54 protein-coding genes (2 of these 54 cut by a window edge) are annotated in these 57,671 nt (G+C 39.8%); 30 read left to right on the forward strand and 24 right to left on the reverse strand.

The genetic code is table 11. From position 1 onward, the window contains the following. The 3 genes from ACE1B6_RS26160 to ACE1B6_RS26170 form a co-directional block, all read right to left on the reverse strand. A protein-coding gene (locus ACE1B6_RS26160; protein WP_413260224.1) for a two-partner secretion domain-containing protein crosses the window boundary here: on the reverse strand, positions 1 to 1,767 show its beginning. It extends 3,738 nt beyond the left edge of the window; the window shows 1,767 of its 5,505 coding nt (coding positions 1–1,767); its start codon is at positions 1,765 to 1,767; its stop codon lies off the left edge, out of view. Positions 1,768 to 2,099: 332 nt separating this feature from the next. Further along, on the reverse strand, positions 2,100 to 2,789 hold the full coding sequence (locus tag ACE1B6_RS26165; protein WP_413260225.1) for a Uma2 family endonuclease: 690 nt from the start codon (positions 2,787 to 2,789) through the stop codon (positions 2,100 to 2,102). Between the two features lie 105 nt (positions 2,790 to 2,894). Continuing rightward, complete coding sequence (locus tag ACE1B6_RS26170; protein ID WP_413260226.1) at positions 2,895 to 5,063, reverse strand: PAS domain S-box protein; 2,169 nt, start codon at positions 5,061 to 5,063, stop codon at positions 2,895 to 2,897. Between the two features lie 747 nt (positions 5,064 to 5,810). Here ACE1B6_RS26170 and ACE1B6_RS26175 point away from each other — a divergent pair. Next, complete coding sequence (locus ACE1B6_RS26175; RefSeq protein ID WP_413260227.1) at positions 5,811 to 5,978, forward strand: DUF433 domain-containing protein; 168 nt, start codon at positions 5,811 to 5,813, stop codon at positions 5,976 to 5,978. A gap of 267 nt (positions 5,979 to 6,245) precedes the next feature. Here the strand turns inward: ACE1B6_RS26175 and ACE1B6_RS26180 are convergent, their stop codons facing one another. The 3 genes from ACE1B6_RS26180 to ACE1B6_RS26190 form a co-directional block, all read right to left on the reverse strand. Next, a complete protein-coding gene (locus tag ACE1B6_RS26180) occupies positions 6,246 to 6,986 on the reverse strand; it encodes a hypothetical protein (protein WP_413260228.1) in 741 nt (246 codons plus the stop codon). A gap of 66 nt (positions 6,987 to 7,052) precedes the next feature. Continuing rightward, entirely contained in the window at positions 7,053 to 7,709 is a 657-nt protein-coding gene (locus tag ACE1B6_RS26185; RefSeq protein ID WP_413260229.1) for a hypothetical protein, read from the reverse strand. Positions 7,710 to 7,842: 133 nt separating this feature from the next. After that, entirely contained in the window at positions 7,843 to 8,751 is a 909-nt protein-coding gene (locus ACE1B6_RS26190) for a hypothetical protein (RefSeq protein ID WP_413260230.1), read from the reverse strand. A 425-nt stretch (positions 8,752 to 9,176) separates the two neighbouring features. On the opposite strand from ACE1B6_RS26190, the gene ACE1B6_RS26195 reads away from it, so the two are divergent. The 6 genes from ACE1B6_RS26195 (at position 9,177) to bchE (ending at position 15,353) form a co-directional block, all read left to right on the forward strand. Further along, positions 9,177 to 9,446 (forward strand): hypothetical protein, encoded by a 270-nt coding sequence (locus ACE1B6_RS26195; protein ID WP_413260231.1) that lies wholly within the window; start codon positions 9,177 to 9,179, stop codon positions 9,444 to 9,446. A gap of 168 nt (positions 9,447 to 9,614) precedes the next feature. Next, on the forward strand, positions 9,615 to 10,304 hold the full coding sequence (locus ACE1B6_RS26200) for an aldehyde oxygenase (deformylating) (protein WP_413260232.1): 690 nt from the start codon (positions 9,615 to 9,617) through the stop codon (positions 10,302 to 10,304). Between the two features lies 1 nt (position 10,305). Further along, positions 10,306 to 10,638: a DUF2499 domain-containing protein gene (locus ACE1B6_RS26205; RefSeq protein WP_413260233.1), complete on the forward strand. Its 333-nt coding sequence runs from the start codon at positions 10,306 to 10,308 to the stop codon at positions 10,636 to 10,638. 343 nt (positions 10,639 to 10,981) lie between these two features. Next, positions 10,982 to 11,734 carry a biliverdin-producing heme oxygenase gene (locus ACE1B6_RS26210; protein ID WP_413260234.1) on the forward strand — a complete coding sequence of 251 codons (753 nt, stop codon included), beginning with the start codon at positions 10,982 to 10,984 and terminating at the stop codon, positions 11,732 to 11,734. Positions 11,735 to 11,863: 129 nt separating this feature from the next. Further along, a complete protein-coding gene (gene hemN / locus ACE1B6_RS26215; RefSeq protein ID WP_413260235.1) occupies positions 11,864 to 13,261 on the forward strand; it encodes an oxygen-independent coproporphyrinogen III oxidase in 1,398 nt (465 codons plus the stop codon). 55 nt (positions 13,262 to 13,316) lie between these two features. Next, a complete protein-coding gene (gene bchE, locus ACE1B6_RS26220) occupies positions 13,317 to 15,353 on the forward strand; it encodes a magnesium-protoporphyrin IX monomethyl ester anaerobic oxidative cyclase (RefSeq protein ID WP_413260236.1) in 2,037 nt (678 codons plus the stop codon). Positions 15,354 to 15,507: 154 nt separating this feature from the next. Here bchE and ACE1B6_RS26225 read toward each other — a convergent pair whose 3' ends face one another. The 3 genes from ACE1B6_RS26225 to ACE1B6_RS26235 all read right to left on the reverse strand — a co-directional run bounded on the left by ACE1B6_RS26225 (position 15,508) and on the right by ACE1B6_RS26235 (position 19,288). After that, positions 15,508 to 16,863, reverse strand: coding sequence for an FAD-dependent oxidoreductase (locus ACE1B6_RS26225; protein WP_413260237.1), 1,356 nt, complete (start codon positions 16,861 to 16,863; stop codon positions 15,508 to 15,510). A gap of 243 nt (positions 16,864 to 17,106) precedes the next feature. Next, on the reverse strand, positions 17,107 to 18,261 hold the full coding sequence (locus tag ACE1B6_RS26230) for an ATP-grasp domain-containing protein (RefSeq protein WP_413260238.1): 1,155 nt from the start codon (positions 18,259 to 18,261) through the stop codon (positions 17,107 to 17,109). Positions 18,262 to 18,367: 106 nt separating this feature from the next. Then, entirely contained in the window at positions 18,368 to 19,288 is a 921-nt protein-coding gene (locus ACE1B6_RS26235) for an SDR family NAD(P)-dependent oxidoreductase (protein ID WP_413260239.1), read from the reverse strand. Positions 19,289 to 19,476: 188 nt separating this feature from the next. Between ACE1B6_RS26235 and ACE1B6_RS26240 the strand changes: the two genes are divergently transcribed. Then, on the forward strand, positions 19,477 to 21,435 hold the full coding sequence (locus ACE1B6_RS26240; RefSeq protein WP_413260240.1) for a hypothetical protein: 1,959 nt from the start codon (positions 19,477 to 19,479) through the stop codon (positions 21,433 to 21,435). Between the two features lie 144 nt (positions 21,436 to 21,579). On the opposite strand, the gene ACE1B6_RS26245 is transcribed toward ACE1B6_RS26240, so the two are convergent. Then, a complete protein-coding gene (locus tag ACE1B6_RS26245) occupies positions 21,580 to 22,353 on the reverse strand; it encodes an ABC transporter permease (protein WP_413260241.1) in 774 nt (257 codons plus the stop codon). A 394-nt stretch (positions 22,354 to 22,747) separates the two neighbouring features. Here ACE1B6_RS26245 and ACE1B6_RS26250 point away from each other — a divergent pair, with 394 nt between their 5' ends. Beyond that, positions 22,748 to 23,893: a DegT/DnrJ/EryC1/StrS family aminotransferase gene (locus ACE1B6_RS26250; protein ID WP_413260242.1), complete on the forward strand. Its 1,146-nt coding sequence runs from the start codon at positions 22,748 to 22,750 to the stop codon at positions 23,891 to 23,893. Between the two features lie 125 nt (positions 23,894 to 24,018). Here ACE1B6_RS26250 and ACE1B6_RS26255 read toward each other — a convergent pair whose 3' ends face one another. Next, the gene (locus tag ACE1B6_RS26255; RefSeq protein WP_413260243.1) at positions 24,019 to 24,774 is read right to left on the reverse strand and encodes a DUF561 domain-containing protein; all 756 of its coding nucleotides are present in this window, start codon (positions 24,772 to 24,774) and stop codon (positions 24,019 to 24,021) included. 286 nt (positions 24,775 to 25,060) lie between these two features. On the opposite strand from ACE1B6_RS26255, the gene ACE1B6_RS26260 reads away from it, so the two are divergent. The 3 genes from ACE1B6_RS26260 to mutT all read left to right on the forward strand — a co-directional run bounded on the left by ACE1B6_RS26260 (position 25,061) and on the right by mutT (position 27,093). Beyond that, a complete protein-coding gene (locus ACE1B6_RS26260) occupies positions 25,061 to 26,017 on the forward strand; it encodes an RNA polymerase sigma factor, RpoD/SigA family (protein WP_413260244.1) in 957 nt (318 codons plus the stop codon). Positions 26,018 to 26,227: 210 nt separating this feature from the next. Then, positions 26,228 to 26,572 carry a DUF760 domain-containing protein gene (locus tag ACE1B6_RS26265; RefSeq protein ID WP_413260245.1) on the forward strand — a complete coding sequence of 115 codons (345 nt, stop codon included), beginning with the start codon at positions 26,228 to 26,230 and terminating at the stop codon, positions 26,570 to 26,572. 116 nt (positions 26,573 to 26,688) lie between these two features. Beyond that, a complete protein-coding gene (mutT, locus tag ACE1B6_RS26270; RefSeq protein WP_413260246.1) occupies positions 26,689 to 27,093 on the forward strand; it encodes an 8-oxo-dGTP diphosphatase MutT in 405 nt (134 codons plus the stop codon). Positions 27,094 to 27,143: 50 nt separating this feature from the next. Here the strand turns inward: mutT and ACE1B6_RS26275 are convergent, their stop codons facing one another. Beyond that, on the reverse strand, positions 27,144 to 28,316 hold the full coding sequence (locus ACE1B6_RS26275; RefSeq protein ID WP_459563102.1) for a histidine kinase: 1,173 nt from the start codon (positions 28,314 to 28,316) through the stop codon (positions 27,144 to 27,146). A 273-nt stretch (positions 28,317 to 28,589) separates the two neighbouring features. On the opposite strand from ACE1B6_RS26275, the gene ACE1B6_RS26280 reads away from it, so the two are divergent. The 3 genes from ACE1B6_RS26280 (at position 28,590) to malQ (ending at position 33,360) form a co-directional block, all read left to right on the forward strand. Further along, positions 28,590 to 30,353, forward strand: a complete 1,764-nt coding sequence (locus tag ACE1B6_RS26280; protein ID WP_413260248.1) for a DUF2079 domain-containing protein — start codon at positions 28,590 to 28,592, stop codon at positions 30,351 to 30,353. A gap of 122 nt (positions 30,354 to 30,475) precedes the next feature. Then, complete coding sequence (locus ACE1B6_RS26285; protein WP_413260249.1) at positions 30,476 to 31,660, forward strand: glycosyltransferase family 4 protein; 1,185 nt, start codon at positions 30,476 to 30,478, stop codon at positions 31,658 to 31,660. Positions 31,661 to 31,842: 182 nt separating this feature from the next. Then, positions 31,843 to 33,360 carry a 4-alpha-glucanotransferase gene (malQ, locus tag ACE1B6_RS26290; RefSeq protein WP_413260250.1) on the forward strand — a complete coding sequence of 506 codons (1,518 nt, stop codon included), beginning with the start codon at positions 31,843 to 31,845 and terminating at the stop codon, positions 33,358 to 33,360. Here malQ and ACE1B6_RS26295 read toward each other — a convergent pair. Beyond that, positions 33,348 to 34,523, reverse strand: a complete 1,176-nt coding sequence (locus ACE1B6_RS26295; RefSeq protein WP_413260380.1) for a cysteine desulfurase family protein — start codon at positions 34,521 to 34,523, stop codon at positions 33,348 to 33,350. The two genes, malQ and ACE1B6_RS26295, sit on opposite strands and share 13 nt — an antisense overlap. A gap of 200 nt (positions 34,524 to 34,723) precedes the next feature. On the opposite strand from ACE1B6_RS26295, the gene ACE1B6_RS26300 reads away from it, so the two are divergent. Then, positions 34,724 to 35,425 carry a CAAD domain-containing protein gene (locus ACE1B6_RS26300; protein WP_413260251.1) on the forward strand — a complete coding sequence of 234 codons (702 nt, stop codon included), beginning with the start codon at positions 34,724 to 34,726 and terminating at the stop codon, positions 35,423 to 35,425. A 49-nt stretch (positions 35,426 to 35,474) separates the two neighbouring features. Here ACE1B6_RS26300 and ACE1B6_RS26305 read toward each other — a convergent pair whose 3' ends face one another. Further along, positions 35,475 to 36,548 (reverse strand): WD40 repeat domain-containing protein, encoded by a 1,074-nt coding sequence (locus tag ACE1B6_RS26305; RefSeq protein ID WP_413260252.1) that lies wholly within the window; start codon positions 36,546 to 36,548, stop codon positions 35,475 to 35,477. A gap of 105 nt (positions 36,549 to 36,653) precedes the next feature. On the opposite strand from ACE1B6_RS26305, the gene ACE1B6_RS26310 reads away from it, so the two are divergent. Beyond that, on the forward strand, positions 36,654 to 37,508 hold the full coding sequence (locus tag ACE1B6_RS26310) for an FAD-binding domain-containing protein (protein ID WP_413260253.1): 855 nt from the start codon (positions 36,654 to 36,656) through the stop codon (positions 37,506 to 37,508). 147 nt (positions 37,509 to 37,655) lie between these two features. Next, positions 37,656 to 38,069, forward strand: coding sequence for a hypothetical protein (locus tag ACE1B6_RS26315; protein ID WP_413260254.1), 414 nt, complete (start codon positions 37,656 to 37,658; stop codon positions 38,067 to 38,069). Positions 38,070 to 38,145: 76 nt separating this feature from the next. On the opposite strand, the gene ACE1B6_RS26320 is transcribed toward ACE1B6_RS26315, so the two are convergent. Then, positions 38,146 to 38,463: a hypothetical protein gene (locus tag ACE1B6_RS26320; RefSeq protein WP_413260255.1), complete on the reverse strand. Its 318-nt coding sequence runs from the start codon at positions 38,461 to 38,463 to the stop codon at positions 38,146 to 38,148. A gap of 258 nt (positions 38,464 to 38,721) precedes the next feature. Between ACE1B6_RS26320 and argF the strand changes: the two genes are divergently transcribed. Further along, complete coding sequence (argF, locus tag ACE1B6_RS26325; RefSeq protein ID WP_413260381.1) at positions 38,722 to 39,642, forward strand: ornithine carbamoyltransferase; 921 nt, start codon at positions 38,722 to 38,724, stop codon at positions 39,640 to 39,642. A gap of 227 nt (positions 39,643 to 39,869) precedes the next feature. Further along, the gene (gene lexA, locus ACE1B6_RS26330; RefSeq protein ID WP_413260256.1) at positions 39,870 to 40,484 is read left to right on the forward strand and encodes a transcriptional repressor LexA; all 615 of its coding nucleotides are present in this window, start codon (positions 39,870 to 39,872) and stop codon (positions 40,482 to 40,484) included. A gap of 81 nt (positions 40,485 to 40,565) precedes the next feature. Here lexA and ACE1B6_RS26335 read toward each other — a convergent pair whose 3' ends face one another. After that, a complete protein-coding gene (locus ACE1B6_RS26335; protein ID WP_413260257.1) occupies positions 40,566 to 41,024 on the reverse strand; it encodes a DUF29 domain-containing protein in 459 nt (152 codons plus the stop codon). Between the two features lie 385 nt (positions 41,025 to 41,409). Here ACE1B6_RS26335 and ACE1B6_RS26340 point away from each other — a divergent pair, with 385 nt between their 5' ends. Next, on the forward strand, positions 41,410 to 42,696 hold the full coding sequence (locus tag ACE1B6_RS26340; protein ID WP_413260258.1) for an AmpG family muropeptide MFS transporter: 1,287 nt from the start codon (positions 41,410 to 41,412) through the stop codon (positions 42,694 to 42,696). Positions 42,697 to 42,856: 160 nt separating this feature from the next. Continuing rightward, entirely contained in the window at positions 42,857 to 43,012 is a 156-nt protein-coding gene (locus ACE1B6_RS26345) for a hypothetical protein (protein WP_413260259.1), read from the forward strand. Positions 43,013 to 43,158: 146 nt separating this feature from the next. On the opposite strand, the gene ACE1B6_RS26350 is transcribed toward ACE1B6_RS26345, so the two are convergent. After that, the gene (locus tag ACE1B6_RS26350; RefSeq protein ID WP_459563106.1) at positions 43,159 to 44,319 is read right to left on the reverse strand and encodes a 5-(carboxyamino)imidazole ribonucleotide synthase; all 1,161 of its coding nucleotides are present in this window, start codon (positions 44,317 to 44,319) and stop codon (positions 43,159 to 43,161) included. A gap of 77 nt (positions 44,320 to 44,396) precedes the next feature. On the opposite strand from ACE1B6_RS26350, the gene ACE1B6_RS26355 reads away from it, so the two are divergent. Beyond that, positions 44,397 to 45,287 carry an FkbM family methyltransferase gene (locus ACE1B6_RS26355; RefSeq protein WP_413260261.1) on the forward strand — a complete coding sequence of 297 codons (891 nt, stop codon included), beginning with the start codon at positions 44,397 to 44,399 and terminating at the stop codon, positions 45,285 to 45,287. Here ACE1B6_RS26355 and ACE1B6_RS26360 read toward each other — a convergent pair. Then, positions 45,259 to 45,753: a pentapeptide repeat-containing protein gene (locus ACE1B6_RS26360; RefSeq protein ID WP_413260262.1), complete on the reverse strand. Its 495-nt coding sequence runs from the start codon at positions 45,751 to 45,753 to the stop codon at positions 45,259 to 45,261. The two genes, ACE1B6_RS26355 and ACE1B6_RS26360, sit on opposite strands and share 29 nt — an antisense overlap. A gap of 293 nt (positions 45,754 to 46,046) precedes the next feature. Here ACE1B6_RS26360 and ACE1B6_RS26365 point away from each other — a divergent pair, with 293 nt between their 5' ends. From ACE1B6_RS26365 to ACE1B6_RS26390, 6 genes are all read left to right on the forward strand, one after another. After that, positions 46,047 to 46,589, forward strand: coding sequence for a peptidoglycan-binding domain-containing protein (locus ACE1B6_RS26365; RefSeq protein ID WP_413260263.1), 543 nt, complete (start codon positions 46,047 to 46,049; stop codon positions 46,587 to 46,589). 150 nt (positions 46,590 to 46,739) lie between these two features. Then, positions 46,740 to 47,603, forward strand: a complete 864-nt coding sequence (locus ACE1B6_RS26370) for a tetratricopeptide repeat protein (protein ID WP_413260264.1) — start codon at positions 46,740 to 46,742, stop codon at positions 47,601 to 47,603. Between the two features lie 35 nt (positions 47,604 to 47,638). Continuing rightward, positions 47,639 to 48,631: a protein-methionine-sulfoxide reductase catalytic subunit MsrP gene (msrP, locus tag ACE1B6_RS26375; RefSeq protein WP_413260265.1), complete on the forward strand. Its 993-nt coding sequence runs from the start codon at positions 47,639 to 47,641 to the stop codon at positions 48,629 to 48,631. Between the two features lie 99 nt (positions 48,632 to 48,730). Then, positions 48,731 to 48,952, forward strand: coding sequence for a DUF4926 domain-containing protein (locus tag ACE1B6_RS26380; RefSeq protein WP_459563107.1), 222 nt, complete (start codon positions 48,731 to 48,733; stop codon positions 48,950 to 48,952). Positions 48,953 to 49,108: 156 nt separating this feature from the next. After that, on the forward strand, positions 49,109 to 49,414 hold the full coding sequence (locus ACE1B6_RS26385; RefSeq protein ID WP_413260267.1) for a TPR end-of-group domain-containing protein: 306 nt from the start codon (positions 49,109 to 49,111) through the stop codon (positions 49,412 to 49,414). Between the two features lie 64 nt (positions 49,415 to 49,478). After that, positions 49,479 to 50,048 (forward strand): Uma2 family endonuclease, encoded by a 570-nt coding sequence (locus ACE1B6_RS26390; protein ID WP_413260268.1) that lies wholly within the window; start codon positions 49,479 to 49,481, stop codon positions 50,046 to 50,048. Positions 50,049 to 50,096: 48 nt separating this feature from the next. Here ACE1B6_RS26390 and ACE1B6_RS26395 read toward each other — a convergent pair whose 3' ends face one another. From ACE1B6_RS26395 to ACE1B6_RS26415, 5 genes are all read right to left on the reverse strand, one after another. Next, positions 50,097 to 52,637, reverse strand: coding sequence for a PAS domain S-box protein (locus ACE1B6_RS26395; RefSeq protein WP_413260269.1), 2,541 nt, complete (start codon positions 52,635 to 52,637; stop codon positions 50,097 to 50,099). Between the two features lie 368 nt (positions 52,638 to 53,005). Continuing rightward, complete coding sequence (locus tag ACE1B6_RS26400; RefSeq protein ID WP_413260270.1) at positions 53,006 to 54,340, reverse strand: HEAT repeat domain-containing protein; 1,335 nt, start codon at positions 54,338 to 54,340, stop codon at positions 53,006 to 53,008. 187 nt (positions 54,341 to 54,527) lie between these two features. Further along, on the reverse strand, positions 54,528 to 55,364 hold the full coding sequence (locus tag ACE1B6_RS26405) for a phycobilisome rod-core linker polypeptide (protein WP_459563108.1): 837 nt from the start codon (positions 55,362 to 55,364) through the stop codon (positions 54,528 to 54,530). A gap of 135 nt (positions 55,365 to 55,499) precedes the next feature. Next, the gene (locus tag ACE1B6_RS26410; RefSeq protein ID WP_413260272.1) at positions 55,500 to 55,988 is read right to left on the reverse strand and encodes a globin family protein; all 489 of its coding nucleotides are present in this window, start codon (positions 55,986 to 55,988) and stop codon (positions 55,500 to 55,502) included. A 117-nt stretch (positions 55,989 to 56,105) separates the two neighbouring features. Continuing rightward, positions 56,106 to 56,624: a phycocyanin subunit beta gene (locus tag ACE1B6_RS26415; RefSeq protein ID WP_413260273.1), complete on the reverse strand. Its 519-nt coding sequence runs from the start codon at positions 56,622 to 56,624 to the stop codon at positions 56,106 to 56,108. Positions 56,625 to 56,942: 318 nt separating this feature from the next. On the opposite strand from ACE1B6_RS26415, the gene ACE1B6_RS26420 reads away from it, so the two are divergent. Beyond that, positions 56,943 to 57,620: a response regulator transcription factor gene (locus ACE1B6_RS26420; RefSeq protein WP_413260274.1), complete on the forward strand. Its 678-nt coding sequence runs from the start codon at positions 56,943 to 56,945 to the stop codon at positions 57,618 to 57,620. Here ACE1B6_RS26420 and ACE1B6_RS26425 read toward each other — a convergent pair. Next, positions 57,612 to 57,671: the end of a hypothetical protein gene (locus ACE1B6_RS26425; protein WP_413260275.1), read on the reverse strand. It continues 177 nt past the right edge of the window; 60 of the gene's 237 nt are visible here — the last part of the coding sequence; its start codon lies off the right edge, out of view; the stop codon is at positions 57,612 to 57,614. The two genes, ACE1B6_RS26420 and ACE1B6_RS26425, sit on opposite strands and share 9 nt — an antisense overlap.

Below are 57,671 nucleotides of genomic sequence, written 5' to 3' on the forward strand. Positions count from 1 at the left end.
GATACTTGCGCCGATTTCAATTTTGTTTGCAGTTAAGTTAATATTGCCAGTACCCGCTTTAATTGTGCCATTTGAATTAGTTGTTAAAGTTCCAGCATTTAAATTGATGTTACCACTTCCGGGAACTGTGCCGATCGCATTGTTAACATTTAATTTAGTAGTTGCTGTTACTGTGAAGTCGCCTTTTAAGGTAATGGCAGCGTTTATGTTGACAATTGGCGCAGTTAAGTCTAAATTATTATCATTGGTGTTAGTGCTAGCGTCTACAGGTTCGTCAACGTCGATGTTTTCGGTAGCTGCGATCGCAACACTCCCCGTATCCAACACTTCTAAAAGTTTACTAGCAGAAATATAAAATATCTCATCATCTCCACCATCACTCCCTAAAATTTCCCCGTCGCTAAGTTCATCATCGTTTGTACGATCCGTGCCAATAATTACACTTTTTGGATCGAATAAAACTTGACCTTTTGCACCAACAATTGCCGATACATCGATCGAACCATCAAAAGTTAAATTTTCTTTTCCCGAAACTTCAACAAATCCACCATCACCCGATTTACTACCACCAACTGCGCTAATTTTACCATAAAATTCGGTTGATTTATCCGCCCAAACAATTACTTTACCACCATTACCATTTCCCAAACTATCAGCGATAATTACTGAATCTTTACTAATATAAGTATTAATCGCATTTGGTACTTTTCCCTTACCTTGAAAATCTCCACCAATTAACACTGTACCGCCGCCATTAATTCCAGAAACATCGATTTGGGAATTAACTATTCCGACTTTATTACCTAAAACTTGCACAGTTCCGCCTGATGCTTTGATATTACCAGAAGCTACTGCGGTTCCGGTTTCTGGTGATATCCTTAAACCAGAACCACTTAAGGAAATTGTGCCATCATTATTTACTGTAACTTGCGTTGCGTTAACTCCAGTTCCACCTGTTAGTAATTGAGGTAAAGATAGAACTGGTAAATTCCAATTATTTGGTTGATTTCCACTTAATGAAAGTGGTTGAACTTCTAAAGAAAGTACACTTCCCGCTTGACTTAACCGAACTAAGTTTTCTCCGGGTACCGCCATAACGGTAATTTGTCCTCCGGGTGCGGTTAATTGTCCGGTATTAACTACTGTACCAGCTAATAATCCTAAATTTTGTCCTTCGGTAACTGCTAGATTTCCGCTGTTAATAATTGCGCCTGGTTGGAGGTTAGTAAAAGCAAAAACGTTGGGGTTTCCTACTAGTTTATCGTAATTGTTGTTAGCGATCGCACTAAACCAACCATTCCCATTAAACCCAATACCTGTCGCAGTAGTCGCAAAAAACGAACCCGGTACATTTAAACTAGCTTGCGAACCAAAAATAATCCCTGCTGGGTTCATTAAAAATAAATTAGAATTTCCTCCAGTAACTTGAATTAACCCGTTAATTACTGAAGCATCTCCACCCACAACTCGACTTAAAATATTGCGAATTTGCGGATTAGAAAGAAAGTTAGCAATCTGTCCTTGGTTAACATTAAATCTCTCAAAACTATGAAATAAATTTGCACCATCTTGGGAAGTTCTCCCACCACCAATATCTAAGCGATTTCCATTAGGTGAAACAGTTGTGTTTGTACTGTTAGCTTCCGGCGTAATTTGTGACTTGGCAGGATTTGCACCAATTACTGTCAGTAATGGTAAAGTGATTAATGCAACAGGGAGGACAACGGGAGAGAAGAACAATGGACTGTTTGTGCTTATTTGTTGCATGAAATCATCCCTAAATAATACAACATTAGATCGGATAGTTCAGACTTACTTATACAACACAAATCGGGAAATTCCCGAGTAGAAATCTACTATTTTCAGTCTAATAAGCTGTTACGCATTTAAATCACTTATTAACGAGTAGGGTGCGTCAGACGGTAAAACCTATGTAGAAAGGAAAATATCTAAATCTGACGCACCCTACAATATGACTTTTAAATGCGTAACAGCTTATAGTATCCAAAAGAGAAACCCGATTTATTCAACAAACCGGGTTTCTAGAATACCTGAATCACCGAAAAAGGTCTATATCTGTAAATTACGGCGCTAAACAATCATAAACTATCAGGATCAATTCCTCTCTCTCTTAGTTTGGCAAGTAAATCTTGCCTAAGTTGTCTTTCTTGTTCTAAAAGTTCTTGGGAATGGGAAAACCGATTTCCCTCGCTATCGTACCAATACAACCATTCTCTTCTCCATCCTTCGTAAGTTCCCATTTCTCTGCCAATTCCTAACCCAATTTCTGGCATCCAAACTGGTTCACCTGGTAATCTTTCATACACACCATCTACTAACCGATGCACTTCAAAAGCATCACCATGTCTACTGTGATAACTACCAGAATCGTAAATTACATAATACAAAACTCCTAATTCAGCATAATCGATTTTCTTCTGGTTGTATTCGCCTCTATAAGTATTAGAAACTACTTCCAAAACTAAAATTGGTACTACGCCGTTTTCTCGTTTTAGGATATAGCTTAAGCGTCCATTTTCTCCAGAGAAACGCTGTACTCCTAAACTGAGAAAACCATCAGGTATAATAACAGGTCGATCGCTTGCATAGTAAATTCCCATATCTACGCCAAAAAACCAATCTTGTCGATCGGACCAAATTAAACATAAGATTGATAACAATAAATTAGGTACTAAATTTTGCAGTTCGTTGTCCACTGGAATTTCGTCAGACTCAAGAAAAAATTCGGTTTCTAAGGATTCTGATGGCAATGGATTATACTGTACCATGACCTTTTCTGTTAGTGAGTTCTTCCATGTAAATTTTAGCTAATATTTGTTCGCTTGTTGTCAGTACTTTAGTGTTCAAGCACTGACAACAAACTCGCTTTGGTACTAATTTTTTCTTATTGCTTGTTTGAGAGGAATTTTAATTACAAATTCTGTACCTTTTTCCGATTTAGAAACGCAATCTAAACTACCACCATGTTTTTCGGTAATAATTTGATAACTAATTGAAAGTCCCATTCCTGTTCCTTTACCAATTGGTTTAGTAGTAAAAAATGGATCGAACAAGCGAGATTTTACTTTTTCAGAAATTCCGGGACCATTATTTGTAAATCTAATCATCACTTGATTGTTTTTTATAAGTTTGGTGTGAATACTAATGGCAGGATTAGCTAATATTTTAGCATTGTAGGCATCTTCTAAAGCATCGATCGCATTAGCTACAATATTCATAAATACCTGATTTAATTGTCCGGCGTAACATTCGATTAAAGGTAAATTACTGTATTCTTTAGTAACTTGAATTTCTGGTCGATCGGGTTTTGCTTTCAACCGATTTTGCAAAATCATCAAAGTACTATCAATTCCCTCATGAATATTCACATCTTTCATTTCCGCTTCATCCATGCGGGAAAAAGTTCGCAGGGAAGCAACAATTTTTTGAATTCTGTCTGCACCAACTTTCATCGAATTTAAAAGTTTTGGCAAATCTTCAATTAAAAAATCTAGCTCGATCGCCTCTACTTCTGCTTGAATATCTGGATGAGGATTAGGATAAAATCCTTGGTAAAGTTCTACCAATCCCAGCAAATCTTGAGTATATTCTTTAGCATGAGTTAGATTACCAAAAATAAAATTAACTGGGTTATTAATTTCATGAGCCACACCAGCAACTAACTGTCCCAAACTAGACATTTTTTCACTTTGGACTAATTGAGTTTGAGTGCGGCGCAGTTCTTGCAAAGTTTGCTCTAAATCTTCCGTCTTTTTTCTCAGTTGAGACTCAGACTTTTTCAAAGCTTCTTCTGCTCGTTTTCGCTCTGTAATATCTTCCGTAATTGCTAATAAATATGTAGCTTCGCCTAACTCATCTAAAATTGCTGTTTTCTTGGTTCGCAAAATGTGAATATCTCCTTGGATTTGAGCCTCTTCCTCAAAAATATCTACCGTTTGACCGCTAGCTAATACTTGCCGATCTATTTTAGTGAAAGAATCCGCTTGCGTTTTCGTAAATAAATCATAATCATTCTTCCCTAAAACTTGTTGTTCTGTTAATCCAAATAACTGTTCAGCCGCTTGATTAAAAAATGAAAATTTTAACTCTTTTGCTTCTTTAGCCACTACAGCCACAGGTAAATTATTTAGTACCGATTCTAAAAATTTCTTAGTATGTTCGATCGCCAATTCTGCCTGTTTACGTTCGGTAATATCGCGTTGTACTGTAGCTATACACACCGGATCGCCAGTTTCGGAATCGAGTACCAAAAATACCAGGATTTCCACATCGATCAAAACCCCACTTTTTTGATGAATTAATTCTCCTTCTCCCCGCCAATAACCAGTTGCTAATGCTTGGCGAAAAGCTACATTTTTTAAAGTTAAACTAGTAGATTGAGGGTGAAGTTTAGTAATATTTATATTCTTTAAATCTTCTAAAGTATCTAAACCTATCATCCTTAAACCTGCGGAATTAATAAAAAAAGGATTGCCTGTAAAATCTGCCATCCCAATTAAATCACTGCTATTTTCCACCAAAGCAACAAATTTTTGCCGCTCTGCTTCTACCTGTTTCCGTTCAGTAATATCTTCAGCAAATCCCAAGATGCCATAAAGTTTTCCCTGATCGTCGGATAAGGGAAATTTCCGCACATCAAAAATCTTTATACCGTCCACTGTTGTTACTACTTCTTGAACACGAGTGATTTTTCCGGCTAACACTTCTAAATCATCGGCGCGAAATCCCCGAATTCCTGCTTTTGAATTGCCAAAAACTTGCTCTTCTGAATAACCTAATTCCAGTTCATTTTTTCCTAAAATTGAGTCTGGCGTAGTACCAAGATTAGTAGCAAAACTTCGATTTGCTAAAATGCAGCGAAAATCGCAGTCCTTCACAAAAATCCCATCTGGGGAAGCATCAATTATTGATTGTAAAAGTTGGCGCGATCGCTTTTCTGCTTGTTTTGCTTCCGCAAGTTGCTGTTCTAGCTGAACTACTTGTGCTTGCAGATGTTTTAATTTTTGCGATTTTCCTTGAAATGATTTTGTTACTGAACTCATAAAAACCTGCTCTACCAGAATTCAACTTATTACGACAAAATATTTTAGTTTTTTAGTTTTTGCAGTCTTTACCTCAAGAGAAAATCTCTTGCCAGGAAAAGCATTTACCGTTCAAGCTCTTGGTCTAGGTTGTACTTATTATTCCCATAAATTATCTTATTAGTTCACACTCTCGCAAAAATTTGTTTCTAGAGTAGGCGATCGCACCACCTATTCCCCAATCATCTCCTAAGCATAGTCTAACCATAGACAGATGTTAAGTCAAAACAAATATGTATATTCCAAATTACAATGAAGAAAAATTACAAACAAGCCGGAAATTGCTATATATATTTAGCAAAATTAACACTTACTTACAAATAATCTCGTAGTAATAGATATTATTACTGTGTTTTTTACCAAAATCTAATAACCAACTAAGTTAAATTACCGTAATTAAAGCGTTTAATTTATCTAAAAATTGGCAAATTTAAATTAAAATAATTAATTACACTATTTTAATTACAGTTAGTTGGAAACTTATTAGTTAATTCACTTTTCTGATTTTTGGGTGATTTCTGCTGGGAGCGATCGCAATTACAGTTTCAGTCATTCCAAAAGTAATAAATTGGAAGGAGGAAGCGATCGCCATCATCCCTACTTCTTACAAACTACACAGCCAGCGAGAAATTGATGCAAGTTGGGTGCGATCGCTAAATTCCACTTTTTGCATTTAAGATAGATCCTAGACGAAAAAGATAAAAAACTATGTTTAAAAACTCACCAGTTATTAGTACGTCTCCAGAAATTATGGGTGGGACTCCGGTTTTTGCTAACACCAGAGTTCCGGTGCAGACACTCTTTGATTATTTGAAAGCAGGAGAATCCATAGATGATTTCCTTGATGGATTTCCGACCGTAACTAGGGCTTGCTGAAGAAATGTAGAAGATAATACAGGCAAGGGTTTTGAGCCTTTTTTGCGTAAACAAGTGCAAGTTTTTTAGATATTTTGGCTCAAAACCCTTGCCTTTTTTGGGGAAATAGTTGGCTCCCATTGGGGAACTAGGTGACGAACCTCATATTTTTCAAGCTCTGTAGCCTCTGGATTCGTTCAGTAGACTTATTCAGCAAGCCCTAACTAGAGAGCAAGTTATAGTGATGACATCGCTGTTTTCCTTTAGACTGCCTTGAATCATTATTCTTCAGATTTGCTCTCCTATTATTTTCGCAAACCTTTCGGCTAAAGCAAGAGCATCTTCAAAGGTTGCGTCTTCGTGATTACGGTTATTCCACTTGAGTAATGATGGCCTTGAATCAGCTGAATACTTAGCACCAGGATTTTCCTTTAAAGCTTTCTCAACTTCTCTCTTTGCAAGGTTTTTAATGTGAAAATACAGTGGAGATTTTTGTTCGGCAAAATTCTCTTTTATGGCTTTCATTATCTTATTGAGACAGCCAATAATATATTCTGCATATTCTTTAGCTTTCTTTGAATTTGCTATGTAACCTTTATGTATCACCTTGTTTCTAAAGCCAACTTGATTTTGATCGGCATTCCATATTTCTCCAACAGTCATTAAATATGCAGAACAAAAAGCCCCATATTGCCGTTCAGATTGACCTTCAATTTCTTTCCAGAATTTGTCTATTATTTCCAAAGGAATATCTGTTTTAAATAGGTTTAACTTGATAAATAGCTCATAAGCTCTCTCTAAGGATGCAGCGAAACTCATTACCGATTCAGAGTAGAATCCTTTTCTATAAGCATCAATACCAGATGTGAATAAAACATCAAACAGATCGTGCTGTAATCCAGATATTTGTACATGACCATTAGGACATCTACAAATAGCCAGCAAATTAGATTCAACTTCACCAACAGCCCAAATCAGTGAAGTGTTATCAGCTTCAAGACAATTAATGCAAAGACAATAATGTTTCATAATTTATATATTCAACAACCTGTAGCTACAATTTAATAAAGATATTAAATTGTAGCTTCACTACTCCTAATTGACTACAAAGTTTGAAAATAACTTCTCAAAGTTGTAGTCATCAAATCTGAGTAACTGACCACCAGAACAGATAAATTCAAATTTGTATCCTACTAAATTCTCAATTATTTTGCCTTGACCGTAGCGATTAGTGTATACAAATGAAACCTTTGCTTTGTCTCCCATCCTAATAATTGCAGAACACAAAGCATTTTCCTTCTCTACGCTATCAGTTGCGCCATCCTGCTTACCGTAGTAGGTAGTATACTTACCTAGTAAAACTTCTACCTCACCCTCAAATTCATAATAGGGTTGAGCAGCACTTAATGGTAACTCCAAAGATACAAGTACATCTTGTTCTTCTGAAGCAATTTCTTGTTGGATAAAATTCACTCCCTCCGAACTTTTGTGGAGACTAGCAAATTTTATAATTACAGGACTAGACCATATCTCATCAGTCTTGATTTTGACTTGTAATTGCTTCTTTGTTGATTCCTTCAGTATAACAGGCAAGATGTCAAAGTCAGTAGCATGAGTATCATTAATCGACATACCATTACTAGTTAGACAAGGTACATTACGCACGAAGCTTAGAAAAATACCTTCTTCTGGTTTGTAAGTCTTAGGGCTTGATTTATTGTAAGCATCTGGACACACTCTGAATAGTCGCATAATAATACAGTGATTTTCCACTCAAATATTTTAGCTAAAATCTTTTCCGTAGAGTAGCGTAGCTATTCCTGCGCGATAGCTACGCTAATAGATGATGCCATCGGGTACAACACGGTTTTAGGTGGCTATATGCTTAGGAATCAGAACTCTTTTGACTAAATCCTCTAATAGCTGGGATACTGCGAGTTAGACCTAAGACATTCATCGCCGGATACACAGCAACTACATTATTTGTTGTACTGCTAAAACCAGGAATTATTAGCTGAGTACCTCCCTGGGCTGTATAGTGTTTGCGAAATTCACATACAGCACCATCTGTTTTGTTCTCAATTAAACAGAGTAAAGACAGACAAGGAAATTTGTTCGCTCCCTTTTGCTCAATTCTGAATTTCTGAATCTTTTCGGCTAAAGGGCGAAAAGTTTTTTCAATTAAACTATTCAGGCTATTCCTATTTTCTCCAGCATAGGTAGTTACTTCAAACGGTTTCCAAGTAACGAGCGCACAAGCAGCATCAATGATCTCTAAATTATTATTAGTTCCCATGTAGAGAACGATGCCATGTTTTCTAAGTGTTCCAACAGCATCACCGTCTTTGTTGATTAGAAAAGTTATTGCGGTATCAAAGAAACCAGTGTTAATTAGACGCATTGCTTCTGTTGCAAGTTCACGATTGTTCATTACAGGTTGATAACCTGAGAAATCTTCTGGTTCCATAGGAACTTTGAGAGTGAAAGCTGCTAGCTTCAAATCTTGAGAAGCTAATGTCTGCGTCTGTTTGGATGCCATATCATATACTGTCATCGCAATTTGATTTAGGCGATTTAGTAAAGCCGCAGGAGGTTCCCCTTGATAAACTTGTTCAGTCTGTACCAGCCAATCGAGGATAGCTGACGTTAGCCCTGCTGTTCCCTGAGACAGATATAAATCAACAAAACTTGAATAATCTGGTTCTGTCTCCAATTGAATATGTATACTCTTTTTTTGCCACCAAGGTTTCCCAAATGTAGGGTCAACTTGCTTACGACGTTTTGCATCTCCCATATCAATAGCCCCTTCCCATTGATCTCTGAATATCCTTTTTTCCCATAAATCGATCCTTAGCAATCCACTTACCGAATTAATTGATGAGAGAACTTCGTTTGTAGTGTTCCCTCATCGCTGACAGGAAAGGCAGCTTCATCAATAAATAGCAATAAAACTTAATATTTGAGCGATAAAACGATCGCCCCCCAAAAATTGTTAATTTTCTTTAACAACAGCTATTTATCGAGCAAATCGTAACATACGATACAGAAATAAGGGTAAAAAGTTTTTCTCGCCTGTCTTAATCAACAGAATTAGAGAAAATAACTTCAAATTGCCCCGGAATTTGAAGATTGCTTAGGTATTTATCGGTTCTTTAACTCTTTCACCTTCTCACGTAAGTCTGAAGGCAGGTTCTTCATGGGTAAAATTCGGAGGTAATCATGAATCCAATTGCAGAAATATTGCTCGAACAGGTTTCTTATGCTCGAAAATTGGGGCAGCGAATTCTGGAGGTAAGCGGCTTAGATGATGATGGGGTGATTTATGCTTTTGCTACTCCAGAGACACTGGTGATTAATTGCAGCGACTATCAAACGACTTGGCGGCTTGAGGAGGAACAGTTTAAATTACGGTTGGCGATCGCAAAACTAAAATATTCCATCCACACTATTGCGATCGAAAAAGCCGGAAAAACCTTGTATTTTTGGTAAATTCCTCATTTCCCCAACATCGCGCCGATCCTAATTAAGAAAACTTTGGTGAAAATCAACCATTAATCTTTATATAGTTATAAAGTAGATACAATCATCAGCAACTCTCTGGTTGTTGATGATTGTTCGATCGCACAGAAAACAGCGTGATGAGGAAGTGTATTGAAAATGTCTCAATCCCAAGTTAGTCAAGGCATTGATTATTACAGCGATAGTTACCGGGATAGCTTCAGCCGGATCAATGCTATTGCGATCGTTGGCGAACAGGAAGCCCATGATAACTTTATTTGTTTAGCGGAACTTTTGCCAGCGGATGTAGAAGAGTTAACCAGATTGGGGAAAATCGAAGCTCGTCACAGGAAGAGTTTTGAAGCTTGCGGGCGAAATCTCGAAGTTACGGCTGATTTAGCTTTTGCTCAGCAGTTTTTTGCCGATTTGCACCATATTTTCCAAAAAGCAGCTGCCGATCGCCAAACTGCCACCTGTTTGCTGATTCAATCAATTGTAATTGAGTGTTTCGCGATCGCCGCTTACAAAAACTACATTCCTGTTGCTGATGACTTTGCCCGTAAAATTACCGAAGTTGTCGTTGAAGACGAGTACAGCCATCTTAATTTTGGGGAAGTTTGGTTAAAAGCAAACTTTGCAGAAGTTAAAGAAGAACTTAAAGCTGCTAATCGCCAAATTTTACCGATTATCTGGCGAATGCTCAATCAAGTTGAGCCAGATGCTAAAGTCTTGGGAATAGAAAAACAAGCCTTAATCGAAGAATTTATCGCCCGATACAGTGAGGCGCTGAAAGAAATTGGCTTCACAACTCGCGAGATTCTTCAGATGTCAATTCACGGTTTAATCTAAAATGCACGCCCTTTCTCTTCCAACTTGGATCGTTCACATTACTAGCGTTACAGAATGGATGATTGCTATTTGGCTAGTTTGGATTTATGCCGAAGTTAGTCAAAATCCGGTTTGGCGATGGTTATCCTTGGCAATGATACCAGCATTAATCAGTGCTTTTTGTGTTTGTACTTGGCACTTTTTCGACAATAGCCCTTCCTTAGAATGGCTGAGCATGGTACAAGCTACTATGACGTTGATTGGCAATATTGCCCTTTGCTTGGCAGGTTGGCGACTTTGGCAAACATCGCGATCGAAAGTGCGATCGCCCAAATTCAAACTCAAAAATGAATAATAGCACTTATGCAGAAACCCGGTTTTTTGAAAAAACCGGGTTTCTTTAGATGTGATTTAAGCATAAATGCTGGTTGACAAAAAACTAATTTTAGTAGCAAATTTCGCCAAATCAGTAATTATATTAACTTTTGCAAAGAATTGGTTCTTAAATTCATTCATCGCTATACAGTTATCGAAGATAAAAAATTGCTTGAATGGATATTCGGCATGAGTCTCTATCTGAGTAACTAAGTTATACAAACTATTTCTTTAGTCTCAAAACTGGGTAATAAACCGATCGAACAAAGAGACTTTAGCTGAAATTTCCCCCTTATAAATTTTGTAGTCAAGAGGTATTTCCGATGAGTTTAGATTTGGCAACACAGTTACGGGAAGGAACCAAACAATCTCACACAATGGCTGAAAATACAGCATTTATGAAGTGCTTCCTGAAAGGAATTGTCGAATGGGAACCATTCCGTAAATTAACCGCCGATCTGTATTTTCTTTATAGTACGATGGAAGCAGAAATTCGTCGCCACAAAGATCATCCAATTGTCGGACCAATGTATTTTCCCGAATTGGAACGGGAACAAAAATTGGCACAAGATTTAGAATTTTATTACGGCGAAAATTGGCGCAATGAAATTGTTGCTTCGGAAGAAGGGAAGAAATACGTTGCTCGAATTCAGGAAATATCTAATAATAATCCAGCTTTGTTAATTGCTCATTCTTACGTGCGTTACATGGGCGATCTTTCCGGTGGTCAAAGTTTAAGAAATATTGTGCGATCGGCGCTAACTTTACCACCAGACAGAGGTACTGGATTGCATGAATTTGACGACATTCCTACCGTGGAAGCGCGACGGGCATTTAAGGGAAGATACCGTGATGTATTGAATTCTTTGCCTGTTGATGATACTTTGGCGCAGCAAATTGTTGATGAAGCTAATTATGCTTTTGAAATGAATCGGAATGTGTTCCATGAATTAGAACCAGATGTTAAAGCAGCTGTTGGCGATCATGTTTTTGATTTAATTACTCGTCAAGATAAACCAGGTAGTACAGAACGTCAACCTGGTACTACTTCAGTTGAATTAGTAGCATCTGAATAATTGTTAAAAGTAGGGTGCGTCAGAAACTTAAAATTTGATGCTGTGACTCAGATTTATAATTCTGACGCACCCTACAACTTTTAACTCATAGAGGCATAGTTTGAGCGCAATTAGAGTATTTAAGAGAACATGAGACTATTATCCCAATCTGTTGAATTTGACTTAAATTTACTGAGAAAGTACGATCGCCCAGTTCCGCGATATACTAGCTATCCTCCGGCAACGGAACTTACAGAAGAATTCCGGGAAATCGATCTAAAAACTGCGATCGCAGTTAGCAATTACAAAAAAACACCTTTGTCGCTGTATTGTCATATTCCATTTTGCGAAAGTGCTTGTTATTTTTGTGGTTGCAACACGGTAATTACTCAACGTAAAGAAGTAGCAGAACCTTACCTCGATTATATTCAGCGCGATATTAAACAGATGGCGGAATTAATCGATCGCGATCGGGAAGTCAACCAACTTCATTGGGGTGGTGGTACGCCTAACTATCTTTCGCCAAAACAAGTTGAGACGCTTTGGAAAACAATTAATAACAATTTTACTTTTGCGCCAGAAGCGGAAATTTCCATTGAAGTAAATCCCCGCTATTTAGATAAACATTACATCTTTTTCTTGCGCGATTTAGGATTTAAACGGATTAGTTTTGGCATTCAAGATTTTAATCCGACAGTGCAAGCAGCAGTTAACCGCATCCAACCAGAAGCGATGTTATTTGAAGCAATGGGATGGATCAGAGAAGCGGGTTTTGAAAGCGTGAATGTGGATTTAATTTATGGATTACCATATCAAAATCTGGAGACATTCACTGACACGATTCGGAAAACAATTAAACTCGATCCCGATCGGATTGCTGTTTTCAACTTTGCATATATTCCTTGGGTAAAAGGAGTGCAAAAACGCATTGCCAAAGAAGCATTACCACCAGCTTCCGAAAAACTCAGCATTCTGCAAATGACAATTGAAGAATTGACTGGGAATGGTTATGTATTTATTGGCATGGATCACTTTGCCAAACCAAATGATGAATTAGCGATCGCGCAACAGAAAGGAGATTTGCACCGTAACTTCCAAGGATACACTACCAAACCAGAATCAGACTTGGTAGGTTTTGGCATGACTTCTATTAGTATGTTGCACGATGTTTATGTACAAAACCACAAACGATTAAAAGGTTACTATCAAGCAATTGATGAAGGAAGATTGCCGATCGAACGAGGCGTTACTCTCAGTAGAGATGACATTATTCGCCGCACGATAATTATGGAATTGATGTGCCAATTCCAACTTTCTAAATACGACATCGAAGAGAAATATCACCTCAGCTTTGACTTAGATTTTGAAGAATATTTCATTAAAGAACGCTACAATTTGCGCTTGCTAGAAGCTGATGGTTTGATTCATCTTTCTCACGATCGAATTCAAGTTACACCAAGCGGAAGATTGCTGATTAGAAACATTGCTTCAGCTTTCGATAAGTATTTGGGAACTCAACAAAGCGAACGCTTTTCCAAAGCAGTTTAATTTGGCGATCGTTTCTGGCTTCTGCTTTTTGTCTGATTCTTGAAGAGGTTTAAATATGCGGATTTTGTTAATTCAACCTAATTACCATTCTGGCGGCGCTGAAATTGCGGGAAATTGGCCTTCTAGTTGGGTTCCTTATGTTGGTGGGGCATTAAAAACAGCAGGATTTACTGATATTGAATTCATCGATGCGATGACTAAATATATCGATGACGATCGATTAGCAGAAATGATTCGCGATCGCCAACCAGATATAGTATTTGCAACGGCAATTACGCCGATGATTTATAAGTCGCAAAGCACCTTAAAGTTGGTGAAACAAATTTGCCCAAATGCGAAAACAATTATGGGCGGAGTTCACCCGACTTATATGTATCGAGAAGTATTAAGTGAAGCACCTTGGATTGATTACATTGTTCGGGGTGAAGGAGAAGAAATTTCTGTTAATTTGGTGCGAGCGATCGCCAATGGCACAGATGGAGAAGAAAGGCGAAATATTTTAGGAATTGCCTTTTTAGAAGAAGGGAAAATTGTCGCTACACCTGCCCATCCTCCGATTAAAGATTTAAACACACTTACCCCAGATTGGAGTCTTTTAGATTGGGATAATTATATTTATACTCCGCTAAATACTAGAGTTGCAGTTCCTAATTATTCGCGGGGTTGTCCCTTCCGTTGTCGCTTTTGTTGTCAGTGGAAATTCTGGCGCAAATATCGATCGCGATCGCCCAAACATTTTGTCGATGAAATCGAGAATCTAGTCAAAGAACATAAAATTGGATTCTTCATTTTAGCTGATGAAGAACCAACAATTAACAAATCGCGATTTATTGCTTTGTGTAATGAATTGATCGATCGCAACTTAGGCATTCATTGGGGAATCAATACCAGAGTTACCGACATTCTCAGAGATGAAAAAGAATTACCCCTTTATCGCAAAGCTGGATTAGTTCACGTTTCATTAGGAACCGAAGCAGCAGCACAATTAAACCTGAATTTGTTCCGTAAAGAAACCACAATTGCCGATAATAAACGAGCAGTTCAACTGTTACGAGAAAACGGCATTTTAGCCGAAGTCCAATTTATCATGGGACTGCCCAACGAAACGCCAGAAACGATTGAAGAAAGCTACAAAATGGCGCGGGATTGGAAAGCAGACATGACTAACTGGAATATGTACACACCTTGGCCCTTTTCCGAACTATTCCAAGACTTAGCTGATAAAGTCGAAATCCGCGATTATTCCCACTACAATTTCGTTACCCCAATCATTAAACCCGACAACATGACAAGGGAAGAAGTGCTCAAAGGCGTACTTCGCAATTATGCCCGTTTCTACTCTTGGAAATTCCTCGAATATTGGTTTGAAAAAGATTCCTTTAAGCGGCGTTATTTGTTGGGATGTCTTTGGGCATTTGTGAAAACCACCCTGAACAAACGATTCTATAACTTAGAACGAGTCAAGCAAAAAGGTTTCCGTTCCGAAATTGAATTTGGTTTCGACGAATCGAAGATTTTGACTGCCGAACAAATGGCGAATTTGAAACGAGAACGTCCCGCAGATATTGACTTTGTGGGAACAATTGCTACCAGTGAAACAGAGAACAATGACCCAGAATGTGACAGCTACACTAAAATTCATGAACAGCACGACATGATTCAAGTTGCTGTGATTGAAGAAGATCAAGAAACTCGGATTAATTTGCGGGTAAGTTTGCGGGCACAAAAGGGAATTGAAGTTGCTAGCGAAGCTACAAATGCCGAAACAGGTTTGGTAATATTGGAATCGATCGATGTAGATGTTGCCGTCGTCAATAGCACCTTACCAGACATGGATTTAGTGAAATTCCTGCGCCATTCGCGGAGAGTTCAAGCAAATTCCTACGTCATTCCCTCCAAAATTTTGATTTTGGTAACTCCCGATCAAACATCACTGATATCCGATGCTTTAGCTGCTGGTGTTAACGGTTTTTGTTTGAAAGATGCCAGTATCGAACAATTAGCAGAAGCAGTCAGAATTACCCATCGTAAAGGAAGTTATCACGATCCGGCGATCGCTCATCTAGTTCAACAACCAGTAACTACTAGTTAGTAAATTTTTTGAACCGCGAAGACGCGAAGGACACGAAGGAAGAAGAAGAGAAGAATATAAAGGGGGTATTTAACCCCCTTTATAAAGTTATTCTTCCTCTTCTTTCTTCTTCTTTCTTCGCGCTCTTCGTGTCTTCGTGGTTCAAAAAAAAGTCTTAACCAACCTGAGCAAAAACTCGTTGTTCAATCAACTCTTGCTCAAACCTATCCTTCTCAAAACTGTAACCTTCACCCAAGAAAGAAACAATTGTTTCCGTATCGTACTCAGCATTTTGTAAACAAGTAGAAGCGCCCGGAGAAGGAGTAATATTAAACAAAATATTCTCCCCAAGAATTTTCGCTTCTCCCATTTCCAAACGGCGAGTTTTCAAATTCACAATTTGTGGTCTAATGCCACCATAACCTTGAGCAAGTTGTACCTCACTTAACTTAATAGAAGGCACAATTTTTCGCACTTCTTTCACAAATAACCACTTGCCAAGGAAAGGTATATCGTAAATAAAATTCATCACCACATACTTTAAAATCGCTGGTTCCGAAAGGATATTAAAGAAGCTCAAAAAGGCAGCGATGCTAAGTCCAGCAGTTCGCAAATAATCCAAAAATGTGGTATATTTACCTTGCTCTAATAAAGGAGTAACTTTGGCAGTAGGGCCAAATCTTGTTTGACTGGCATCGTGAACTTCTGGATCTCCATGAATGGCGGCGAAAGGTATCTTTTTGAGTTGTACAGTGTAGACTTTGCCGTTTAAAACTCCTGGCGCAAGGTAAAAACTCCCAGCTACATTTAATAAGGCATAATCTTTGCCGTAACCAAGAGTTTTAGCAAATAATAAACTATAGGCTCCCGCAGTGAATACTACTACTTTAGCAGCGATCGCCTCTTTCTCAGTTTCAACCTGATAAATTTCCCCTTCTTTCTCAATCTTCTTAACTCGCGTTCCTAACATCAAATCAATAGTTTTCTGTTGATTTACCATTGATTTTTGTAGGAAAGATTCCGCTAACTTTTGGAAATCGATCGTGTAACCTTCCTCAGTGTAAAGAGCTAAAATTTCCTCATCAGCTGCTCTACCTTTTACCACATTTGGTTCGAGTAATTCAATTTCTCCTCTTTCAATTAATCTTAACTGCGGAAATAAAGATTTAAATTCTTCGTATCTGGCGCGAAGTTCGGCTGTTTCTTCTTTGCCGATCGCCAAAACCATTTTATGATACTTACTATGAATTTCTCGGCTAGAATCATTTCGCAACAAGTAATTTTTCACTAAAGTTGCAGCCCGATTCACCTTCCCAGCTTTTTCCAATGTATAATTAGTTTCAATATCGCCAAAATGCAGCGTTTGGCTATTGCTCGTTTTATGAGAATTGACTAAAGCAACACCGGGATTTTTTTCAATTAAGGCAATGCGATCGATATTAGTATAATTACTCAAAGTGTACAACAAAGCGGTGCCAGAAATGCCACCTCCAATAATGGCTACATCATAAACATTCTCTGCAAACTGCATAATTTTTCCCAAACTCTAACAAAGCGAGGCTATTTTTTAGTGTAAAACAGACTGTCGATCGGCACAGTTTATGGTAAACAATCTAGAGAAATTTTCCCAAAATAACTTCTGGACAAGTCTACCTTTTCCCCACAAAGATCTGTCTTCACCTTTAGGATAAAGCAAACAAGCTAAAACAAGCTTCACCCTATCGGCTTATCCATGAGTATGAAACCATTAAGAAAGAAAATGGCAAATAGTAAATTAATTCGATGAATGACGTTTTCCTGTTGGCTTTGCCAAAGAAACTGCTTTCGCTACCGCTTCATCTAACTGTTCTAGCACAGTAATTCCCACTGCTGCTAAACGCTCTTTTGCTGCTTCTAAGTTATTCCCCACTAAACGCACTACAAAATGTGGATAACCACCAGCATCATTTTGAGTATAATTAACAATAATTTCAGCGATTTCTTCGCAAGAAGCGAAACCATCTATGATGTTAATTAGTAATACTTTTATCCGGTTTTGTTGGCAGGAAATTTCTAAACTTTTTTGCAACAAACTGCTAAAAGAACAGGACCGATCTTCAGCTAATCGATTTTCCCCTAAATTAATACAACCGAAAGGTTTTCCGCCTGTTTGGTAGAGCAAATCTAAAGTTGCCATTGCCAAACCGCTACCATTACAAATTACCGCAATATTTCCATCTAATCCCCAAAAACTATTACTTTTTGCTTTATTTCCATTAGTATGGAAATGCACTTTCTCCGCTAATACTAACAAGTCTGGATGACGCGCTAAAGCTGCATTATTAACTGTAATTTTGCCATCTAAAGCCATTAATTCCCCAGAAGGACTTACGCCTAAAGGATTAATTTCTACTAGGTCTAAATCTTTTTCTAAAAAAAGATTAAACATCTTTTCAATGATGGCACTAACTGATTGAATGAGATTTCCCTGCAATCCCATTTTCATGGCTAATCTGCGGGCATAAAAACTGGAAAATTCTTCATCTACTACCACCTGTTGCAGATGTTTCATTACTAAATCTAAATCTATGCCGCCTTTAGGAGATCCCAGTAAAACCGGACGACGCAAGGAGTAATCCAAAGCTACGGCTAAATACAATTCTTGTTGGACATTGTATCTTGCTTCGGCAAGTAAAACTTCGGGATATTCGCCCATAATTGGGAGGCGGAAAATTGTTTGCGCAGCGGCGATCGCATCAATGGTATTTTCCACAAACTTAATCCCCCCAGCCCTACCTCTACCACCAGTGGGTACTTGAGATTTCAAAACTACTGGATAAGGAATTTCCAAACTTTTGATTTCTCTGGGATGATCGATTTTTTGCGAAGGCAAAACCGGAATGCAAATCTGACGAAATAACTCTTTGGCTTGATATTCTAATAAATCCATTTTTATTGAGTAGTTGGTAGTTGTTAGTTGGTAGTTGCTATTTAGTCATTCGTCATTCGTCAAAAAGTTAAAATTTAAAAATAACAAATGACCAATGACCAATCACTTACTGTTCAGAAGCTTTTGATTTTTGCCAATCCTCCGCCACTAGATCGATGCCATAAAACTTTTGCCAAAAGCGGTCTACAAATTTTGTAGGTAATACTTTGGTCATCATAAACAACAAGAAATCTCCAGCAGTTGCAGCAGTATATCTTGGGCGAGGATTAATATCTGTGAGCGATCTCACAATCACCTCAGCTACTCGTTCCGCAGTCCAAGCACGACTACTTGTTTGTTCTTGGAGTTTTTCCAACTTGCGGAAAGCGGCGCGGTAGGGCGTATTTTCTGGGTCTGCAACCGTTTCCAGTACCCTTTGATCGGCGACATCAAAAAATTCTGTAGTCACAGGGCCCGGTTCAATCACGCTAACCTTAATATTAAAAGGCTCCAACTCCATACGGAGAGCATCGCTCAAACCTTCGAGAGCGAACTTAGAGGAACTGTACAAACCGCCAAAAGGAAAAGCTAATCTTCCTCCCAGAGAACTAATATTAACAATTCTGCCACCACCCCGATCGCGCATCACCGGAATTAACTCCCGAATTAAAGCCAATGGACCCAACAAATTCACCTCAAACTGTCGCCTTGTCGCCTCCGCGGGAATTAACTCCACCGGACCCATTTGACCATACCCAGCATTATTCACCAAAACATCTACCCCGCCAAAACGCAGAATAGCTGCCCGCGCTAAAGCTTCCACCTGGTCAATTTGGGAAATATCCGTCGGAACGATCATCACTTCCGCCCCAGCTTTGGTACAGTAATTAGCAACCTTCTCCAACTTTTCCTGATTACGAGCCGCTAAGACCAATCGTATTCCCATGAATTGTTGAGCCAAAACCTGCGCTAAAGCCGCCCCTATTCCCGCCGAAGCCCCGGTAATTAATACAACTTGTTGAGACAATGGAATCTGATTTTTAGACATGGCATTAAACTAAAAGATTGATTAAACCAAAATTCTTGGCTAATTGCGTCCTCTAAATTAAATAGTTGCGATCGTTAACCAAGAGAACTCGTTAATATTAGGAATTGGATAAAATTAGCCGCATTTCGTCCATCTCAAGACCAAGATATCAAATTCTGTACAACTCTAAATAGATAAGGTGGTGTTATATGCAAACCGCAGTCCGACCCAGTGACCTCCAAGAACTAGCCAAATTTTTACAAGAACGCTTACAAGCAGAATTGGCAGGAGAAGTTAAGCTTCAGGTAAGATGTATGTTACAAAACGACATTTTGCTAGTGCTAGCCCAGCATTCTCAGTCCTTCGCCCCAGAAGCTCAGCCAATATTTCAGGTACTCAAGCAAACTATTCAGGAAGCTCAACCAGAATTTACCGAAAAAGTTCGGCTTTACTTGCGAGCAGTCGGGCAAAAACAACCTCGTGCTGTCCATGATTTTATCATTGAAAAATCACCAGCTTGGTTAGATAATCCCAACTTAAATGATGATGAAGAAGACGATTTCGATGATTTATTTCGCTGGTTAGGCAAAACATCCCCAGAATCGGAAGAACCTGCCGCCGATCTTAGGTCGGAGCCTGAAGAAGCTCCCCAAGAAAATATTAGCAGCGCACTCTTTTTTTCTGAAGAAATCGCAGCAGAAAACTCTGATGAATCACCATCATCAAACAATTTAGTTACCGAAGCTGAAACTGAATCAGATTCAGATTCAATGGAAGATTTGTCTTTGGAAGAACCCCCCAGTCAAAGCTTAGCAGAAACGGAAGTAATTGATGAGCCACCAGTATTACAAAAACAACGGCTAAATACAGAAGAATTTTCCTTATCACCAAAATTGTTAATTGCAGCTGGTGGTGTGATAATAGTTGCTTTTTTAAGTAGTCTTTATGCCTTTAGCCGTCCTTGTGTAATTGGTTCATGTCCGCAAATCAAGACAGCGAAACAACTGAGCCAAGAGTCAAACCAAACTATTAAAAAGGCCAAACAAATTCAAGATGTAGAAAAAGCTAAACAGAAATTAACTACAGCAACTAAACTATTAGGAAGTATTCCGCCTTGGTCTAGTTATCATAGCGAAGCTCAGAAATTATTGCCTAGCTATCAAAACCAAGCTAATCTAATCGATCCAATTTTAATGGCAATGAAAAAGGCGGACGAAGCCGCAGAAAGCAGCCAAAATCCTCCTCATTCAGTGGAAAAATGGCAGGAGATTAATTCACTTTGGAATCAATCAGTTGCGTTACTTAAACAAGTTCCCAAAAATAGCCCAGTGTATCCTTTAGCTCAGAAAAAATTACTTAACTATCGGGATTATTCAGCAGAAATTAATCACCGAATTAAGGTAGAAGAAACTAGTGAAAATAGAATTGTTGCTGCTAAGCAAGCAGCACAAACAGCAGAGTTGCGGCAAGTATCAGCTAGATCGTTAGAAAATTGGCAAGAAATAGAATCGATTTGGGAAAAAGCGATCGCAACTCTATCATCAATTCCCCGAACTGCCACGGGAAATGAAGAAGCTCAGCAACTAGTCGATAATTACCAAACAAAATTAGCAATTGTGCGCGATCGCAAAAATCAAGAACGCATTTCTGCTAACATTTATAGTCAATCAATCACTCTCGCCAGCCTCGCTCAAAGTCAAGAACAAAGAAATCAATGGTCAGAAGCAGTATCCAGTTGGCGACGAGCTTTAACCTACGCTCAACAAGTACCAAAAGGTACTTTTTACTATACCCAATCTCAACCACTAATTGATAGCTATAGCAGCGCCTTAAATCAAGCTCAAGATAGATTAAAAGTTGCCTTAGTTCTACAAAAAGCTAACACTGACTTAAACCGAGTTTGCAACGTTTCCCCAAAAATTTGCGAACACATAGTCACTCGTCAAGGCATTAAAGTTTACCTCACCCCCGCTTACGTAAATAGCGTGAGAAGAACCGCCATGAGTGCTGGCATAAATGGCGATGCTAACACTTTAGCCGGAGTAGACGATCACCTAAAAACCTTACAATCAGCCCTAGAAGCAATTAGCGAAAATTCCGTTTTACCCCTGGAAATTTACGATCATACCCGTGCTTTAATTGGCAAGTATAATCCTAAGCCAAATTGAGGGAGGTAGAGAGATGGGGAGAATTTTAAGTTTTGAGTTGTAGGGGCGGGTTTCGCAGGTAAATTTATACTCACAACAGAAAAGTTAACAACAAAACCCGCCCGTACAGAGTTTTGAGTTAAACTTCCTCATCTCCCCCTCCCACTAAATCTTTAACTGTTCTGCTGAATTAAAAACTTGTCGGGAAATGCCTTGAGTTACTAAAACCGTGGTAATTAAAGTGGCAAATAACTGAATGAATAAAATCAGCATTTGGTAAAGAGCCGCAGTTAAAGGATATACTCCACTTAAAAGTTGTCCGGTAAAAGTTCCGGGTAAAGTTACTACGCCGACAACCAACATAGTATTTAAATTGGGAATCATTGCCGCTTTAATTGCTTCTTTACGGTACAAAGCAACAGCTTGTTGAGGAGTTGCGCCTAAGCTGAGATGAGTTTCAATTTCCAAACGACTATTATTTAAAGAACTAGTCAAACGTTCTAGAGAAATAGCCGCACCATTCATGGCATTTCCTAGTAAAATTCCGGCTAAAGGGATAAAATATTGAGGCTCATACCAAGGTTTTGGTTGCAGGACTAAAAGGTTAATGTAAACCAGAGTTAAAGTAGTACTGATTAACAAAGAAAGCCAGACAATTGGTAAGATTTGCGGTATTCTTTTATTAACTCGGTTACGGGCAACTGTCGCGGCAATTGTCAGCATGATGGCGACAACTAGCAAAACAGCCCAGGGATTATCAAAAGCGAAAGCTGCTGCCAAAAAGTAGCCTACTACTAATAATTGTACGATCGTTTGGATTGTGCTTCTGGCGATCGACCATGACAATCCCAATCTTTGTGTAACCGACAACCCGATCGCAACAGCAATCAGCCCCAATGATATAACTAAGTCTATAGGATCAAGTTGAATTAAATCCACTGTCAATGTCCGATAATGTTAGTTTCAGATTTTAGTCGAAGCAGCAGCAGCCAAACAGGGAAAAGCAAAAACTTAAAGGTTAAACAAACAAAACCTTGACTCTGAGCAACACAGTACCCTTATATTATCTCTAGAATCAACCGATTCTCGATTGGCAATTTTGGATTTTCGATAAGCTGTTACGCATTAAAAAGTCATATTGTAGGGTGCGTCAGATTTAGATATTTTCCTTTCTATATCAGGCTTTACCGTCTGACGCACCCTACTCGTTAATAAGTGATTTAAATGCGTAACAGCTTATTAAGGAAGAAAAGACTAAAATCGGTTAATCGATGAATCCTTGAAATTAATCAATCCAAAATCTAAAATCTAAAATCTAAAATCGGTTAATCGAGTGAACAACATCCCCCCTATTGACTTAGCTCAGCAATACAAAACCATTGAGGAAGAAATAAACACAGCCGTATTGAGCGTACTGGCTTCAGGTCGTTATATTGGTGGCAACACAGTAGAAAGCTTTGAACAACAGTTTGCCTCTTACATCGGTGTTTCCCAAGCTGTCTCCTGTAATTCTGGCAGTGATGCCCTGTATTTGGCATTGCGGGCGCTCTCGATAGGCGCTGGCGATGAAGTGATTACTACGCCTTTTACTTTTATCGCCACCGCAGAAGCAATTAGTACAGTCGGCGCAACTCCAGTATTTGTGGATATTGATGCCCAAACTTTTAATTTAGATATTAACCAAGTTTCCGCTGCCATCACGGGGAAAACTAAGGCAATTTTACCAGTGCATTTGTTTGGGCAAGCTGTGGATATGACAAGGTTGATGGCAGTGGCGCAACAGCATAATCTAGCAGTTATTGAAGACTGCGCCCAAGCTACAGGTGCGACTTGGAACAACAGCAAAGTTGGTAGTATAGGTCATATCGGTTGCTTTAGCTTCTTCCCGACTAAAAATTTAGGAGCTTTTGGCGATGGAGGCGCAGTTACTACTAACGATCGCCAAATAGCCGCTACTGTGAGAATGTTAAAAGAACACGGTTCCCGCAGTCGCTACCATCACGAAGAAATTGGCGTAAATAGCCGTTTAGATGCTCTACAAGCTGCTATTCTCCAAGTCAAATTAGCGCATTTAGAAACCTGGAATACCCAACGTTCTCAAGTAGCAGCCCATTACCAAAACTTACTCGCACCACTCCCAGGAATAGTTTTACCTCAGAGTTTACCAGGTGGCAAAAGTGTCTGGAATCAATACACCATTCGCATTTTAGCCTCGGAAAATTCAGACAAAACTGCCGAGCCAAACTCCCGACGAGATCGAGTACGCACGAAAATGCAGCAGCAAGGCGTTACTTCAATGGTTTACTATCCCATTCCCCTGCACTTGCAACCTGTCTACCAAAACTTAGGTTATCAACCAGGTAGTTTTCCCGTAGCAGAACAAGTTTCCCACGAAGTTCTCTCTTTGCCCATGTTCCCCGAATTAACTCAAGAAGCACAAGAACAAGTAGTTTATGCCTTGAAAGATGCTCTTGCTTAAGGGAGCAGGGGAGCAGGGTAGCGGAGAATTTAAGACTCTGTAAGGACGGGTTTTGTAGTTAGCTCTTCTGCTGGGAGTAGAGATTTATCTGCTAAACCCGCCCCTACAAACTCAAAACTCAAAACTTAAAACTTTACAGACTTCTGCTTTCTGCCTTCGGTTGCTAAGGCTTCAACGATGCTGCGAACGGCAGCTATCATTGCGACTTCGCTGTTTAATTGGTTGATGGCAGAGCCCACACCAACGCCAGCGGCTCCAGCGGCAATGGCTAGAGGTGCGGTAACGCTGGAGATGCCGGAAGCACACAGAACTGGTACTGAGACGGCGCGGGAAATTTCGTAGGCTGCGGCTAGGGTGGGGGCAGCTTTTTCGATCGTGCCTAATGTGCCTGGGTGGGTGGGGGTGGCGCTGGTGCCGCCTTCGGTTTGGATGATGTCTGCGCCTGCTTTGACTAATGCTTCGGCTAATTGCACTTGTTCGGACAAGCTTAAAATGTGGGGAACGGTGACGGAGAGGGTAACATTGGGGAGGAGCGATCGCGTTTCCTGAGTAATCTCCAACACCTCTGGCGCTTCAAAACGCCGCCCTTGAGCGTAGAAACTATCGAAGTTACCAATTTCGATTAAGTCGGCTCCCGCTGCTACTGCTTTGACAAATAATTCTGGTTCTACAGCTGAAACACAAATTGGTAAGCTAGTAATCTGGCGGCAATGTCTCACCAATTCTGCATCGGCGGCGATATCAACAAAGGTAGCTCCTCCAATTTCGGCAGCTTTGACTATTGCTGCTACTCGCTGGCGATCGAAGTTGTTTAAACCACTGATTACCTTTAAAGCACAACCTTGGTCAAAAGCACTTTGTAATACTGCTGAGATCGTCATGGTGCAACTCTTATTCAAAAAATGTATGGATTATTTTTGCACTACCCGCGCTCAGAAGCCAGATCCTCTGGGTAAATTTTCTGCCTGGGAGCCTTCAAAATCATGACGATTTTGTTTTACAGGATGCAATTTGTACTTAGTTCCTGCTGTACCCTCTATATTTAACTCTTGTGGCCTTTATTCAAAAATGGAACTGGTGCTAAATAATGCCAGGAACACATACAAGATGCTGTACAAATTCACTCATAAAAGTTACAATTGTTAATAATACTTCAAGTAAAGCGCCATGAAGACCAGTCAGACATCAACAGATCTCGTGCGCACCTACCTACGTGAAATTGGTCGGGTTCCCCTGCTGACTCACGAACAGGAGATCATGTACGGAAAGCAAGTACAGCGCTTAACTGCTTTGCAGGCGGAGAAAGAATCTTTGACTGCTCAGTTAGGTCATGAACCCACTTTAGCAGAGTGGGCGCAGCAATCTGGTCTGTCTGAGGCTGAATTGCAGCAGATTGTGCGAGAGGGCGAATATGCTAAGCGGAGGATGGTGGAAGCTAACCTGCGATTAGTGGTATCAGTCGCCAAAAAATACATAAAACGTAATGTAGATTTGTTGGATCTGATTCAGGAAGGCAGTATCGGAATGCAGCGGGGGGTAGAAAAATTCGACCCCACCAAAGGCTACCGATTTTCCACTTATGCTTACTGGTGGATTCGCCAAGCTATTACTCGTGCGATCGCCGAAAAAGGACGCACGATTCGCTTACCAATTCATATTACTGAAAAACTCAATAAAATTAAAAAAGCGCAACGGCAACTTTCCCAACAGTTAGGTAGAGCAGCCACAGCAGCAGAATTGGCAAAAGAACTAGATTTAACTCCCAAGCAAGTTCGGGAATATTTGGAAAGGGCGCGTCAACCATTATCGCTGGATTTGCGCGTCGGAGATAACCAAGATACAGAATTGGGAGAACTTTTAGAAGATACTGGGATTTCGCCAGAAGATTTTGCTGTACAGTCGGCTCTGCATACAGATTTGGAAAAGCTGATGGCAGAGTTAACCCCGCAGCAGCAGCAGGTGTTGGCAATGCGTTTTGGTTTGGAAGATGGGCAAGCGTTGACTTTGGCAAAAATTGGCGATCGCTTAAATATCAGTCGCGAAAGAGTCCGCCAAATTGAACGGGAAGCACTCACCAAACTCCGCAAACGTAAAGCCGATATCGATGAATTTATTGCCAGTTAAAATGGGAAATTCACTGACGCTATGATATTACTCAGTGGATTTCTTCATTTTTAATTTTGATTTTTAAAAGATGTCATTTTCATAAATAGACTGCTAGAGTAGTGAAAAAGTAAGTCTCAGATAGTCATTTTAGTACTAAGAACCATTGACTGCTGCCAGAATGTCTTAACCAAAAATTCAACAGGCTGCAAGTAAAAGGGAGATAATAAAGTGAAACATCCATCCAATCGAGTCCCAGAATTCTCTGGAGATGAGTCAGAATCAAATAATTGGCTGTGGCAATACGTACAATCCCTAAGTCCAGAAACGATCGCCCAACTCTCTAAACCCACATCTGGGGATGTATTTCAGGTAATGGAACGTAATATTATTGGACTTTTAGGAAATTTACCTTCCGAACAATTTGGGATTACCATTACCACTAATCGGGAACATTTAGGAAGATTGTTAGCCTCAGCAATGATTAGCGGTTACTTTCTGCGGAATGCAGAACAAAGAATGTCATTCGAGCAATCTTTACAAGCAACAGAAGCTCACTCCTCAGAAGCCGAATAGTTAAATCCCAATTAACTAAGCTAAATACAGGGGAATTTGTAAAATTGTGTAATTGTTTGTACTGGAATCAATAACAATTCTCATCTCCCCAAAAAAACCCTTGCCTAAAACGCTCCATGTCAGAAATTCTACTACCCCACAAAATTATTGGTGTTGCTGTTATTTGGAATCAACAAGGTAAAATTCTGATCGATCGTCGTCGCCCAGAAGGATTAATGGGAGGATTGTGGGAGTTTCCAGGCGGCAAATTAGAACCGGGTGAAACTGTACAAGATTGTATTAAAAGAGAAATTGAAGAAGAGTTAGCTATTGGCATAGAAGTAGGAGATCATTTAATTACGATCGATCACACTTATAGCCAATTTCATGTAACTTTAAATGTCTATCATTGTCGCCATGAAAGTGGAGAACCTCAACCCATAGAATGTGATGAAATTCGCTGGGTAACAGTGGATGAATTACTAAGTTATGAATTTCCCGTAGCTAATTTACAAATTATTCAAGCTTTAAAAGAGATTTGATACTATCTTAAAAAAATACCTAAATTATTTGTTAATCTCTTTACCAATAACTAACGATAAACGGGAAGTGTAAAATTAAAACAACTGCCACCTTTGGCGAGAGAATCTACCCAAATTCGACCATAGTGAGCGCGAATAATCCGTTGGCAAAGAGATAAACCAATTCCGTATCCTTCTTTATCTCGATCGCGCTTGAGACGATAATGTTCTTCAAAAATAGCTTCGCAGTCTTCTTCGGGGACACCCAGCCCATTGTCACCCACACTAACTTGGACTTTTTGGGTAGTTCTATGTAAGATAGAAATTTCAATTATGCCGCCTTCCTGAGTATATTTGTTGGCGTTATCCAAAAGATTTACTAACACCTGACGCACTCTTTCTGGGTCAGCGTAAACTAAAGGAAGGTCATTGGGAATATCTGTTTTCAATTCCTGAGATTTGGCTTCAAATCGATGTTTTAAACAATCGATTACATCCTGACAAAGTATTGCTAAATCTAATTTTTTCGGTAAAATCCGCAGTTCGGCACAACTTCCCTGTGCTGCTTGTAAAATATCAGTAATCAGCCGTTCAATATTCAGAGATTGTATCCGCGCTTGTTTGATTAAACGCATGGTTAAAGCGGGTGATAATTTGGGGCTGAATCCGGTTTCAATATGGTAATTATTTTCTAGTGTTTCAAGGGCGATTAAGGAAGCGGTTAGCGGATTACGAAGATCGTGAGCTAACATGGCAATAATCCGGTCTTTAAACTGCAATTGCTGTTGCAATTCCTCTTTCTCTTTCTTGAGGCGAAATATTTCTTCCGAGAGGCGAATTAGTTCGGCAAAATCAGCAAAGCAAGGGGTATTTTGAGAATTATTATTAGGCCATTCGTGCAATTTTAGGTAATCTTCCACGCTATGTTTCCAACGGGGCCACCAATCCTGTAGCTGAGAGAGTAAGTTACTTCCCGCTAGTGTTTGGCGTGGTGGTGGGTGAATTTTCACTAAGGCTGGTGTTGCTACTAGTTTAAAGTGTTCGGCCAGATATGGTTGTTGTCCGACATCGACCACCTCAAGTTCAAAGGGGTAATCACTTCTGAGATGTTCTAGATAAGCAAGAAGCCGCTGTAGTTGCTCATGGGAACTTGGACGCTGGTCTACAAATAACAATAGCTGTAGAGGCGTTGGGGGATGAGTTAACTTTTCCGCATCTGCTGGTATGCAATCTCTATTCACCACGGGGGACAAATTATTAAACCTTTTCTAGAAGTTGACGATCGCGAAACCTTTTCCAGGTAGAATAGCTTACCCATGAGTTTATATCTATAAGCTACCGCGTTCTGGGTAATTAGGGAGCCTGGTACTGAAGAAAACTGATTTCCTGTGGTCTTAAAGTAGCTCAGTCATATAAAACCGGGTAAAACCCTGAGTGTTAAAGTCATTGTCGGTAAGATCTTGAGTAAGGTCAAGCAATGTGAGAGGCTTATCATCGGCGTTGAATGTAAGTGAGTGATGGTACTAAACGGGAGGAAACATCCCTATCTCAAAGGGGTGATTACTGTAGCGATCGCGTTTTTCGTGCTGATGTTGAGCTTGACTCTGCATCGTTATTTCACGTTCTACGCTTCCTATGACCAAGGAATTTTTAATCAGGTATTTTGGAATGGCATTCACGGTCGATTTTTTCAAAGTTCTCTGTCCTCCCAGTTATCGACGAATGTAGTCCACAATGGCGAAGTACCGTCTGTGTTTTATCACAGGTTAGGGCAGCATTTCACACCAGCGTTGTTGCTCTGGATACCTTTGTATTTATTGTTTCCCTCTCCTACAACCTTAACTGTATTGCAGGTTACTTTGGTTACTGCTGCTGGTTTAGTTTTGTACTCCTTGGCTAGACAATATCTCCAACCACGTCTAGCAGCAATCATTACTTTTAGTTTTTATGGTGCTAATGCCATTATCGGCCCTACTCTCTCTAATTTCCATGATATCTGCCAAATCCCCTTATTTATTTTTGGGTTGCTTTTGGCAATGGAAAAACGTTGGTGGTGGCTGTTTGGTTTGTTGGCGATCCTGATTTTGGCGGTGAGGGAAGATGGGGGAGTGAGTTTGTTTGGTGTCGGTTTTTACATGATAGCTAGCCGGAGGTTTCCCCGAATTGGTTTGGGGGTTTGTACTTTGGCTTTCGGTTATATGCTGGTGTTGACTAACCTAATCATGCCCATATTTTCGGCGGATATTTCCCAAAGATTTATGATCGAAAGGTTTGGTCAGTATGCCGAGGGAACTGAGGCTTCTACTGTAGAAATTATCTGGGGAATGGTGACAAATCCCTGGCGATTATTTGTAGAGTTAATTACACCAATAGATCGGACATTTACCTATCTTTTAGGACATTGGTTGCCGTTTGCTTTTGTGCCAGCTTTTTCGCCAACGGCTTGGGCGATCGCAGGTTTTCCTTTGCTAAAATTACTACTGGGTCAAGGACAATCTGTACTAGCAATTAATATTCGCTATGCGATGACTGTGGTTCCCGGACTTTGTTACGGTACAATTCTTTGGTGGGCAGCAGGAAGAGAAAATTTAATTGATGCGCCTGTGCGAGATTTGATTGCTAGAGGTCTAATTTCGCTGCGTAATTTTTTCTCTTACCCAATTTTTCAGGGCGTTCAAGCAATAATTGGTAACATAGTTAGTTGGTGGGAAAAACAGCCAAAATTACTGAAATTACCAATGCAGCGGTTTTGGATAATTTGTATCTGTCTTTCACTGGTATTCACTTTCACTTCTAACCCAAATCGCACCCTTTCTTACCTGATTCCAGATTCAATTCGTCCTTTGGTATATGTACCAATAACTGTTCAGTGGAAACACGCAGGTAGTATTCGTCACCTATTAGATAGAATTCCAACAGATAGTAGTGTGGCAGCAACAACTTATATTGTGCCTCATTTGTCTGGAAGAAGGGAAATTATTAGGTTTCCAGCTTTGCAATTTACTAACGATCGGCAAGAGGTGGTAAGTGTAGATTATGCGATCGCAGATTTATGGCAATTAAAGAAATACCAAGTTGCCTTTAAAAGTGATTGCCAAATTTTACAAGATAGCGTGCGAACTATTGATAAAATATTCGGTAATCGCTTATACGGAATCATTGGCTTTAAAGATGGAGTTATTCTTATGCAGAAAGCAGTACCATCTAATCCTGATGCTGTTTCTGCATGGCAGGTATTCCGCCAGGAAATCTCGCCAATCTTAAATAAACCCAAGTGTTAGAGCCAACTAGGGAAAGATTTTCTTAACATAACTAAACATAGTAAGTTACAATGACCATACTGATAGTATTGGTTTGTAATGTAACTTACTTAAACTCTCTTAGCTTATTGGAATTGGTACTGATGAAAATTCTGGTGTTATCTTGGGAATTTCCACCGCGAATTGTGGGAGGAATTTCTCGCCATGTAGCAGAACTATACCCGGAATTAGTCAAATTGGGGCATGAAGTCCATTTGATTACATCAGAGTTCGGGGAAGCACCCATGTATGAAGTGGTAGAAGGTGTGCATATCCACCGGATACCAGTAAGCTGGGGTCATGATTTTCTGCACTGGATCGGCAATTTGAATAATAGCATGGGTGTTCATGGCGGTAAATTGATTCTGGAAGAGGGGCCGTTTGATGTTATTCATGCTCATGATTGGTTGGTGGGAGATGCCGCGATCGCACTCAAACATAGTTTCAAAATTCCTTTGGTAACGACAATTCATGCTACTGAATATGGTCGTTATAATGGGATTCATAATTATCAACAACGTTATATTAGTGACAAGGAAAAACGGCTGACTTATGAATCTTGGCGAGTAATTGTTTGTTCGGAATATATGCGCCATGAAGTAGGCAGAGCTTTAGTTACTCCCGAAGATAAAATAGATGTAATTTATAATGGTATTCGTGCGGAAAAGAAAAATGGTAACGGTTTCGATCGCCAAGAATTTCGTCGCCGCTTTGCCAAAGATGACGAAAAAATTGTTTATTATGTCGGGCGAATTTCTCACGAAAAAGGCGTTTGGTTGCTGTTAAATGCTGCGCCTAGAGTAATCTGGGAAATGAAAGGAAAAGTTAAAATTGTGATTATTGGTGGCGGGAACACCGATCATCTCAAACAGCAAGCTTGGCAAATTGGAATTTGGGATAGTTGTTGTTTTACTGGCTTCATGTCTGATGAAGATTTAAATAAGTTTCAAACAATTGCTAATTGTGCGGTTTTTCCCAGTCTTTATGAACCTTTTGGCATTGTGGCTTTAGAAAGTTTTGCGGCGAAAGTACCTGTGGTAGTTTCTGATACGGGCGGGTTGCCGGAAGTAGTGCAACATGAGAAAACTGGAATCGTAACTTGGACAAATAATGCTGATTCTTTAGCTTGGGGAATTTTAGAAGTTTTGCGTAATCCCAATTTAGCGCAGCATTTAGTTGCAAATGCTTACGAAGATTTGAAAAAACGGTTTTGCTGGGCTAATTTAGCTTTGCAAACTCATGATGTTTATCAGCGAGTTAAAAAAGAACGGGCTTTGGTAATTTGGTGATTTGGGATTTAGGATTTTTGATTAATTTGCGATCGTCAATCAAGAACCAAGAAAATTTTCCTGTAAATCCAAAATCATACTTAAGAGTTATGCTAAAACCGCTAAGATTTAGTAGTATCCAATAGGTCAAGGCAATGATTGACCTTGAATGAAAGCCTTTTTGTCTTAACTTATTGGAGAATATGACTTTGCAACGTTCTAGTGGTATTTTACTACATCCTACTTGTTTACCTAGCGAATTTGGCATCGGTGATTTAGGACAAGCAGCTTATAATTTTGTCGATTTTTTAGTCAAAAGCGGTCAAAAATTTTGGCAGGTGTTACCGTTAGGGCCAACGGGATACGAACACTCGCCTTATACGATGAATTATAGTGCTTTTGCTGGCAATCCGTTAATGATTAGTTTAGAAAAGTTAGTCGATGAAGGTTTGCTAAAATCAGAGGAATTAAAGCCACTAGAAACGAGTGGAGAAAGTGCTTATAATCGGGTTGATTTTGATGCAGTAATTCCCCATAAATATGAGTATTTAAAGTTAGCTTTTGAACGGTTTCGCTTAACTATAAAAGATCGATCGAATCCTGACTTGGAAAAGTTTTGTCAGGAACAAGCTTGGTGGTTAGATGATTATGTGTTATTTATGTCGCTTTTAGAAGTGCATAATGGACAAGCTTGGAATTATTGGAACAAAGCAATTGCCAGAAGAGAACCACAAGCAATTAAAGAACAAAGGGAAGTTTTAAAAGACTTAATTTTGTATCATCAATTCTTACAATTTAAGTTTTTTGAACAATGGAAAGCTTTACGGAATTATGCCAATGAAAAAAACATTCAAATAATTGGCGATGTTTCTATTTATGTTTGTCATAATAGCGCCGATGTTTGGGCGAGTCAAGAAAATTTTGCCCTCGATCCTGAAACTTTAGAAGCGGCTTGGATGGCTGGTGTTCCGCCAGATTATTTTAGCGAAACTGGGCAATTGTGGGGGAATCCGGTTTATAATTGGGAACATTTACAAACCACAAATTATGCTTGGTGGATTGACAGATTTAAAGCGACTTTGCAATATGTAGATATTGTGAGAATCGATCATTTCCGCGGTTTTGAAGCTTTTTGGCGGATACCTGCTGGGGAAACTACGGGAATGAAAGGGGAATGGATTAAAGCGCCTGGGGAAGACTTTTTTAGAAAGTTGGGTGAAGGTTTAGGAAATCTCCCGGTTTTAGCGGAAGATTTGGGAATTATTACCCCGGAAGTTGAGGAGTTGCGCGATCGCTTTAACTTTCCCGGAATGCGAATTTTAATGTTTGCGTTTGGCGACGATAGCAAAAATCCTTATTTACCCCATAATTACATTCCTAATTGTGTGGTTTATCCGGGAACTCACGACAATGATACTATTATTGGTTGGTGGGAAAAAGCGAGTGAGAAAGAAAAGCGATCGATCGCCGAATATTTGGGTTATTCCCAACCCCAAGAAATCAACCAAATCAATTGGGTTTTCATTCGTATGGCGTTATCTTCCGTGGCTAATTTAGCAATAATTGCTTTGCAAGATGCTTTAGGATTGGATAATCGCGCCCGGATGAATGACCCTAGTGTGAATGCGGGAAATTGGCGTTGGCGGTTCACTGATTCCGATTTGTTGAGTCAAGAATTGAGCGATAAACTTTTAAAAATGAACCAAGTTTACAACCGTTGAGTTGCAGTATTAATGGTTCGCAGTGAGGAAATAGTTTTGCAGAAATGTTCGGCAACTGTGTTAATTTCCTCCTGATTGTTAAAGCGCCCAATTCCGAAGCGAACTGAAGCCAAAGCTAAGTCTCGGTCGTGTTCCAAGGCGATTAAAACATGAGAAGGTGCCGTTTTTGTGGAAGTGCAAGCAGCGCCAGAAGATACAGCCATTACTGGTTGTAATCCTAACAAAAGTGCTGCACCATCGACATTTTTAACGCTGACATTTAAGTTTCCGGGTAATCTTTGAATTGGATGACCGTTTAATATTACATCATCTAGTTGAGAGATTTTTGACCACAAATCTTGGCGCAATTTCGTCAGTCGTTTGGCTTCGGAATCCATTTCGGGAATCGCTAATTCTACTGCTTTGGCAAAACCAACTATTTGGGGGGTGTATAATGTTCCCGATCGCATTCCCCTTTCATGTCCACCGCCATGAGTTTGAGGTGATAATTTTACTCTGGGATTGCGTCTTCTGACATACAAAGCGCCGATTCCTTTTGGCCCATAAATTTTATGCGCTGTTAAGGACATTAAATCAATTTGCATTGCTTCTACATCTAAGGAAATTTTGCCGATCGCTTGGGCTGCATCAGTGTGAAAAAGGACTTCGTGCGATCGACAAATCGCCCCAATTTCTGCTAAAGGTTGCAAAACTCCAATTTCATTATTCGCCGCCATTACTGAAACTAAAATTGTCTCAGGACGAATGGCTTTTTCCAACTCGATTAAATCAATTAATCCCTCCTTTTCTACTGGGAGAAAAGTTACTTCAAAGCCCAAAGATTCTAAATATTCGCAAGGATCGAGAACGGCATTATGTTCAGTTTGTACAGTAATAATATGTCGCCCTTTCTTAAAATAAGCTTCGGCTACTCCTTTAATCGCCAAATTGTTAGCTTCCGTCGCCCCACTAGTGAAGACAATTTCTTCTGGTGTGGCGTGAATCGCCTCTGCTAAAATTTGCCGAGATTGCTTTACAGCGGCTTCCGCTTCCCAACCGTAAAGATGGTTGATACTCGCAGCATTACCAAAATGTTCTCGGAAGTAAGGAAGCATCGCCGTTAACACCCGTTCATCTAGGGGCGTAGTGGCGTGGTTATCGAGATAGATGGGACGTTGGGACATCATGTATTTGTGAGAAAAAGCACTATATAAATGATTAATGTAGCTCTGGAGGGATGTACAATCAAGCTAGCGACAGTTACACCATTATTAAAAACTAAAATAATCTTATCAATTATGTCTAAGTCCTTTAGTGCGATCGCTTAATCCTGATAGTCTTGTTCCTAAGCATTCGTTTCAATTGTCGTTATCCAAAAATCAACATGGAACCAAAATTTGAAAAACCTGCTGACAAAGCTGAAAAGCCCACCAATCCAACTCCTCCAGAACCAGAACAGATTAAGAAAAAAGAGGAGAAAGTCGCACCCCCACCACCGGAAGATGCAGAGGTAAAAACAGAAGTCGCATCTCCACCCCCGCCTAAACCTGCGGAAGATTTAAGTGTCAAAGCAGAAATGACACCCCCTACACCTCCTACAACCCCTACACCCCCTACACCTCCTACACCACAACCAACAATGCAAACTCCTAAACCACCCACACCGCCCACACCACCCGCACCCCCAGCGGAAACCCCAAAACCATTAGAATTTGAAATATCCGAAGAACCTGTAGCAGAGGATTTTACAGCTAACGCCCAAAATCAATTGCAACAAATCGGTAAACAATTTGCGGAATTACTCGATCGCTTACCTGATTCTGTGGGCAATTTCTACAGAGATTATCAACGACCTTTAACAGTTGTTGCTGGGATTATCGCCATTATAATTGGCTTAAAATTACTCTCAGGCGTACTCGATACTTTCAACGAAATTCCCTTCTTTGAACCTTTCTTCCAGCTAATTGGTATTATCTACTCCGGTTGGTTTGTTTACCGCTACTTACTAAATGCTGGTAGCCGCCAAGAACTCTGGCAAATAATTGATGATTATAAAGCCCAGGTTTTTGGTAATAAAAAGCCGTAGATTTTTAGTAGTAGAGACGTTTCTTGAAACGTCTCTACAATCGGTTTTACTACTGTAAACGCCAAATTCTAATGCTAGTATCTTTAGCGCCACTACCACCTGTTACTAGTGTTTTGCCATCGGGACTAAAAGCTACTGATTCGACTTTATCGGCGTGTCCGGCGAGACTTTGTAAAACATTGCCATTGCTGAGATCCCAAATTTTGATTTGACTAGATCGATCGCCGCTAGCGAGAGTTTTACCATCGGGATTAAAAGTTACGGAAAAAACTGGACTTTCATCTTTAAAAGTGTTGAGTAATTTTCCATTTTCGGTATTCCAAATTTTAATTGCGCCGTCGTGAGAACTACTCGCTAATGTTTTACCATCGGGACTAAAAGCAACTGACCAAACTGCATAATTACTGTGTCCGGTGAGATTTCGCAGTTGTTTTCCGTTGCTAATATCCCAAAGTTTTACGGTTAAATCTTGATTACCACTGGCGATCGTTTTGCCATCAGGACTAATCGCAACTGATAAAATCATCCCCGCATTAGGACGCAAAGTTCGCTGTAAATTTCCCGTTCTGGCATTCCAAATTCTAATTGTACCATCGCCACTTCCACTAACTAAAGTTCTGCCATCGGGACTAATAGCTACTGAATAAATTCCGCCAGCATGACCGGAAATTGTTCTTTGCAATTTTCCGGTTTTTAAATCCCAGATTTTGATGGTGCGATCGCTACTTCCACTCACCAAACTTTTCCCATCTTTACTAATAGCTACTGATAAAACTGGCGCTGTATGTCCCGAAAGAGTTCTTTGTAATTCACCAGCTGGCAAATTCCAAACTTTAATTGTTTTATCGCTACTCCCAGTAACTAAAGTTTGACCATCAGGAGTAATAGCAATACTCTTAACTCCGCCGGAATGCTGAGAAATCGTTTTTGCTAACGTAAAATCTCTAGACGCAGTTTCTTGAGCAATTACAGTATTAGCAATCGCAGTCAATTCTGTCGCTTCTATCTGAGGATAGATTTTGATTGGCACTACTGTCAAGATTAGTAAAAAGACACTAAATAAAGACCAATTTTGCTGCTTGCGGAAACTCATTGTTAAGGAAATTTGGGGAAGGAAACGCATATTTTCACTCCTAAAAGACAAACAAAAGCAGTTTAGTAAATTTTGTGGTTCGCTCAGATATCTGTTACCCTAAAAACAGTGGAAAAAGCGCCAAACAGATGCAAAATGACTAAAGATATGCAACGGGAATTTACTAACCGCGATCGATTAGTTGCTTACCTCAAAGAGCAATTTCCCGAAGCAGCAGCACAAGATGAATATATTAGCGAAACATTGGGTGGAAGGAAAGCAGCCCAGAAAATCCTAGACAAAATTGAGCCAGTAAGTTACGCTAAATCGCGCAATTTCCTAACTGGTGCTGTCACCAAGCTTTCACCTTATATTCGTTATGGCGTACTTAGTTTAGCAGAAGTGCGTGATACTGTTTTAGGGAAAGCGCAAAATCAAGATGATGCTACCAAATTAATTACTGAGTTGGGTTGGCGAGACTATTGGCAAAGATTATACGCTGAATTGGGAGAGAAAATTTGGCACGATCGAGAACCTTACAAAACTGGTTATAGTGTAGAAGATTATGCAGATACTCTTTCAAAAGATATTATTTCGGGAAGTACAGGTTTAGTTTGTATCGATAATTTTAGTTGGGATTTGCGATCGACTGGCTATTTACACAATCACGCCAGAATGTGGTTAGCAGCTTATATTGTCCATTGGCGACGCATTCGCTGGCAAGTTGGCGCAAAGTGGTTTTTATCACATTTATTAGATGGAGATCCTGCTAGTAATAATCTTTCTTGGCAATGGATTGCTAGTACTTTTAGTCATAAGCCATACTTTTTTAATCGGGAAAATTTAGAACGCTACACCGAAGGTGTTTATTGTCGTCAATGTCCTTTGTATGGCAAATGCGATTTTGAGGGAAGTTATGAGGAGTTGGAAAAGCGTTTGTTTCCTCAAGCTGCACCTTTGGAAAATCGCAGCGGGAGTCAAAGTTGGCAAAAGGGAAAACGCCGGGGTTGAAAGTGTTTTTTTACCACAGATGTCCACAGATGAACACAGATTAACACAGATGGTATATCTATGTTATCTGTTTTTGCCGGGGCTATTTTTTAGTACGCAGATGAATGCAGATGAACGCAGATGTTTTAGATTAATTATGGTTGAGAGATGACTAAAATTATTTGGATACATGATGATTGTTTGAGTCCGAAAAATCCCGCTTTACTACAATTTCCTGATGCACCAGCTATTTGGATTTGGGATGAGGATTTACTTGAAGAATGGCAAATTAGTTTGAAGCGAATTACTTTTATTTATGAATGTTTGTTAGAGTTACCTGTGGTGATTCGTCGCGGTAATGTGGCAAATGAGGTGTTAGCTTTTGCCAAAGAACATTATGCTGATACTGTGGTGACTGCGGAAAGTCCTAGTCCGAGATTTAAAGAGATTTGTGGGGAAATTGAGCAAGATTTGAGTTTGTTGGTGGTGGCGATCGATCCTTTTTTAGATTATGACGGTTACATTGATTTAAAACGGTTTTCCCGCTATTGGAAAGTCGCCCAAAAATATGTGTTTAAATGAAAGTTGAATGGAATATTTTGGAGCGATAAACCTATTTCAAAAATTAACTCTCCCTTACTATTAAATTCGCCTGAAATCATATTCTGCCACAGGTTCCTGTTTCATTTAGACGCATAACCAGAGTCTTGGTATGAGGATACTTTTCACGAGTTTTTTGTAGTGCAACCATTTCATCTGCGTCTATAAAATAGTCTCCACTCTCTGGCTCAATCACAATAAACCAATCGTAATGATCCTTAATTAGTTCTGGTTTTACTCTTTCAAAAATTACGCGACAGCGTTGAGCAAATACCTCACTCTCGGCGCGTCGTTTGGCTTTTTCTTCGGGGGATAATTGACGTTCGGGAAATACTCTTCCTCGACGCGGAGTTTGATTTTCAGATAGCTGAGTCATTTTTTGTTAAGCTCAATAAACAATTAATGTTTATTTGTTATTATAAATCAGATTAAGCTCATGTACGTTGTTGCGCTTCAGCGCCCTTCTTATCAAGAGCAAAAGATCGCTGAAGCACAACAACGTACTTAATGTCAGAAAATACCAAAGTTGTGGCTAGGCTTAAGGGAAAATATCTGTTAACTTTTTAAAATGCTGATTTTTTGGGACAAAATCTCAGGAGATCGATCGCATTTCACCACAATTTTAGGAAAAAGCATGGAAACACTCAAAGGAAGAGATTTATTAAGCTTAGCAGACCTTAGCCCAGAAGAACTACTACAACTTTTGGATCTCGCTACACAAATGAAAGCTAAAAAGGTAAATATTCGCTGTAATAAAGTCTTGGGGTTACTCTTTTCCAAAGCTTCCACTAGAACTAGGGTAAGTTTTACAGTAGCGATGTACCAACTAGGAGGACAAGTAATCGATCTTAATCCTAATGTTACTCAAGTTAGTCGTGGCGAACCATTGCAAGATACGGCGAGAGTTTTGGATCGATATTTGGATATCTTAGCAATTAGAACTTTTGAACAAAAGGATTTACAAGCTTTTGCTGATTATGCGAAAATTCCGGTAATTAATGCTTTAACTGACCTGGAACATCCTTGTCAAGTTTTGGCAGATTTATTAACCGCCCAAGAATGTTTTGCTAAGCTCGAAGGTTTAACTTTGACTTATCTTGGAGATGGGAATAATATGGCTAATTCCCTAATGTTAGGTTGTGCGATGACGGGAATGAATGTGAGAATTGCTTCGCCAACAGATTACCAACCAGACTCTAATATAGTAGAAAAAGCGAAGGCAATTGCAGGCGATCGCACTGAAGTTACAATTACCACAGATCCCATTGCTGCTACTAAAGGTGCAAACGTGATTTACACAGATGTTTGGGCTAGCATGGGTCAAGAAGCGGAAGCTGATAACAGAATTCCCATTTTTCAACCTTATCAGGTAAATGAAGAACTCTTGAGTGTGGCTGATAAAAATGCGATTGTTTTACATTGTTTACCTGCTCATCGTGGCGAAGAAATTACAGATGCAGTGATGGAAGGTTCTCAGTCAAGAATTTGGGATCAAGCTGAAAATCGAATGCACGCTCAAAAAGCTTTATTAGCTAGTCTACTCGGCGCTGATTAATCTCCCGTAGGGTGCGTCAGATACCACAATGCCTGGTGAATCACAAGAATTTTTCGCCTCTGACGCACCCTACAACTAACGCACCATTTCCTAATCTTTTCGATCAAATACTGGACAAAAAGGGGTTTTTAATAGTACGAATGTTCTAGAAGGTAAATTTTTGAGTGATGAATCGATCGCTCACAACTGCTCAAAAACTTTTTAGAACACTTACCCGGAATTCTACTATGGAAACCCTCACAGAAGCGCAACAAGAACTTTACGACTGGCTAGTGGAATACATCAATCAGCATCATTATGCCCCGTCAATTAGGCAAATGATGCGAGCGATGAATTTAAAATCCCCTGCACCTGTGCAAAGTCGCTTAGATCATTTGCGAGAGAAAGGATATATTACCTGGACAGATGGCAAAGCTCGAACTTACAGAATTTTACGATCGCCAACAGAAACCGAACCTACTAGTAGCGTACCAATTTTAGGCGCGATCGCCGCAGGTGGATTAGTAGAACCTTACACCGACAGCGTGGAAAAACTCGACCTTGCCAACACATTACCGCCAAAAACATTCGCTTTAAGAGTAATCGGCGACAGCATGATTGACGATCATATTACTGACGGAGATTTAGTAATCATGTACCCCGTTGCTGAACCTGACAAAGTGAAGAATGGCACCATTGTTGCAGCGAGAGTGGAAGGACATGGTACAACTTTAAAACGCTTTTATCGCAGAAGCGATCGTGTCATCCTCAAACCCGCAAATGTCAAATATCAACCCATCGAAGCACCAGCAGAAGAAGTTCAACTCCAAGGAACATTATTCGGCGTTTGGCGCAACTATTAGGGGCACCAGGGGCACCAGGGGCAGAAATTGTAAAAATTCTCCCCTTGCCCCTTTTCTCCCCTTCTTTAAGAGTTTTTAAGCTCATTTCGTTTCCTTTCCTGGTAGCCAGTTTTCATCGAGTAGCTCATCAATTGTATAAGGGCATTCTGAGGGGAACTCGACAGAGTTTTGAGTTTTTATCTTTACAGCTTTAAGTGCTTTCTGATAGATCCGTTCTAACTCTTTTTCTAGGTAATTACGAAGCGTAGTCGTCAATCTTTCATTCAATTCAGAGCGGAAATTATAAATCTCTTCCTGCCAATGAACGGAATTATTTTCGGATTCGCTTGTCCAATATTGCAGTAGTAGCAAATGCCTGAGCAACTGATTCAAAAAACTAACTACGGCGTGTTTTTTCTCACTACCCAAATCTTCTAACTCCTCAATTAAATTCTCTAAATCTAAAGCCTTAAATTGCTTATTTTTTAGTAATTCTATGGTTGACTCTAACCAGAGATAATCATCTGTTTCGTAAAGAGTTTTTAAATCGATAACGCTCATGGAGCCTCCTTGTTCTACTAATTAAGATGCCTTTCTCTGTGGGATTCAATTTTTTCTTTTTCCCTTTTAATTTGACTTAATCTTCTCTCTCACTCGTACCTGATTTTATCCCAATAACCTGGGATAAGCTGTTACGCATTTAAAAGTCATATTGTAGGGTGCGTCAGATTTAGATATTTTCCTTTCTACATAGGCTTTACCGTCTGACGCACCCTACTCGTTAATAAGTGATTTAAATGCGTAACAGCTTATACAGGGTTAAATTTTTTACCTATCCCAAGTTATCGGGATATGCTAAAGAACTGTTGTGCATCATCCTAATTACCTACCCAGTTCCTTTTTGTGCGAAGATAGCTCAAAGTTTAGAGGAGTTACTTAGTTAATTGTGAAATCAGTTTCGTCTTTTCTCAAAGTTTTCCAGAGTCGCAAAATGGCGGCTCTTTTGTTATTGGGATTTTCTTCCGGGTTGCCTTTTTTGTTACCGAGAAGCAACTTACAAGCTTGGATGACTGTAGAAAAAGTTAATTTAGGCGCAATTGGGTTGTTTGCTTTGGTAAATTTACCTTATTCTCTGAAGTTTTTGTGGTCGCCTATTCTCGATCGCTATATCCCGCCATTTTTGGGGCGAAGACGTGGTTGGTTGCTGATTACTCAAGTAGCTTTAATTTTAGCGATCGCTGCTCTCTACTTCCAAAAACCCGGTCAAGCTTTACAACTTCTCGCCATTAATGCTGTCTTAATTGCCTTTTTTGGCGCTACTCAAGATATCGCTGCTGATGCTTACCGCACCGACGTTTTAGAAAAACTGGAAATGGGTGCAGGTGCAGCTGTTTTTGTTTTAGGTTATCGTCTGGCGCTTTTAGCTACAGGTTCGATCGCTTTTATTCTCGCCGACAGCATCCCCTGGCCTTCAGTTTTTCTGTTCATGTCCCTCCTCATGCTCATCGGTGTAATCGCCTCATTCTTCGCTCCAGAGCCACCAGAAGACGAAAATCGACCCGAAACTTTAAGGGAAGCAGTTGTTTTACCTTTCGGAGATTATTTCTACCGACACGGCTTACTTTTAGGTCTTGTAATTTTGCTATTTATCATCCTTTATAGTCTTGGTGACGCATTTCTGAGCAGTCTTTCCACTCCTTTTTTAATCAAAATTGGTTTCGCCCAAAAAGAAATAGGTGCAATTCGTGGCGGAATGGGTTTAATTGCTACTATTGTGGGAACATTAACCGGAGGAGCAATTCTCAGTAAAATCGGGATTAATCGCTCTTTGTGGATATTTGGTTTCCTCCAAGCTTTAAGTAATATCGGTTATTTTGCTCTCGCCCAAGCTGGAAAAAATTACCCGCTTTTAGTGTTGAGTATTAACGTAGAAAACTTTTGTGGAGGACTTGCGGCAGCAGGTTTTGTGGCTTTTTTAATGAGCCTTTGTAACCAACGTTTTTCGGCGACGCAATATGCTTTGCTTACTAGTTTTATGGCTGTTAGTCGAGATCTTTTGGTTGCACCTTCGGGGTTTTTAGCAGTAAGAACAGGTTGGCCTGTATTTTTCTTAATTAGTATTTTCGCTGCTATACCCGGATTATTGCTGTTACCAATAGTCGCACCTTGGAATCCTCGACCTCAACCAATGCCTAGACCTGGATTAGATGAAAGCGAAAATTTGGATCTCTGAACTGATAATTGAGTTAATTAGTAGGGTGCGTCAGATACTCAAACTTTGATTGTGTCGATCGAATTTTCTGGTCTGACGCACCCTACAATTAAGTGTAAAATAAAGATTGGGAAACTTCTCAGAAAACTATCTTTTTGCAGAAACCAAACAATTCTAAATTATGGCTATCTTTCGTCAGTACATTGCTCCTTTTTTAATTTTGTTAGTGTTTTTAGTAGCTTTAGTAGCTGTGAGTTCGCGCATCTTTTTACCCGCAGACATGGCAGCACCCGCGCCAGTTGAAGAGGTTATTTCTCCTGGTGGGGAACAGGCTTGAGGATTGAAGAATTTAATTGTTGTAAGCTGTTACGCATTTAAAAGTCATATTGTAGGGTGCGTCAGATTTAGATATTTTCCTTTCTACATAGGCTTTACCGTCTGACGCACCCTACTCGTTAATAAGTGATTTAAATGCGTAACAGCTTACCAGATGGATTCTACTTGTTCGGCGAGTTGTTGGAGTTGTTGGGTGGTGGAGGTTGATTCAGGGGTGTGATTTAACAGGATGGTGACGTGACCGAGTTTTCTGCCGGGGCGGGATTCGGTTTTTCCGTACCAGAGGAGGTGGCAGTTGGGGATTTGGGCGATTTTTTGGCGTTTTTCTTGGTAGTCGCTGTGGGAATGTTCGTATCCCAAAAGGTTGACCATTACTGCTGCGTCGCATTTTAGGGCGGGATTGCCTAATGGTAAACCGCTGACGCTTCTCAGGTGCATTTCAAATTGGGATGTGTAGCTGGCATCGATGGTGAAGTGCCCGGAGTTGTGTGTTCTGGGGGCGATTTCGTTAACTAATATTTTGCCGTTGGTGGTGAGGAATAGTTCGATGCCGAATAGACCGATCGCTTGTAGACTTTCTAGTAGGGTGTGTGCGATCGATTCTACCTGTAATTGTACTCCGGGATCGATATCTGCTGGTACTAAAACTCGCCGACAAACTTGATCTTCTTGTTGCGTTTCGACAACTGGATAAGTAACAATTTCTCCATCAACAGAACGGGCAGCAATCACAGCTAATTCTTTACTAAAGGGAACAAATTCTTCCAATAAAACCGGAGTTTCTCCGATTTTTTCTAAGGTCGCTTCTAAGGATTGTCGATCTTTTAAAATGAATGTTCCCTGACCATCATACCCATGTCTTCTTACTTTCAAAACCACCGGAAATCCCGGTGAAAAATCCTCTCCCAATCCCCAATCACCAGTCCCCAGTCCCTCATTCCTTTCTGGTGCTACAAACTGAGGAACTGGCAATCCAATATCTCTGAGATAACAACGTTGGTGGTATTTATCGAGTAAAGGTGCTAAAACTTCTAATCTAGGACGAAAGCAGATACCTTTTGCTTGTAGGGGCATCAAAGCTTCGAGGTTGATAAACTCATTCTCGAAGGTAATTACATCACATTTTTCTGCTAATAATGCTGTGGCAGCTGCGTCGTCAATTGGTGCCAAAATAGTTTCTGATGCTATGGCGGCAGCTGGGTCTGTTGCTTGGGGAGTTTGCACTATTAGTTCAATATCTAATGCTTTGGCGGCATCTCCCATCATCCAAGCTAATTGTCCCCCACCAATTACGCCAACCCGTTTAATGCTGTTCATTGCTGATTTTTCTCGATCGCTAATTATCGGTCATTGGTAATTCCATCACCCAACACCTAATCACCATTATGAAACAAATTTGGTTGTTTATAGTTAGTAATATTTACCGCTTGATTGTCAGGTTAATTTCGCGACTAACGGGCAGAGGTGCGGGAAAATTTGCCACTATTTTACCGAAAGGTCAGCATTATTTGGTAAAAAATTATTGCGGTCTTTATAATTTTTATGTTGATACTACTTATCCGATCGAATCTTCTGTTTGGCTTGGTGGTATTTATGACATAGTGACAACTAGGTTTTTACGTAAAGTTATCCGTCCGGGTGATGTTTTTTTGGATGTTGGTGCTAATTGTGGCGCTTTAACTTTAGTAGCTGCGAGTTTAATTGGTGATGGGAAAATTTATGCTTTTGAACCTGGGGCGGCGATTCGCGATCGTTTGCAAACAAATATCGAGGCAAATGAAGAATTAAAAGAACGAGTTAAAGTAATACCTTTGGGTTTAGGATTAACTAAAAGTCAACTTTTTTACCATGAAGACGAGAATTACAGAGGTAACGGTTCGCTGCATATTAGTTATGGTATTCCGGTAGAAATCGTCTCTTTAGATGAGTGGGTATTACAGGAAAATCTTAACAGAATCGATGTAATTAAAATTGATGTGGAAGGGATGGAATACGATGTGCTTTTGGGTGGAAAGGCAACTTTGGAAAAGTTCCGTCCGCTAATTTATTTTGAAACAATTGAGTTATTTTATCCAGAGAAACAGCATAAAATTCGAGATATTTACGAATTTCTCGCTAGTTTGGGATATCAGATTGTTAGACCAACATCACCTCACTTAGAAGTGAATTTTGCTGGTAATTATCCGGCAAATTCTGTAGCAGTTCCGGCGAGTAAATTCGATCGTTTAAAAATCCAATCAGCCAGGTTCAACGACAACCTAAAGACTCACGAGTAGAAACTCCAGTTTGAGAATTTACCCCCGTCGCTACTTGGCAAAGTTCTCTAATTTGTCCGCCATCTAACAGCGCATCTGTGAAGTCTGCACCAGCGATATTAGTATTTTGAAAAGTGGAACCTAACAAAATCGATTCGACTAAGACAGCATCGCTTAAATCAGCATCAGTAAGATTAGCTTGATCGAGCATTGCATAAGTTAAATCGGCGGCGTGTAAGTTCGCTTTGGTGATTACTGACGCACTCATCACTGCGCCACGTAAGTCAGCATTAGCAAAGTTGGTTTGGTTGAGATTGGCGTTGGAAAATTCGGCTGCGGATAATGTTTGCCCAGAAAAATCTCGCCCAAAAAGTTGAGCATTACTAAATGATAAAGGAGGGGCGTATTTTGTTGCTGCTTGGGCTGGTAAAGCCGAGAAATAGAGAGTTAACGCCAGGAGAAATGTTACCAATTGTCGGAAAATCATAAAAAAACAGTTTAATCACCGAGGTTTTTGTTCACTTTTATAGAATACAGTATTTAAGCTTCATTTTTAAACCAGATTTATTTTGGTTTGGCTAATTGAAAAGCTAATTTTTTTGGCTGAATAATTCGTCGCTCATCTATCTTATTGCTGAAAATTTTTGTACTTCTTTCTCAGGTAACATCAAGAGAAATAATAATCTCTAACTTCGGCGTTACGATCTGCTTTTTAGAATTGCCTAACCTGGAAACATAAGAAAAGAAATTCACGATCGCTAAGTAAGGAGTAACTAATTCATGGCTACTAAACTCTTTAAATCTAATCTTTTTTCCATTGGTGTAGTATCTGCTATTTCTGCGGCTGGACTATTGTTTGGTGGACTGGAAGCGAAGGCGCAAACTACTGATTCAAATCGCATGAATCAGATGGATCAAAATCGAATGACTCAGCCATATCCAAATAATCCAACACCTGCTGCACCGCTTTCTCCATCTACTGTTGAACCATCACAAAATATCACACCTTCAACACCTTCAACGCCTTCAACAACCACTACATCCCCTACAACTACCACATCTCCTATTGGTCAATATTCGCCTAATCAAGCTCCTCTTTTGACGGTAGGTAGTCAAGGTCAAGCTGTAAGAGATTTGCAATCTTTCTTGAGTCAACGGGGATATTATGATTATGCCGTTGATGGTATTTATGGATCTCGCACACAAGCTGCGGTAAGAGAGTTTCAACAATCACAAAATTTGTCGATCGATGGTATTGTTGGGCGACAAACTTGGGATGCAATGCTTAATAGTGGAAATGTGGGTAGGACTAATCAATTTTAGTAACGGAATTTAGCAATTAAGTCCTAGATGTTGCGAATAAGTTGGGAGTCGGCGGAATGCCGACTTCTGGCTTTTCAATTTTTATTGATTATATTAGGGAAAAATTTCGTATACTCAAGTAAGAGTGTCCGGCTTGCTTTAGTGTTTATTATGATTCGCGTAAGTACATTTGATGAGGTGATTGGTAGTCATAATAAAGCTTTAGAATGTAGGCCAGATGACTATCGCTCATGGTATAGGCGAGGTAATAAGTTGCGAATTATGGGCAGATATTACGATGCAGTTGCTAGTTATGAAAAGGCGATCGAGCGCCAACCGAAAGATTATCGAGCATGGTATCAACGAGGTAATGCTTTAGATGATTTAGGGCGCTATGAAGAAGCGATCGCATCTTACAATGAATCGTTGAATTTGTATGCCAAAGATTACTGGGTTTGGTATTGGCGGGGTCATGCTTTACGCAAAATGGAACGTTTTGCAGAGGCGCTTGATTCTTATAACCAAGCTTTAGAATTGAAGCCAAATGATTATTGGGCTTTTTATAATCGCGGTCATGTTTTGCGGGAGTTGCATCAGTTTGATGAGGCGATCGCATCTTACGATCGAGCGATGAAGATTCGGGAAAATGATTATTGGTGTTTGTATTGGCGGGGTGATTGTTTACGACATTTGGGGCGGGATAAGGAGGCGATCGCTAGTTTTAATAAAGCCCTAAAAAGTAAACCCCAAGATTTTTGGACTTGGTTGCGTCGAGGAGATGCGTTACGCTGTTTGGGGAGATTTCAAAGTGCGATCGCTAGTTACAATAAAGCTTTAGAAGTGCAACCGAAAGACGATCGTGCTTTGTACTATAAAGCTGGTTGTTGTGCGAAACTAAGAAAGGTTGAGTTAGCGGTGGAGAGTTTGGGGAGGGCGATCGATCTTTACCCAGAAAAGTATCTTCAACTAGCTCGAACTGATGCTTATTTTGACTCAATTCGCGGTTATCAAGAATTTGAAGCTTTACTGCAATAAAACTGAGAAAATTCAACAATTGGAGTTAATGGAAAATGCCGATTATTCGCGTGCCAAAATCCTGGGAAATTCCTGAGAATGAAGTTACACCAGAAGCCGCTTTTTATAATCGGCGACGCTTTCTTAAAACGCTGTTAGGTGCTGGTTTAGGTACAAGTATTTTGCCAATTGTGGGTTGTCAGCAGTCTTCTTCAGCAGAAAATGTTGAGTTAGAAAAAACTCTGGATAAACCCAAGTTAACGGGAGTTAAATTGAATTCGGCTTTTGCGGAGGTCGATCGACCAATTACCAACGAAAAATTAGCCGGACAATACAACAATTTCTACGAGTTTGGCAGCGGTAAATCAATTTGGCAAGCCGCCCAAGCGATACCTACAGATAATTGGAAAGTCGAAGTAACAGGATTAGTGAAAAATCCCCAAACTTATGACTTAGATGATTTACAGAAAAAGTTCAATTTACAAGAAAGGATTTACCGTTTTCGCTGCGTAGAAGCTTGGTCAATGGCAATTCCTTGGATTGGTTTTCCCATGCGAGATATTATCGCCGCAGTTGAACCAACATCCCAAGCAAAATTTGTTCGATTTACTTCTTATTACGATCCAAAAGTTACTTATGGCCCGCTTTTAACCTTGGGTAAAAAGTTACCTTGGCCCTATCAAGAAGGTTTACGAATTGAAGAAATGGCGAATGATTTAGCGTTTTTTGCTGTTGGCGTTTACGGTCATTTGTTGCCCGATCAACATGGTGCGCCAATTCGGGCGGTGTTGCCTTGGAAGTATGGGTTTAAGGGCGCAAAATCAATTGTAAAAGTTGAATTTTTGGACAAGCAACCTGCTACTTATTGGAATACTTTAGTGCCAAATGAATATGATTTTGAGGCGAATGTAAATCCGACAAAACCTCATCCTCGTTGGTCACAAGCGACCGAGAAATTTGTCGGGAAAGGGCCGGGTTTTGCTTGGGAAAGAAAGGAAACTCTTCCTTATAATGGTTATGGGGAATATGTGGGGAGTTTGTATGTTTGATCCCCCCTAACCCCCCTCAATAAGGGGGGAACAGGATTCAAAGTCCCTCTGATTAAGGGGGATTTAGTTGTAATTAGGAGTAATAATATGAATTCACAAATGAAGTTATTGGATGTGGTAGCATTGCTAGAAGATTTACCAGAATTAGGTTTATATCGGGGTCAGGTAGGGACAATTGTGGAAGTGTATGAACCAGGGGTTTTTGAGGTTGAATTTAGTGATTTAAACGGTCGGGCTTACGCTATAGAAACTCTGAATGCTAGTCAATTAATGCTTTTACATTATCAAAGTTTGTCTGAAGAAATGTTAGTTCAAACTTGAGGATGTTACCTTTTTCCCAAAGGCGCATCTAATTTGGTGGATACTTCTAAAAGCAGAGGTTAGAATTGGGAAAAGGTGCAGTTGCTACCTAATTCCAAATAGAATAAAATCTGTGTTTGACGCAATTATCAAGTTCTACCAAGAGCACAAAGAAACTTGGAATTTAAACCTGATGATCACGAAGCTTGGCACAATCGGGGTGTTGCGTTGGTTAATTTAGGTAAATGGGAAGAGGCGATTGATTCTTATGATAAAGCCATAGAATTGAAACCTGATGACCACAAAGCCTTTTATAGTAAAGCTTGTTGTTATGCTTTACAAAATAATGCCAATTTAGCAATTCAGAACTTGGAACAAGCAATTAATTTGAATACTGACGAATACCAAAAAATGGCAAAAACTGACACAAATTTTGACAGCATTCGGAATGATGCAGGGTTTCAAGCTTTGATGCAAGAATAGAAGAAATTTTTAACCGCAGATGAACGCAGATAAACGCAGATAAATACAACTAAAAGGTGTCACCATGATTGCTTCACCACAACCCTCTTACTTCACCCCTGAAGAATACCTCGAAATGGAGGAAAAAAGCCCGATCAAACATGAATATATTGATGGGCAAATTTATGCAATGGCAGGTGCAAGCGATTCTCATGTTACTATTGCCCTTAACCTTGCTGCAATTCTCCGCACCCATGTCCGAGGTTCAGGTTGTCGCGTTTATATTGCTGATATGAAAGCGCGAATTGAATCTTTAAATCGCTTCTATTATCCTGATGTTATGGTGACTTGCGATGAACGAGACAAGCAAACACCAAATCATAAACGATTTCCCTGCTTAATTGTCGAAGTTTTATCTGACTCTACAGAAGCTTTTGATAGAGGCGATAAATTTGTAGATTACCAACAGTTAGAAAGTCTGCAAGAATACGTTTTAATTAACACCAAGCGCCAGCGAGTTGAATGCTTTCGTCGCAACAACGAAGGACTTTGGGTGTTACAGTTTTATACACCTGAACAACAAATATTTCAACTGAAAAGTGTTAACTTTGAAGGAACTTTAGCCGCACTATACGAAGACGTAACTTTTGAATGATAGAGATTACCTAAATGTTTGCTACAAATGTAAAAATCTTATTTACTCTTATTTCCTCAAAGGCAAACTAACAGTAAAAGTCGTCCCCACCCCTACTTCACTCTTCAAATTAATACTTCCACCATGCAACTCGACACACTTTTTCACCACTACAAGTCCTAACCCCGTTCCTGGGATATTCCGCACATTTTTTCCCCTGTGAAATGGTTCAAATAATTGTTTTTGATCTGCTTCGGAAATGCCAATTCCTCGATCGCGAATTCGCAAAATAGTATTATTTCCGTCGCACTCTAAACTAAAATAAATATTACCACCTTGGGGAGAATACTTAATTGCATTAGAAAGCAGATTTGATAAAATTGATTTGAGCAATTTTTCATCTAAATAAGCACGACTACATTCCCCCACACTTGTAAATTTAATTTGATGATTTGCACCTTGACTTAAACGGATTTCTTCAAGAAGATTCAAACACAAATTCTCTAAATTTAAAAACTGTGGTTTAAATTCTAACTTCCCAGTTTCAGCACGATTAATAGTTAAAATATCATCCAATAATTGAATCATGGTTTTTACAGAGGATTGAATTCTGTTTAAATTCCTCGTAATTTTCTCATTTTGATCTGATTGATTACTGCTATTTTCTAATAGTTGCGCTGCTGCTAAAATTGTACTTAAAGGTGTGCGAAATTCATGGGATGCCATTGAGAAAAAGCGCACTTTTAAAGCACTAAGTTCTTTCTCTCTTTCCAAGGCGAGGCGAATTTCATCTAAACGTTTGCGTTCGGTAATATCGCGAGAATTGACAAAGATTCTGGTTGTTTCTGCATAGTCTACAAAATTCTGACTAATTGCTTCAAAAATTCGCCAAGTTCCGTCTTTGTGACGACGACGAAATTCTATAGATAACCCAGTTCCCGGATTTTGAATTGTATTAGTAAAAGTTCTTAAAGTATTAGTAACATCATCTGGATGAATGTATTCAAAAATCTTCTTTCCTACTAAATCCACAGAAGCGTAACCTAACACTTTTTCCACTGATGGACTTTCGTAACTGATAGTACCATCAGCATCAATAATAGTGATAATATCTAAAGCATTCTCAATCAAAGATCGGAATCTTTCTTCACTTCTCCGTAATGCTTCTTCTGCTTCTTTTCTTTCCGTAATATCTCGCTGTACAGAAATCCAATGCGTGTACCAACCTGTTTTATCTGCAATCGGAACAACGCTAAATTCTACCCAAAATTCTGAACCATCTTTGCGATAATTAATAACTTCAACTGTTACTGAATCCCAGCGAGAAAGCGCCTCTCTAACTTTGTTTAATTCTGTGCGATCGGTTTTTGCACCGTGAAGAATTCGCGGGTTTTTTCCTAACACTTCTTCTGATGTATATCCAGTCATATTAGTAAATGCTTTGTTCGCATAAATGATCCGGGGTCCAGGTTCATCAATTGGTGCTGCTTCGGTGATTAAAACTGCGTCATTGGTGTTAACAACTACTGACTGAAGTAAGCGTAATTCTTCTTCTTGGCGCTTTTGTTCAGTGATGTCTGCAACTACCGCAACTAAACCGCTAACGTTACCTTCGCTGTCTTTTAAAGGTGCAGCAGAAAAGCTAATATCTATTGGTGTTCCGTCTTTTTTCTGGCGGCGTAATTCGCCTGTATAATGAATTGTTCCTTGTAATACGCTTTCTTTTAATGACTGGAATTCTTCGATTTTATCTTCGGGAACAATGGGATTTGGTCGATCGCAAACTTCCGCCTCTGTCCACCCAAAAATTCTTTCCGCAGCTGGATTCCAAATTTTCACGTTACCATCTAAATCTAAGGTAAAAATGGCGCGAGGAGATGCAAAAATTAATGCCCGTAAGGTATAATTTGTATGGCGCAATGCTTCGTTCGCTAATGCTAATTCTTCTGTGCGTTGTTGGACGCGAAGTTCTAAGTCGGCGTTGAGTTCTTGCAGTTGTTCGTAAAGTTCTGATTGTTGAATTGCGATCGCTACCTGTGTCGCCAATTGTTTCATTAACTCTACTTCTGATGCCTCCCATTGTCGAGGGCCACTACAATGATGTGCAATCAGTAATCCCCAAAGGTTTTCCCCTTGTAAAATCGGAACAACTAACTTTGCTTTCACGCCAAATTGTTTGACAAATTCTACTAAACAAGGTTCAATGTCCGATTTTTCAATATCAGTAATGGCGCGAGTTTTACCTTTTGAGTAAGCTTGATGATACTCTTTCGGAAATACTTCTTCGGGAAAAGATTGTCCTAAAATTAAAGGCCATTCTGGTAATACTGTCTCGGTAATTGCTGTACCTGTTCCATCAAACCAGAGGCGGTAAATTAGAACGCGATCGCATCCCAAAAATTGCCTAACTTCCGCTACAGTTGTGACTAATACTTCTTCTAAGTTTAACGATTCCCGAATATGGTGAGCAATTTGGGTGACTAATCTTTCTCTCTCTGTCTGTTGGCGCAGCACTATTTCTGTTTGTCGCCGCTTGCTAATTTCTCGGTTTAATAAGTAGTATGCTGCTAGTAAAATTAAGATGTTGATTAAGAGGATGATTAAAAGCATTTTGGTTGATTTCGAGAGTTTTAAATTTTAAAAACCGCAGAGACGCAGAGGACGCAGAGGGAAGAAAGAGCGATCAACAATTATCTGTGTTCGTCTGCGTACTAAAAGAGAACTCCGGCAAAAACAGATAACATTTATATACTATCTCTGGCAAAAATTCCTAGACTTTTTGTATCAATACTTTATTCTATAATACGAAATTCCCACCCCAAAAAGGAGTGGGATAGTTAATTTTCACTTCATCAGTTCCATGAGTGTAGGAGTTTAACGTAGTCGATGGAAGCTATCGGAAAAGATGTTTTTAACCGCAGATGAACGCAGATGTTGGCGAAGCCTTCCCGTAGGGTACGCAGATATACAGATGAATTTTAGATTTTGATTTTGATTTTAGCAGATTGCCAATTTTCTAAGGCAGTTTGACAACGTAATTTGACAATTCGATCGCCTTGTTGGGCTAATGCTTCTGTTAAAATTGCCTGAGTTTCTGGAGTAGCAATTTCTTCTAACGAGACGATCGCAGCATAACGCAATGCCCAATCTTCAACGTTAGATAATGCCCAATTTAGTTTTTCGATGCAACGATCGATCGCGGAAATATCATTTGTTGTCCTACCAATTTTTCCTAATCCTCTCGCCGCCATTCTTCTCACGTTTCCTTGACAGTGATTGGCAACTTCTATCCCCACAACTTCAATTAATAAATCCAGGGCACGAATATCACCAATTCTTGCTAATACTTGGATGATAAAACCTTGAATTCCGTGATCTTTACATTTTAAAAATGCCTTGATTAAAGGTTCTACTGTTTCATTTCCAATTTGTACTAATGATTCTACCGCTATTGCTGAAATGGCTGGGTGGTTATAGTATAGTTTGTCAATTAAAGAGGCGATCGCTTCCCCACGAACTACACTAACTTCCCGATTTTCTGGTAGTAGCAATCGATCGATCGCACCCAACAAAAAGCTTTTTCCTTCACCAGATGTCCCATTCTCTGCTTCATCTGCCAGCAAAGCTTCTAAAATTCGCCGCAAATTCAACAACTTTAAACTATCAGCAACCTTCGCAGAAATTATCGCTTCTGCTGCGGTTAAATGTCCGATCGCACCCAAATCAAAAGCCGCTGCCCACCGCAAATACATATTATCATGATTCAGATTGTGGATTAACTTTTCTAAATATTGGGGCTCCTGAGTTAATAAATAAAGATATCTCGCTGCGGCACATTGTACCCGTTCCGATTTATCCTGTAAAAAAGGTTCAACTAAATCCCGAACTGACCAAGCTTCTAATGTTCCTAAAGCTTCAATTATTGCCTCAAAAGGTTGCTCAGAATTAGATCTCAAAAGATTAATTAAAGCGGGAATTGCTTGTTTATCTCCGATCGCTGCGATCGCCTGTACCACCGCTTCCCTTAAATTCAAATCTTCACAATCTAAAGCTATTACTAAATCAGGCAAAACTTCAGGATTTTTTAACTGTCCTAATGCCCTCGCCGCTTGTCTTCTTAAAGGATATCCACCCTGTTCAGTACGATACCTTTCATCCCGCAAAGCTGCACATAAAAAAGGACAAGCTGACTGCACTTTATGTTTACCTAACCACCAAGCAGCATAATAACGAGTTTGATTATCATCTCCGGTTAAAGCTGCGATCGCACTTTCCGCCGAATTAATTGGTTCAGTCGCGTAAGTAGTAGTCATAAAAATCGTTTTTTATTATTAGGAACTAGGGATTGGGTACTGGGAACTGGGGGAAAAGGAAGGGGAAATAAGAGCAGGTTTCGTTGTTAATTCTGTTGCTTTAAGCGCAAAATTATCTGCTAAACCTGCCCCTGCAATTCAAAACTTTCTTCCCAGTACCCAGTCCCCAATCCCCAATCACCAATTACTAAGCAGGTGAAATACTAACGATTTTCCCGCCCCGCTTATGGATTTCTTGATATTTTTCTGACAATTGATCGAAAGGTACAGTATAAACTTGGCGACTGCGACGCACCGCAACTTTTGTACCAACTCCGCCCACAATTGCCTCGATCAAATATACGCGAGCATCTCCTCTGTTAGGAGCACTGCGTAAAGTTCCCCCACCGCTAATAGCACTTTTAGTAGTAACTGACGGTAGAGTAATCGCATTTGGCAAATTCATAGAAATTCGCAGCCGCAGTTTGGAATCCTTGGCTCCATACTGAGCATTATCGCTATTTCCATTTCCCCGATATAGGTTAAACAAACGGTTAAAACCTACAGTTTTCTGCCCTGCAATTGATTGGAATCCCCGATAGAAAGGAACGGTATAATCACCAAAAGCGGCATCATATTCCGGGCTATAAATGTAAGAATCAATCTCTGCTTCATAGCCCTGAGAAGCGTAAATATCAACGTGATAAGCAATCTCTGATTGGTCGTAAGGCGCACGTCCCAATAAGTGCTTATAATTCAATTCAATGAACCGCACTTGGGATTTGTTGTAGAAAAAACGCTCTTTGTAAAATTCCGATTTGGCTAAAATCGTAATAAATTGCCGCACGTTAATGCTGCCATTTCTTAACAAAGCTTCGGCGCTGGAAAATATCCCGCTGGTGTAAACTCTTTCCCGCCCAAAAACGTGCTCGTAAGCGGCGCGAAAAACTTGTTGTAAATCGTCTTCTGTCCAATTGCGGCGCAGTTCAAATTTCTTCCCAACTGCGCCGCTAATGCCTAAGCGATCTTCCGTTAAAAGACTCATGTTTTCTGCTCCATTAAAAAACGTTTTTGTCATTGGTCAATTGTCATTTGTCCTTTGTTATTTGTCATTCCTGAATTAATCACTAATAACAAATAACTAATGACAAACAACTAATGACCAATGACTAAGAACGAGTTAGCTTAGTGCGTTGATTGCGTAGTTGAGATAAATGTTGGCTTCACCTGCGGTATCGCCAGACAAACCATGATTATCGCGAACGAATTCTAATGCGGCAACGTACCAGCTGGGAGACAATCCCAAAGCAGCGTTGAATTCTTTCACGCCAGCTAATACATATTCATCGATCGGCCCAGTACCACCGACAACACAGCAGTAGCTAATAGTACGTAAGTAATGGTCAATATCACGTACACACTTGTTTTTGCCTTCTTGGGTAGAAGCGTATTGTGGCCCTTGCATTTGAGTTGTGTAAGGGAACTTCTGATACACATGGTTAGCAGCTGCTTCTGCCCACTTTTTGCCATTATTATTAAATGCTTTGGCGGCTTCTAGTCCAGCACGAGCACGGTTAAAGCGACCGAAAATCGCTTGCATTTCGGTGTTGCTGAGGTAAGCGCCGCGAGAATCTGCTGCTGCAATTGCTTCTGTGATCGGGGTCTTCATGATATCTTTTTTCTCCTCAATGCTTTGATTAAGCTGTGGTGTAATCTGAGGTTGTAACTTAAATTCGACATTGTGCAAGATGGCAGATTTGCTTAGCTTCTGCCTTCTGCCTTTTTACTAGGCAACTGCGCCAGCGGCTCGATCGAAATAACCAGCCAATTCGGACATTAATGCGCTGCAATCTCCTCTGGTAATGCCATTGGAATCGTTAGCAATTTGAATTGCCGCATCTTTCATTTTTTGGATGCCTTTAGCAACTGTATTGCCGGGAGTTCCCAACGCTTGATAGGTTTCGCGTAAACCATTTAAGCAACGGTCATCCATTGCACTGGCATCGCCCGCTAGTACGGAGTAGGTGACATAGCGTAAAATAAATCCTAAGTCACGAATGCAAGCAGCTTGATTGCGGTGATGGAAGCAAGCACCACCAGGACCAAATACTTGGGGTTCTTCTGCAACTAATGCACGATAAGCATTAGCAGTAATGGTGGAAGCGTTGCTGGTGAGGCGGTTAACTACGTCCAAACGTTTGTTGCTTTCGGCAACCATGTTGGACAAAGCATTTACTTGATCGTCGCTTAGGTAAGCGCCTTTCTTATCAGCTTGATCAACTACTCTGGAGAAAGCGTCGAGCATTTTCTTAAATCTCCTAAGTTGCTTAGGTTTTATAAATTGCGGCTGTCAAAAGTTCAGCTTGCATTGAACGTTACAGTTCAAAAGTAAAAAAATTGGTGAAGAAATGGTAAAGAAATCGGAAAGATTGTAACGAATTGAGTAATTTGTTACAAACTGAAACAATAACTTCAGTTATTATGACAGCCTTTTGTAAAAAATCTTAACTTTTGTTGCGAATGTTTAGCTAAAATAATGTCTGCTAAAAAGGGTAAGATTTTCTCAACAGTCGAACTCTTGCTCCCAGAAGCTTATTCATTTTGATGAAAAAATTTTGTGCTTATGAGGATTCTTCTGGTTGAAGATGATTTCCGCCTTGCAGAAACATTAGCGGAAGCACTGACAGATCAACGCTATGTGGTTGATGTGGTGAGTGATGGGGAATCAGGATGGGAACAAGTCAAGGTGCTGAACTATGACTTGATGCTTTTAGATTTGATGTTGCCAGAGTTGGATGGGGTGAGTCTTTGTCATCGTTTGCGATCGCACGGTTACAATATGCCAGTACTCATGCTCACCGCTTGCGATACCGTCACCGACAAAATTAATGGTTTAGATGCGGGTGCCGATGATTACGTTGTGAAACCCGTAGATTTAGGCGAATTATTTGCTAGAGTTCGCGCTTTATTGCGTCGCGGAAATTCCTGTTCTCCGCCAATTTTAGAATGGGAAAACCTCCGTTTAGATCCCAGCACTTACGAAGTGAATTATGCAGATAAACCTCTACATTTAACCCCCAAAGAATACAGTTTATTAGAATTATTGCTCAGAAGCGGTCGCCGTGTCCTCAGTCGCAGCGTGATTATTGAAAACATTTGGTCTTTGGAAGCACCCCCAGAAGAAGATACAGTAAAAGTGCATCTTCGGAGTTTACGACAAAAGTTAAAAGCTGCGGGTGCGCCAGAAAATTTAATCGAAACAGTTCACGGCATGGGTTATCGTTTGCGCCAATTAACCTAAATTAATCAGATATTCCAAAATTAGCAACCGCAAATAATCTAACATCCGAAT

The organism is Floridaenema fluviatile BLCC-F154, from assembly GCF_041929135.1.
Taxonomy (GTDB): Bacteria; Cyanobacteriota; Cyanobacteriia; order Cyanobacteriales; family Aerosakkonemataceae; genus Floridanema; species Floridanema fluviatile.

Coding starts and splice junctions, on each gene's coding strand:
- hemN (WP_413260235.1), top strand. CDS start 11,864: ATGAGACTATTATCCCAATCTGTTGAATTTGACTTAAATTTACTGAGA.
- ACE1B6_RS26310 (WP_413260253.1), top strand. CDS start 36,654: ATGACTAAAGATATGCAACGGGAATTTACTAACCGCGATCGATTAGTT.
- ACE1B6_RS26180 (WP_413260228.1), bottom strand. CDS start 6,986: ATGAAACATTATTGTCTTTGCATTAATTGTCTTGAAGCTGATAACACT.
- ACE1B6_RS26195 (WP_413260231.1), top strand. CDS start 9,177: ATGAATCCAATTGCAGAAATATTGCTCGAACAGGTTTCTTATGCTCGA.
- mutT (WP_413260246.1), top strand. CDS start 26,689: ATGTCAGAAATTCTACTACCCCACAAAATTATTGGTGTTGCTGTTATT.
- ACE1B6_RS26360 (WP_413260262.1), bottom strand. CDS start 45,753: ATGATTTTCCGACAATTGGTAACATTTCTCCTGGCGTTAACTCTCTAT.
- ACE1B6_RS26320 (WP_413260255.1), bottom strand. CDS start 38,463: ATGACTCAGCTATCTGAAAATCAAACTCCGCGTCGAGGAAGAGTATTT.
- ACE1B6_RS26225 (WP_413260237.1), bottom strand. CDS start 16,863: ATGCAGTTTGCAGAGAATGTTTATGATGTAGCCATTATTGGAGGTGGC.
- ACE1B6_RS26170 (WP_413260226.1), bottom strand. CDS start 5,063: ATGAGTTCAGTAACAAAATCATTTCAAGGAAAATCGCAAAAATTAAAA.
- malQ (WP_413260250.1), top strand. CDS start 31,843: ATGACTTTGCAACGTTCTAGTGGTATTTTACTACATCCTACTTGTTTA.
- ACE1B6_RS26200 (WP_413260232.1), top strand. CDS start 9,615: ATGTCTCAATCCCAAGTTAGTCAAGGCATTGATTATTACAGCGATAGT.
- ACE1B6_RS26175 (WP_413260227.1), top strand. CDS start 5,811: ATGTTTAAAAACTCACCAGTTATTAGTACGTCTCCAGAAATTATGGGT.
- ACE1B6_RS26205 (WP_413260233.1), top strand. CDS start 10,306: ATGCACGCCCTTTCTCTTCCAACTTGGATCGTTCACATTACTAGCGTT.
- ACE1B6_RS26415 (WP_413260273.1), bottom strand. CDS start 56,624: ATGCTCGACGCTTTCTCCAGAGTAGTTGATCAAGCTGATAAGAAAGGC.
- bchE (WP_413260236.1), top strand. CDS start 13,317: ATGCGGATTTTGTTAATTCAACCTAATTACCATTCTGGCGGCGCTGAA.
- ACE1B6_RS26405 (WP_459563108.1), bottom strand. CDS start 55,364: ATGAGTCTTTTAACGGAAGATCGCTTAGGCATTAGCGGCGCAGTTGGG.
- ACE1B6_RS26295 (WP_413260380.1), bottom strand. CDS start 34,523: ATGTCCCAACGTCCCATCTATCTCGATAACCACGCCACTACGCCCCTA.
- ACE1B6_RS26395 (WP_413260269.1), bottom strand. CDS start 52,637: ATGCTTTTAATCATCCTCTTAATCAACATCTTAATTTTACTAGCAGCA.
- argF (WP_413260381.1), top strand. CDS start 38,722: ATGGAAACACTCAAAGGAAGAGATTTATTAAGCTTAGCAGACCTTAGC.
- ACE1B6_RS26190 (WP_413260230.1), bottom strand. CDS start 8,751: ATGGGAGATGCAAAACGTCGTAAGCAAGTTGACCCTACATTTGGGAAA.
- ACE1B6_RS26185 (WP_413260229.1), bottom strand. CDS start 7,709: ATGCGACTATTCAGAGTGTGTCCAGATGCTTACAATAAATCAAGCCCT.
- ACE1B6_RS26400 (WP_413260270.1), bottom strand. CDS start 54,340: ATGACTACTACTTACGCGACTGAACCAATTAATTCGGCGGAAAGTGCG.
- ACE1B6_RS26380 (WP_459563107.1), top strand. CDS start 48,731: ATGAAGTTATTGGATGTGGTAGCATTGCTAGAAGATTTACCAGAATTA.
- ACE1B6_RS26240 (WP_413260240.1), top strand. CDS start 19,477: ATGCAAACCGCAGTCCGACCCAGTGACCTCCAAGAACTAGCCAAATTT.
- ACE1B6_RS26285 (WP_413260249.1), top strand. CDS start 30,476: ATGAAAATTCTGGTGTTATCTTGGGAATTTCCACCGCGAATTGTGGGA.
- ACE1B6_RS26410 (WP_413260272.1), bottom strand. CDS start 55,988: ATGAAGACCCCGATCACAGAAGCAATTGCAGCAGCAGATTCTCGCGGC.
- ACE1B6_RS26255 (WP_413260243.1), bottom strand. CDS start 24,774: ATGACGATCTCAGCAGTATTACAAAGTGCTTTTGACCAAGGTTGTGCT.
- ACE1B6_RS26230 (WP_413260238.1), bottom strand. CDS start 18,261: ATGGATTTATTAGAATATCAAGCCAAAGAGTTATTTCGTCAGATTTGC.
- ACE1B6_RS26315 (WP_413260254.1), top strand. CDS start 37,656: ATGACTAAAATTATTTGGATACATGATGATTGTTTGAGTCCGAAAAAT.
- ACE1B6_RS26280 (WP_413260248.1), top strand. CDS start 28,590: ATGGTACTAAACGGGAGGAAACATCCCTATCTCAAAGGGGTGATTACT.
- ACE1B6_RS26235 (WP_413260239.1), bottom strand. CDS start 19,288: ATGTCTAAAAATCAGATTCCATTGTCTCAACAAGTTGTATTAATTACC.
- ACE1B6_RS26370 (WP_413260264.1), top strand. CDS start 46,740: ATGATTCGCGTAAGTACATTTGATGAGGTGATTGGTAGTCATAATAAA.
- ACE1B6_RS26355 (WP_413260261.1), top strand. CDS start 44,397: ATGAAACAAATTTGGTTGTTTATAGTTAGTAATATTTACCGCTTGATT.
- ACE1B6_RS26365 (WP_413260263.1), top strand. CDS start 46,047: ATGGCTACTAAACTCTTTAAATCTAATCTTTTTTCCATTGGTGTAGTA.
- ACE1B6_RS26300 (WP_413260251.1), top strand. CDS start 34,724: ATGGAACCAAAATTTGAAAAACCTGCTGACAAAGCTGAAAAGCCCACC.
- ACE1B6_RS26390 (WP_413260268.1), top strand. CDS start 49,479: ATGATTGCTTCACCACAACCCTCTTACTTCACCCCTGAAGAATACCTC.
- ACE1B6_RS26260 (WP_413260244.1), top strand. CDS start 25,061: ATGAAGACCAGTCAGACATCAACAGATCTCGTGCGCACCTACCTACGT.
- ACE1B6_RS26345 (WP_413260259.1), top strand. CDS start 42,857: ATGGCTATCTTTCGTCAGTACATTGCTCCTTTTTTAATTTTGTTAGTG.
- ACE1B6_RS26335 (WP_413260257.1), bottom strand. CDS start 41,024: ATGAGCGTTATCGATTTAAAAACTCTTTACGAAACAGATGATTATCTC.
- msrP (WP_413260265.1), top strand. CDS start 47,639: ATGCCGATTATTCGCGTGCCAAAATCCTGGGAAATTCCTGAGAATGAA.
- ACE1B6_RS26210 (WP_413260234.1), top strand. CDS start 10,982: ATGAGTTTAGATTTGGCAACACAGTTACGGGAAGGAACCAAACAATCT.
- lexA (WP_413260256.1), top strand. CDS start 39,870: ATGGAAACCCTCACAGAAGCGCAACAAGAACTTTACGACTGGCTAGTG.
- ACE1B6_RS26165 (WP_413260225.1), bottom strand. CDS start 2,789: ATGGTACAGTATAATCCATTGCCATCAGAATCCTTAGAAACCGAATTT.
- ACE1B6_RS26420 (WP_413260274.1), top strand. CDS start 56,943: ATGAGGATTCTTCTGGTTGAAGATGATTTCCGCCTTGCAGAAACATTA.
- ACE1B6_RS26305 (WP_413260252.1), bottom strand. CDS start 36,548: ATGCGTTTCCTTCCCCAAATTTCCTTAACAATGAGTTTCCGCAAGCAG.